The sequence below is a fragment of the Steroidobacter gossypii genome, assembly GCF_016801985.1.
GTDB classification, from domain to species: Bacteria; Pseudomonadota; Gammaproteobacteria; order Steroidobacterales; family Steroidobacteraceae; genus Steroidobacter; species Steroidobacter gossypii.
On the sequence record NZ_JAEVLS010000006.1, the window covers coordinates 171,694 to 229,364 of the forward strand.

Genomic DNA, 57,671 nt, shown 5'->3' on the forward strand with positions numbered 1-57,671 from the left:
CTCGGGTTGGGGACGGTCGGGTTGGGTGTGTATGCGCACTTGATCCGTCGGCCGGATCTGTTCGAAGTGGTGCGCATGGTGGTGAGAGATCTCGACAAGCCACGCCGCATCGAAGTGGCGAATCTGGACGTGCCCAAGTCTCTCTTGTCCACGGATGTTTGGGACGCGGTGACCCAGCCCGCCGATCTGGTGATCGAAACATTGGGCGGCCTGGATCCCGCGGGTGACGTCGTGCATGCGGCCTTGCTGCGAGGTCGCGCCGTGGTGACTGCGAACAAGGCGCTGATCGCGTCGAGATGGTGGGACAAGCTGTCTCGTTTCGCCGCGAGCGAGCGTCGCTTGAAGTTCAGCGCTGCGGTAGGTGGCGGCGTGCCCGTGCTGGAGACCGTAGCCGCACTGGCTCGTCATGGTGGCGTGGCGCAGGTCCGTGCGATTCTCAACGGCACGTGCAATTTCATCCTCGATGCCCTGGAGCAACGGATAGACTTCGGGACGGCCCTCGCGCAGGCGCAGGCCAATGGCTTCGCCGAAGCGGATCCGCATGACGATCTTGTCGGTCTGGACGCGGCCCGCAAGCTCGAACTCATTGCCCGGGCGGCTTTCGGCGACAGCTCGCATTTCGAGCTCAGCGTGCGCGGTATCGACGGCGTGACCGCCAGCCAGGCGGCGCTGGTGCGGGAGGAGGGCCTGACTCTCAAGCTGGTGGGTGTGTGCGAACGCAGTGGCGCGCACGTTCGCGGGGTGGTGAAGTTGCACGAGCTGCCGGCAGGCGATTTCCTGGCGGGCGCGCGGGCCGAGGAGAATCGGATCGAGATCCTGGCAGGAAACGGCGAGACAGTACGTCTGTCAGGCAAAGGCGCCGGTCGCTGGCCCACCGCACTTTCCATTCTCGGCGATGTCCATGAATACTTGCGGGAACGGCGCCTGGCCGGGCGGGACGAGCAGGCGCCGGCCGCGGTGGTCAATGCGTGATGAACCACAGTGACCGGAACGAAAAACTCAGTGGGACTTGCATACGGCATGAAAAAATCATTGCTGCTGATCGCGGCGCTGGCGCTGCAATCCGGATGTGCCAAAAACGACTCGACGCCGGCCGCCGAGGCCAAGGCCGATGCGCCCGTGCCCAAGGCTGAACTGGGAGAGTTCGGTCTGGACCTCACGGCGCGCAACCTGGAGGTGAAGCCCGGCGACGACTTCTTCGCGTACGCCAGCGGCAAGTGGTACGACACCTTCGAGATTCCGCCGGATCGCACTTCGTATGGCCCGTTCCACAAGCTCAACGATCTGTCCGAGGAGCGGGTCAAGAAACTCATCGAGGCCGCCGCTCAGGGCAGCCCCGCCGCGGGAACGCCGGAACAAAAGATCGGCGACTACTTCGCGAGCTTCATGGACGAGGCCGGCATCGAGGCCAAGGGTCTCGCGCCGCTGCAAGAGGAGCTTGCGCGCATCCAGGCGGCGAAGACCAAGAAGGACATCGCAACCTTGTTCGGTCTGCCCGGCTACATGTCGACCTTCGGTGTGGGCATTTCGCCGGACCTGAAGAATCCCAGCCGCTACTCGGTCGACATCGGCCAGAGCGGTCTCGGTCTGCCGGACCGTGACTATTATTTGCAGGACGATCCCAAGCTCGAGGAGCATCGGGAAAAATACGTCGCTTACATCGAGCAGATGCTGACCTTGGGCGGCGTGCAGAAAGCAGCCGACAAAGCACGCGACATCATGCGTTTCGAAACCGAGCTGGCCAAGGTGCAGTGGCCGCTGGAGAAGCGTCGTGACGCCGAGGCCAACTACAATCCGCGCACCAAGAAGCAGCTGCTCGCGTATGCGCCGGGCTTCGACTGGCAGGCGTTCTTCACGGCTGCTGATCTGGGAGCTCGAGAGGAGTTCGTGCTCGGTCCCATCACCGCGATTCGCGACAGCGCCAGGCTGGTGGACAAAACATCGGTGGACACGTTGAAGGATTACCTCACGTTCCATTTGTTGCGTACCAATGCGTCGTTCCTTCCCAAGCGCTTCGATCAAGCGAACTTCGCCTTCTACGGTCAGCAGCTGCGGGGCCAGCCGCAACAGCGTGAGCGCTGGAAGCGCGGCGTGGCGCTCACCGGCGATGCGCTCGGCGAGTTGGTCGGGCAGGTCTACGTCAAGGAATATTTCCCGCCCGAATCCAAGGCCAAGATGGAAGTGCTGGTGGCCAACCTGCGCGCGGCGTTGCAAGAGCGCCTGGGCACCCTGGACTGGATGAGCGAAGAAACGCGCAAGCGCGCTGAAGAAAAGCTCGGCACGTTCGTGGCGAAGATCGGCTATCCGGACAAGTGGAAGGATTATTCGGCCTTGCAGGTGAGTCGTGACGACCTGATCGGCAACGTTCGCCGCGCATCGATCTGGGACTGGAATCGCCAGGTGGCGCGGCTCGATCAGCCGGTGGATCGCGACGAGTGGTTCATGAACGTCCACGAGATCAACGCGTATTACAACCCGCTGAACAACGAAATCGTGTTCCCGGCCGCGATCCTGCAGCCGCCGTTCTTCGATCCGAACGCGGACGACGCCGTGAACTACGGTGGCATTGGCGCGGTCATCGGCCACGAAATCGGCCATGGCTTCGACGACCAGGGCCGCAAGTTCGCGCCCGACGGCAGCCTCACCGACTGGTGGACCAAGGCCGATGCCGACGCGTTCGGCGCCAAGACCAAGGTGCTGGTGGAGCAGTATTCGTCGTTCGACGCCTTGCCGGGGCTGAAGGTCAATGGCGCCACGTCGCTGGGTGAGAACATCGGCGATCTCGGCGGCTTGAACATGGCCTACGAGGCATATCACAACTCGCTGGAGGGCAAGCCGGCGCCGGTGCTGGACGGACTCACGGGCGACCAACGTTTCTTCCTGTCCTGGGCGCAGGTATGGAGGACCAAGATTCGTGACGAAGCGCTGCGCGCGCAGGTGCTGTCGGATCCGCATGCTCCGCCGTATTTCAGGGTCAACGGCGCTGTGCGTAACATGGACGAATGGTACCAAGCCTTCGACGTGAAGCCGGGCGACAAGCTGTACTTGCCGCCGGAACAGCGAGTCAAAATCTGGTGAGGCTGAGAAGCGCCTGGCTCGTGGCGGTGTTGGGCATCGCCACGCTGTCAGGCTGCGGTAAACCCGAGCCCGAGCCGCCGCCCGCGCCACCGCCGCTCAGCAAGCAAGGGCTGTCGCTGTCGTCCTGGAAATCGCCGCGCCCCGACCTGCACGATCGTTTGTTACTGGCGCATGCGCTGGCCAAAGGCGACACGGAGGCGATGGTCCTGGTCGCTACCGAAGTCGGCAAGACGGCCACGGTGGCGCAAGCTATCGCCGCGCTCGGCGGCGACATTCAAACGCGCTTCGATGATGTGGGTTATCTGCGAGTGCGCCTGGCGCTCGAGCGCTTCGCCGAAGTGGACGCGCTGCCCGATGTGTTGATGGCGGATCTCGACGGCGGCGGCGCGCACGGTCTATACGCGAACGATCGCGATCGCGTGCGCTATCCGGTGATGGGCGCGGACACTCCCCAACAGGCGGATACCCGGACCGATCCATTCGCGACCGATACGCTGCTCGGTGCCGAAATCGGTTCTCCAGCAACGACGCTTGCTGCGGAAATCGAAACTCTGTTGCAAGCTGCGGCTGGCCAAGAAGCGAACGTTATCGCGCGCGATGCGGATGGCGGCAGATTTCCGGGCGGCGGCTCCGATTTCTTTGCGCTGATGGCGAATCGAGCCGTGGAAGTTCATGGCAAGCCGTGGCTGTTCGCCGCTGGCGCATTGGGCCGGGTCGAAGGTGTGACCGGCGCTTCGAGCGGTCGACGCGTAATCTCTGTAGGTGACAGCGCCATGCCCGCCACGGCGAGTCTCGGCCCCGCTTCGGACGGCGCCGCGAAACCCGATATGCTTGCGCAGGGCGGCTTCGAAGGCGCAGCGAGCGCGACTGAATCTCTGATCGCCGAGGCGCGCGCGGAGAACTTGCCTGCCGACGCCCGACACATCACTTGGGCGCTGCGCATGGGCGCGCGTCGTCTCGATGATCATCCGTCGCACGAGCAAGGCTTCGGTGTCCTCGACACGACAAGGGCGAAAGAACTGCTCGAACAAGTGCAGGCTCGCAGTTTCGATCTGCCCGACATTCAGACGCGCGCTCCAGTCAAAACCTATGTCTCTCGTTTCCTTCCCGAGGCCGGCGTGGGGCAGGGGCTCTATGAGCGCGAAGGCTGGTTGATACGGCAGAAGGATACACGGACCATCACGCTGCTACGTCAAAGCGGCGCGCCCACGCCGCTCGCCTATTCGTTGCAATGGCGAGGCAATGATGGAACGTTCAAAACGGCCCGGGACGAAGTGACTTTGCCGCTGCATGAACCGGTGCAGCTCGAATTGGAAATCTCCCCGCAACAGGTCGGCATCCACAGCGCGCACCTGTATCTGATCGACAAGGCCAGCGAGCTCCCAGTGCATGCCGTGATGACTACCATCGTGGCGGCGGAGCCGTTCACCGCGGCGAATCGCTATCGTATCGAGCATCGCGAACAGATGCGGGGCAAGCAGCCGAAGCGGTACTTCCTCGACGTTCCGCCGAATATTTCTTCGTTGCGCGTCGATGCCGCTGTTCGCGCGGGACGAGTGCAGCTGATGCTGACCGGCGGCGCGCTTGCTTTGCCTCCGTCGAAGGTCATCGCCGCAGGCCAACCGGCCGTGCTTCTAGTGGCATATCCGCCGCCGGGTGTCTACGAGCTGACAATCCTGCCGACCCACACGCCAGTGGACGATCTGCAAATATCGGCATCGACTTACTACGTCGACTCGCAGCTGGATGAGAAGCCGCCCGAGAACAACTCGACCTTGCTATGGATGAACAACATCTACGCGCCCGTACAGCGCAGCGACATCCTCACCGAAATTGGCGCGCGCCGCGTGTTGAAGGATGCGGGCGGCCCCAGCGGTATGCGCGCTTATAACATCGCCGTGGAGCCCGATAGCAGCTCGCTTCGGGTTGCCGTAACACCGGCGGACGGCCGCACGCGTATGGGGCTTTATCTGTATGACTGCGCAACCGGCTCGTGCAAGTTGTGGGGCAGCGATGTTTTTACACGGCCGGCGGCCAAGGCGCTGGTCGTGCCGAATCCTCGCGCGGGTCTGTGGCGAGTCGTAGTCGATGCCACCGCCCCGGGGACTGCATTCGAGTACACACAGATCGTGTCGCATCCACGTTTCGGTCGAGGCAGCGTCGCGGGCGAAAGTGTGGAGCGTCGTACCGGCGCGCGCTGGAACCAGCAAGTGAGCTACCAAGTGAGCGCAGCACCGCCGTTTGGATATGATCTGGTGGGCTTGATGGATGTGGTGGATCCGGGCAGCGAAGCAGAGGAGCGGGCGGCGCCGTTCAGCGATTGGCAAGCCGGCGAAGACGGTCGCGATCTGCCGTTGCGCCCGCTGCGCCTGAGCACTCAGGTCATGCGGCTGGAAGTGGAGGCCGCGCGTTCCTCGACGGCTCCTCCGCGGTGACGTGACGCATTCATGAAACAAGGTGCGCACGGTCGTTCCTGGCTTTGCGCGCCCGACTCTCGTATAAAAAGCCGGCCGGCCGGGCGGCCGGTTCCCAATCGGAACGAGGCTGAGTATGAGCACTGAAATTGCGGATGTCGGTCTGATCGGCCTGGCCGTGATGGGCGAGAACCTGGCGCTGAACATGGAGAGCCGCGGCTTCCGTGTCGCTGTGTTCAACCGAACCACTGCGCGAGTGGACGAGTTCATTCAGGGGCGCGCCAAAGGTAAGCGCTTCGTCGGCGCCCATGATGTGACGGAGTTCGTCGCAGCGATACAGCGGCCACGCAAAATCGTGATGCTGGTGAAAGCGGGCGCACCCGTGGATCAACTGATCGATCAGCTGCTGCCCCTGCTGGATCAGGGCGACATTCTCATCGACGGTGGCAACAGCCTGTTCACCGATACCATCCGGCGCACCCAGCGAGTGGAAGAGGCTGGCATGCTGTTCGTCGGCTCCGGCGTTTCGGGAGGCGAAGACGGCGCCTTGCATGGGCCTTCGCTGATGCCGGGCGGCAGTCCGGCTGCCTGGCCGCATATCAAACCGATCTTTCAAGCCGTCTGCGCGCGCACGCCCGAAGGCGAACCCTGCTGCGACTGGATGGGCGAAAACGGCGCCGGCCACTTTGTGAAGATGATTCACAACGGCATCGAGTATGGCGACATGCAGCTCATCGGCGAGACCTACGACGTGATGAAGCGCGTGCTCGGCATGAGCAACGCGGAGATGCACGGAGTGTTCGCCGAATGGAATCGCGCCGAGCTCGATAGCTACCTGATCGAGATCACCCGCGACATTCTCGGCTTCGTCGACAAGAACGGCGAGGCTACCATCGACCAGATACTGGATGCCGCGGGCCAGAAGGGCACCGGCAAATGGACCGTAATCGAAGCGCTGGATCACGGCATACCGCTCACCTTGATCGGCGAGGCGGTGTTTGCTCGCGCCTTGTCGGCTGCGAAACAAGAGCGCGTGCAGGCCTCGAAACAGCTCGAGCCGGTGGTGAGCGAGTTCAAGGGGGACCGCAAGCAGCTCATCGAGGATCTGCGACAGGCGTTGTACGCTTCGAAGATCATCAGCTACGCGCAGGGCTATCAGCTGCTGCGTTCGGCGGCCAAGCAGTACCAGTGGAGTTTGAACTATGGCGGCATCGCGCTGGTCTGGCGCGGCGGCTGCATCATTCGTTCGGCGTTCCTGGGCGATATCAAAAAAGCTTTCGATCGCGATCCGCAGCTCGTCAATCTGCTGCTCGATCCGTTCTTCCGAGATGCCGTGTCGAGCCGACAGGCCGGCTGGCGGCGCGCCATCGTGGCGGCGATTCAGAGCGGCATCCCCGTGCCTTGCATGAGCGCGGCGTTGTCGTACTTCGACGGTTATCGCGCGGAGCGGTTGCCCGCCAATCTATTGCAGGCTCAGCGAGATTTCTTCGGCGCCCATACATACGAGCGAGTCGATCAGCCTCGCGGCGAGTTTTTCCATACGGACTGGACCGGTCACGGCGGCGCCACGACGTCGCGTTCCTACAGCGCCTGAGCGCCCCGGGGCACTGGGTTTTCGCCGAGTGCCAGTCGCCGCGGCGGCAGAAAAAAATACTGCCCGTGATATGAGTTGAATATCGCAGGCCGATGCGAGAACGTTTCGGTGTTCGAGAACACCGCCGGCAACGGAACTGCTGGGTGTCGGCGCGCCGCGGACTTCAAAGCTCGTGACAGCGAGTTTTCAATCCGCGGCGTCCGTTTCAGCGCGGCCGGATGCGGTCCCGGCGCTGGCCGAATTGCATCTCGAATGCGATGCCGATTTCAGGAGTCGCTTCGCGTTCTTCTTCGAGCTTGCGGCGAGGCCAGGCGACACCGCCGCGCAATTCCAGGATCAACCAGTCCGGTGTGAGCTGCCGACGCATGATCAGGCGCAGCGCAGGCCGCGTGAGTGGCACTTCATTGTCGGTGGCGCCTTCCACGTGCGCCTGCCAGGCGAGGCCGGTGCGCTGACCGACGCTCTGAAACAAGGTGAACTGACTGAACCATTCCAGGCCGTCGGTTTCTTCGGTGTACTTGCCGAGATTGCTCCAGCGCAGCAGGAAACGATCGGAAATCACGCGGTCCAGGTTGATGCGTGTGGTGGTGCCGAACCCCTCGGTGTTTTGCCAGAACACGGTTTCGCGAGCGGTGAATACATAGCGCTCGGCGAACGAGCGCACCACTTCGTAACGCACGCGTGCATATGGATCGAGCGGCATATCGACGCGCACGCCCACGCCGGCGTCGAAGTCGTTGCCGGTGCGCTCGGGGCTGGAGTATCCCAAGCCCAGCAGCACGCTCTCATCTTCGAGTGTGCCGAACTGCTGCGTCGGCAGCGCGTCGAAGTCCCCTTCGGTATCGCTGATGTAATTGTCCTCGCCGACGCGGCCGGCGAAGGCGGAAATGCGTTCGTCCCACTGCGGCAGCTGCAGGCGGGCGCGGAAGCGCAGACGGGGATCGAAGCCGTCGTACTCGCTCCACAAACCGCCGACCGTCACCGTGCCGTAAGTGGCGTGATAGTCGTCGTAATGAATCTGATCGCCGAACAAACCATCGAGCCATGCCGACGACGCGCAAGCAGTGACCGTGAGGCTGCGACGCACGCGCTGTAGGACGCTGAGCTCGCCTTGATCGGGCTGCGCGCAGATTTCCATCGGACCGGCTTCGTCCTGCTCGGGCGGTGGCCCGGCCGCCAGCGGATCGTCCGCATGGGGTTCCCGTTCCAGGGTGCGCGGATCGCCTTCGTCCTGCTGCAGAACCGGGTCGCGCAGCGGACCTTGATTCACGTCCTCGGGATCGATGACTTCGGGTTTGTCGCCGGGCTGCTCCGGATCCGCCGGCGTGGGCACGGGCTGAACCGGTTCATCCTGCGCCGGCTCGTCGCCCGGTTCCGGGGTTTGCGCCAGCGCGTGCTCCGTGAACAGGCCACCGAGGGAACAAATCAGCAGCAGCGCGACGGCCGGCAACCCGGATGGGCGTCGCTCTGAGCCTGCTCTGACGAATGCCCCGTCCGCACGCATATGTCCTGTTTTTGCCGGTAGTCTTGAGGAAATCAACGCAATCGCTGCGCCGGAGTTCCTTGTGAGGCCGCCGCTGCGTTTATGATGTCCAGTCCCGAGCCCGCTGTTGCGGCTGTTGTTATGTCGAGGGTATCGCCCATGAGGTATCTGCACACTATGGTGCGCGTCACGGATCTGAGCGCTTCGCTGCGTTTTTACTGCGAAGCCCTGGGACTGCGCGAAGTCCGACGTATCGAAAACGAAACAGGGCGTTTCACCCTGGTGTTCCTGGCCGCGCCGGGCGACGAGCACGCCCAGGTGGAGCTGACCTACAACTGGGACCCGGAGCAGTACGGGATCGGGCGCGCCTTTGGCCATCTGGCGTACGAAGTCGACGACATCTATGCCGCCTGCCAGCGTTTGACGGATCATGGCGTCACCATCAACCGCCCGCCGCGCGACGGCCGCATGGCGTTCGTGCGCTCACCGGACAATATCTCGGTGGAGTTGCTGCAGCGGGGCGGCTCGCTCGAGCCGCGCGAGCCGTGGAAATCCATGCCCAACACGGGCGAGTGGTAGAATCTGCGGCCTGCCGACGTTTACGACCGCCAGACCCGTTCTGTTCGAAGGAGTTTTCATGTCCGCCTCCATCTTCAATGCCGATCGCGAAGACAAGCAGCCCGAGAAGCTCGAAAGACCCGAGACACTGGCGGAGCAACTGGCGTTTAAGTCGCGTTTCGTGCTGGTGTTCGGCGAGATCAATCACAACGTCGCGCGCAGCGTGTGCGAAAGGTTGATCGCGTTGTCGCAACAATCGGATGCACCGATCCGCATGCTGATCTCATCGCCCGGCGGCCACGTCGAATCCGGCGACGCCATTCACGACATGATTCGTTTCATCAACGCGCCGGTGACCACCATCGGCACCGGCTGGGTGGCCAGCGCCGGCACGCACATCTTCCTGGCGGCCGAGAAGCAGAACCGCGTCTGTCTGCCGAACACCCGGTTCATGATTCACCAGCCGGGCGGCGGCGCCGGCGGGCCGGCGGCGGACATCGCGATCCAAGCCAAGGAGATTCTGCGCACGCGCGAGCGCATCGCGCGCACCATTTCCAAGCAGACCGGCCGGCCGTACGAGAAGGTGGTCGTGGATATGGAACGTGACTTCTGGATGAGCGCCAACGAAGCCATCGACTACGGCATCGTGTCGCGCGTGGTCGAGTCGTACAAAGAACTAAGCTGACAGTTCGACGCGCTCAGCGAGGCACGCTCGCACCTGCGCCCGGAACCATTGCGAAGCGGGGTCTTCGTCGACGTTGGAGTGCCAGTACAGAAAGGACTCCAACGGCGGCGACTCGATGGGGAAGGGCAGCACCTGATTGTTCATCTGCCGATTCACTATCCCTGCCTGGCCACGCGTCATCGTGGCCAGCAGGTCGGAACGGCTCACCACCTGGCTCGCGGCTGCATGCTGCTGACAGCGCATCTTGATGTGGCGGGATAATCCCAGCCGCGCCAGCGCCGCATCCTCATAACCTCCGCCACGGCGCCGCCCGGTCACGAGAACGTGCGACTGGGCTGTGTACGTTTCGATGTCCAGCTTGCCTTGCACGACCGGATGATCGGCGCGCGCCAGCACTACCAGCGGCTCGGCGCCGATCCGTTCGCGGCGCACTTCACCCGATAACGGCAGCGCCACGTCGAGCGCCAGATCGATCTCGCCACTCTGCAGGTCTTCCTCCAGATCGCGCCGCTCGATGCGCACCGAAGCGACGTGGATGTGCGCCGCCTCGTTGCTGATGCGGCTCATCAGCGCCGGCAGAAACGTGAGCTCGTGCGAATCACGGGCTGCGATGGTGAAGCAGCGTTGCGCCGTGCCCGGCTCGAAGTGACCGACCCGCTGCAACATCTGTTCGAGATTGCCGAGCGAGCTCGCGACGCCGTCTGCCAGCGAGCGCGCCAGCGGCGTCGGAATCATCTCGTGGCCCCGGCGCTCGAACAGAGGATCGTTCAGCAGCTCTCGCAGACGCCCCAATGCGTGGCTGACGGCGGGCTGCGACAGATGCAGTCGCCGGCTGGCAGGGGTGATGCCGCCTTCGCGATAGATCGCGTCGAAGACGGTGAACAGGTTGAGATCGATCCTGGATAGCTGCATGCCAAGCCCTCCCGCGCCCCGGGTCTACGGGGTTATTGTCGCGGAATGGCGGCGACTATGCATATCGCTGATCCGGCCGGATTCAGACAATGCATTGGCGTCGCGCCCCGGGCAGACGGCAAGTTAGCGACGGTACCGATCACCTTAGAAGGACACGAGCATGGATTTCGAGTACAGCCCCCGCGTGCGCGAGTTGCAGGCGCGCCTGCTGCAGTTCTTCGACGAGCACATCTATCCCAACGAGAAGGCTTACGAAGCCGAGGTCGCCGCGAATCGTCGCAACGGCGATGCCTTCGTACCGACCCGGGTCATCGAGGACTTGAAGGTCAAGGCGCGCGCTGCCGGGCTGTGGAATCTGTTCCTGCCGCATTCGCCGCGTGTGCCGGAAGGATTGTCCAATCTCGAATACGCACCGCTTTGCGAGATCATGGGTCGCGTGCCGTGGGCGCCGGAAGTGTTCAACTGTTCGGCGCCCGACACGGGCAACATGGAAACCATCGAACGTTATGGCACGGAGGCGCACAAGCAGCGTTGGCTGGAGCCTTTGCTTCGAGGCGAGATCCGTTCGGCGTTCCTGATGACGGAGCCGGCGGTGGCTTCCTCGGATGCGACCAACATCGAATGCTCGATTCGACGCGAGGGCGATGAGTATGTGATCAATGGCCGCAAATGGTGGTCCAGCGGGGCCAACGATCCGAGGTGCAAGCTGTTCATCGTGATGGGTAAGACCAATCCGGAGGCGAGCAAGCATCAGCAGCAGTCGATGATCCTGGTGCCTGCCGATACCAAGGGTGTGACGGTGATGCGTTACCTCTCGGTGTTCGGTTACGACGATGCGCCTCACGGTCATGCGGAGGTGGACCTTTCTGATGTGCGGGTGCCGGCTTCGAATATTCTGCTTGGGGAGGGCCGTGGGTTTGAGATCGCGCAGGGGCGATTGGGCCCCGGGCGTATCCACCACTGCATGCGATCCATTGGTGTCGCGGAGCGCGCGCTCGAGTTGATGTGTCGGCGGTTGAGTTCGCGTGTGGCGTTTGGCAAACCGGTGTCGTCTCAGTCGGTGTGGCACGAGCGTATTGCCGATGCTCGTTGCATGATCGATCAGGCGCGGCTGCTGGTGCTGCGAGCGGCGTACATGATGGATACGGTCGGCAACAAGGTCGCCAAGCAGGAGATCGCGTTGATCAAGGTGGTCGTGCCGAACATGACTTTGCAGGTGCTCGATTGGGCCATCCAGGCCCACGGCGCCGGCGGCGTCTGCGGCGACTTCCCCCTCGCCAAACTTTGGGCCGGTCAACGTACGCTGCGTCTGGCTGATGGGCCGGATGAGGTTCACCGCAACGCCATCGCCAAGCTGGAACTCGCTCGGTATGCGTTGAAGCCCGGCACTGAGGTTGACATGCCGGTCACCCGCGGCGGCTGACGCTGGACGCGGCTGGCTACCAAGAGCTTCGCTTCGTTTCGCGTTGAGGTGTCGTTGAGGGCGGTGTCTGAGGCGTCGATGGCTTGGCGCCGTCCGAGGTGCCGTCTCTCCTCCCGGCACCGTCGACGCCTCCGGATCTTCGGTGAACTGCAACCTTACGCCGAGCTAGCGAGTCTCAACCGACGTGGACGCGAGAGCGCTGGAGGAAAAGAGACGATGTCGTTCGTGCTGGTCGTGATTGCCTGGTGTTTGTTGTTCGTGCTGGCCTGGCCGCTGGCCTTGCTGGCGATTTTTCTGCTGCCGCTGCTGTGGCTGCTGTCGTTGCCGTTTCGGGCGCTCGGGGTGGTGGTCGAGGCGCTGTTTGCCTTCATCAAGGCAATACTGTTCCTGCCGGCCCGGCTGTTAGGGCATCGCGGATAACACAAGCAACTCAGCGAGCGGACAGAATCGTGCGTTTTACGACGGCTTTGAGTACATCGACTTTATAGGCGTTCTTGGGGAGCGGAGTCGCGGCGGCTACAGCCGCGGCGGCCGCCTCGGTTGCGGACTGCTCCGTGATCTCCCGACCCACCAATGCTTCTTCGCTAGCAACTGCACGACGTGGAGTCGGCGCTACCCAGCCGAGAACAATCTTGGCACTCGCCACGAAAGCGTCTTTCATCTGCAGCACAACTGCCACGTCACAGATGGGCCAGTCGTAACTGTCCCGCTCCGTCTGCTTGTGATAAGCACAGCGAGTGTTTGGCTGAATCGCCGGCACGCTGACGTGCGTCAGGATCTCTCCATCCGTGATGATCGTATCTCGTTCGCGCTCCATCGACGGTGGCAGCAGGAATTCTTTCAGCGCGACCGTGCGAGCAGAGCCTGCCCCCGACGCCAGATGCACGCTCGCATCGTAGGCGAGCAGGGCAGTGGCCAGCGTCGATGCATGCACCATCACCGTTTGCTCGTTCTCGAAAATCGCATGATGCTGATGCTCGCTGTACTCCGCCTTCGCGACCTGATGAAAGTGGTCGTTGCGGAAGTACCAGCAACGCGGCCGTTGCAACAAGTTGCCGCCAATCGTCGCGGCGTTACGCACTTGGGGCGTGGCGGCATGCGCTGCCGCCTCGGCTAGCGCGCGATAGTGAGATCGGATCCCTCCGTGGCGCTCGATCTCTGCCAGAGTCACCAGCGCGCCGAGCCGCATTCCCGACATGTCGATCTGCACACCGCCGAGCGCAGCAATCGATTTGAGATTGATCACGCGCGCCGGCGAGACGATACCTTCCTTCATGAGATCCAGTAAATCCATGCCGCCCGCCTTGGCGACCACAGGCTTGCGTGGCGATGTGTCCGCCAGCAGCGCCGCAGCTTCATCGATTGACCTCGCATCCACCCACTCGAAGCTTTTCATGATCACTCCGAGCGCAACGCCGCGAGCACGTTGGCAGGCGTCATTGGCAACGTATAGATGCGCTTGCCCGTGGCGTTGAAAAACGCATTGGCAACCGCAGCGGCGGTCGCGACGTTCGCGGGCTCCGCGACTCCGCGAGCGTCTGTTGAGGATTGTCCGCCGAGCAGCTCGATCAGGTGCACTTCGATCGCCGGCGTCTCGCGCGCGCCGACCATTTTGTATTGATCGATGTTTGCATTGAGCTGCACGCCCGTCGCCGCATCGAGCCGCCGATCTTCATAGAGCGCGTAGCTCACACCCTGAATCACACCGCCCAGGATCTGGCTCTCCACCAGCTTGGGATTGATCGGACGCCCGCAGTCGTGCACGGCCAGGACCCGCTCGACTTTGACCACCCCGGTCTCGGTATCAACGCTGACTTCAGCAAACTGCACGCCGCCAATCGCATGCGGGCTGATGTTCAGTTCGCCGGACTTGCGGGCGTAACCTGCATAGTCGTCACGGCGGTCCGCGCGATGAACCAACGTTTCGATGCCTGCGCGCTGTAGGGCTTCGGCAAACGCCAGCGAAGTCGCAGGATCGTCACGCTTCTCGATGCGCCCACCGCGAAACACCAGTTCCTCGGCCTTTACGTCCAACAAGGGCGCGACACGGTTCGCGATGTCACGAGCCGCTGCATAAGCCGCGTTGCGAGCCGCAGGTGTAAGTGAGCTGGTGACGCGGCTGCCGCCAGAAGGTGGGCCGGGCGGAAAGCGTGTGTCACCCACGTGGACCGTGATTTCTTCGGGCTGTAGCCCCAGTTCTTCCGCAACCACCTGCGCGAAAACTGTTCGCGTGCCGGTGCCGATGTCCTGTGTGCCGCAGAATGCATCAACCGAGCCGCTGCCGGAGATTCGCAGCTCGCACGTGGTATAGCTGTTCACGATGTAGGGCCACATCGACTGTGCCATACCTAAGCCATGTTTGATCGGGCCGGGATCACTGCCCGGTGCGCGTCGCTTTGACCATCCAAACTTTTCCGCGCCAATGCGACGTTCCGCGGCACGAGCGCGGACGTCATCCGCGTCGCGTGTGTCGATCTTGTTTCTTAGCGCCACAGGATCCATCTGCAAGCGCGCGGCCAGCGCGTCGATGGCCTGCTCGAAAGCGAATATCCCTTGCGCCTGTCCTGGGCCACGAAACGCGGCGCACGGACCGGCGTTGGTGAACACATCGTAGTGCTCGATGCTGACGTTCGGGCAGGGATACATGCTGTGCTGACACGATCCAACACCAGCGCCAGCGGCGACGCCGCCCGTGCCGAAGCTTCGCAGCTGAATGGCGGTCAGCGTGCCATCGCTTCTCGCGCCGATTTTCAGACGCTGCAAGCTGCTGGGTCGATTGCCCACCGACACATGTTCCTCGCGCCGATCCAGCACCATTCTCACCGGTGCGCGCGCTTTGCGGGACAGATGAATGGCCAATGTGCCGTAGTTACCGATGCCATACTTGGCGCCGAATCCGCCGCCGGTATAGTCGCTGACGACGCGGATCTTCTCTTCAGGCAGCTTGAAAACTTCGGCCGCTTCTTCACGCACGCTGAATACGTGCTGCGTCGATGAGTAGAGCGTCAGTTCATCATCCCGCCAATCGGCAACGATGCCGTGCGTTTCCAGCGGCGTGTGGGTTTGAACCTGCGTGCGATACTCGCCTTCGACGATAACGTCGGCCTCGCGAAAGCCACGCTCGATCTCACCTCGCGAACCGCCCTTGCTCGGACCGCGCAGATTGCCTTTTTGGGGCAGACCGCGCGGCGCGCCGCCACCGCCGGCGCTTGCGCTTTGCTCAGTCGGCCCTGGAAACACCGCAGGCGCGTCGGGCTGCATCGCGTCTTCCAGCTCGGTGACGTGGGGCAGAGGTTCGTATTCGATTCGAACCAGCCTCGCCGCAGCCTCAGCTGCTCGCGCCGAAGTGGCGGCCACTGCGGCGATTGGTTGACCGTTGAAGCGCACGAGGGGATAGCGCTCGTCGGCTTCGGCGCTGGAGTCGCGCAGCTCGGCGGCCATCAGCAACCGTTCAAGCACGTGCACGGCGCGTACGCCTGGATACTGTTCGGCGCGCGAAGTATCGATCGACTTGATGCGAGCGTGCGGCACGGTGCTGTTGATGACGCGGGTGTACAGCATGCCCGGCAGTTGCACGTCGAACGTGTATCGCGCGCGGCCGGTGACTTTCTCCAGCGCATCCATGCGCGGCGCGTTCTTGCCGACCACTTGCAGCTCAGCGTTCGTCGGCCACTCGGGCGGCTCGGTCGCGGGGACTTTGCGACTGACCGGCTGCAACGTCTCGCCGACGATGCCGGCGTGCAGGCTGCGCTGCTCGAATGATTCCGCGCTGCTCATTTCGATTCTTCGCTGCCGGCGGCGCGCATCTCGGCCGCCGCTGCCAACGTTGCTTTGAAGATGTTGGGATACGTTCCGCAGCGACACAGATGACCGGAAATGGCTGCCTGGATGTCGTCGAGTGTGCATTCCGGGTTGTTGTTCACCAGATGCGCGCAACTCATCACCATGCCGGGGGTGCAGAACCCGCATTGAAGCGCGTCGTGTTCGATGAACGCTCGTTGCACCGGATGGAGCTGATCGCCTCGAGCCAGCCCTTCGATGGTGGTGATGCTGTGGTCTCGTGCGTCGAGTGCGAGCGTCATGCAACTTGCCGCGACTTCACCGTCGATCCACACGGTGCAGGCCGAGCATGCGCCACGGTCGCAGCCGATCTTGGTTCCTGTCATCCCAAGCGCATCGCGCAGGAATTCGACGAGCGTAGTGGCGGGATCGGCGAGCGCGGTACGGACTTCGCCGTTGATGAGCAATGACAACGGCCGAGGCTCGGGCCCGAACGAGTGCGAAGTGGCTGCATTCCCGCGATCGGGCGGGCGATGAGGGGCGACGCTCATGGAGGCTCCGTCGCCATTCCTTCGGCGCAAGTTCCCTGGCGCTGCTGGGCCGGTTGCTTGACCGTAAGCAACGCTTCGGCGCCGGTGGAGTTCCGGCGCTGCGCCAGGAGCTGGATATCAGCGGGTGATGGTTCGCTCGCGCAGGAAGGAGTTGATCTCTTCCAGATCGGCGCGATCGAGCGTGCCGGTCGCCAGCTGCAGCTGTAATACGTTCAGGATGTAGTCGTAGCGGCTGCGCGCGTAGTTGGTCTGCGCTTCGAACAACTGACGTCGGGCATCGAGGACGTCGACGGTGGTGCGTGTTCCGACTTCAAAGCCGGCTTCGGTGGCCTGCAAGGCCGTCTGACTGGATTCCACCGCTTGTCGGAGCGCGCGGACGCGTGAGATTTCGCTCAACACACCGAGATACGAATCGCGAGCGAGACGCTCGGTCTCGCGATTGGCTCGCTCCAGGCGCTCACGCGCCGCTCGGTGCAGATAGACCTGCTGGCGCACGCGAGAAGAAGTCGCGCCACCGGAGTAAATGGGCACGGTCACTTGCAAGGAGATGCTGTCCGACTTGCCATCGGCATCCGCGGGAAACACCTGCGGGGCCGTGTTTGGATTCGTGACCGTACGTGTGCCGCTGTCTTCGGAGTCGGCATGGGTGGCGACGATATCGAGCGAAGGCAGGTGTCCCGCGCGTGCTACACGCACGTCCTGCTTCGCGATGTCGGTTGCTAGGCGTGCGGAGATCACCTGTAGATTCTGATCGAGCGCGGTCGTAACCCATTGCTCCTCGTTGGCCGGATTCGGGGACTCCAGCGGCATGTCGTCCACCGGCGCGGCCAGCTGATCGAACGATTCGCCGGTCAGCTCACGCAGCAGTTCGCGCGCTGTCGCGAGCGTGCGCTTCGCCTGAATCAGAGCTGCCGCGGCCTGATCGTGCGCGGCGCGCGCTTCCTGAACGTCCGTGATCGCGATTAAGCCAACCTCGAAGCGCTTTTCCGCCTGCTCGAGCTGGCGAGCGAAGGCATCCAGCGACGCTTGCGCGGCGTCGACCGTGTCTTGCGCGGCGAGCACATCGAAATAGCGAATCGAGGTGCGCTGAATCAGGTCTTGCTGCGCGAATCGATAATCCGCTTCGGCCTGCGCGACTTCCGCGTCGGCGCGTTTCAGCGTCATCCATTGATCCCACCGGAACACCGGCTGGCGCAACTGCACTTGCCAGCCGATCGTGTCGGTATCGTTCTCGGTCTGGCGGTTGACGAAAGTAGTCAGGTCCCCGTCGGTACTTGGGAACAGACTCGAGCCGTCTGACTTGAATTTCTCGGCCGAGCCGCTCGCATCGAGCTGCGGCAGCAACGCCGCCAGTGCCTGCGGCTTGGACTCGCGGCTCGCCAGGCGAAGCGCATCCGCTTCACGGATCTGTGGATCGTTCTGCAAGGCGCGTTGATAGACGGTGACCAGGTCGGCGGCATCGGCCGCGGCCGATGCGAGGATCAGACTGCAAGCGGCGATGAGCGGAGCGCGTACTTTCATCTTGTTCGTTCCAGTCCTAGGGTCGTTCGCCGATGATGACACGCTGGCGAAGTTATTAATGAGGCGGCGGCAGGGCACGAACCGGCTTTCACCATTCATGCCACAGTTCCATCCTTCCACCGCCTCCGTGTCATCCCGGGGCAGCTCACATTCATCCGGTGAGCGCGGTGGCGCTCACTTGGACGCTTCAGTAGGTCGGAATGGTTGCATCCAGCTCGCGCGACCACGCGAGGATGCCGCCGGCGACGTTGACCGTCTGAAAGCCGTTTTGTTGCAGAAACTTTGCGACTTCCAGGCTACGACGACCGGAACGGCACAGCACCGCCACTTCCTTGTTGCGATCGAGCTCGCCGAGCCGGTCGGCAACTTCGCCCATCGGAATGTGCACCACCTGTTGATCGGCCGGCACGCTGGCCACGCCGAGCTCCCAGGCTTCGCGCACATCGAGCAGGGTCAATGCATCGCCGCGCTGGCGGCGAGCCACGAATTCAGTCGGGGTGATCTCGACGATCGGTTGCGGAGTGCTCATGGTTGACGCTCCGATCAGAACACGAACGCGGACGGGCGCGGCGCATTCACCAGCGGCGCGATCACCGTTTCGAACAGGCTCACGCGCTGCCATTCACGTTCGCCGACGCGCGTGACCTGCCAGGCTTCCATCACCGGCGCCTGACCGACCACCACGAACAAGCGGCCGCCGATGCGCAGCGCTTGTTGGAAACGTTCGTCATACAACGGCAACGAACCGGTCACGGCGATCACGTCGTAGCTCGACTGCTCGGCGAGCTGCATGCCGTCCGCCGCTTCGACCGATACATTGTTGACGGCGGCGGCGAACAGGTTGCGCTGGGCCAGCTCGGCCAGCTCGGGGAAGATCTCCAGCGAGCGCACGCGCGCCGCGAGCCGACCCAGGCAGGCGCTCAGATAGCCGCTGCCGGCGCCCACTTCCAGGGCAATATCGCTGGGAGAGGGCAGCAGTGCCTGCAGAATCCGGCCTTGGATATTGGCCGGCAGCATGGTCTGGCCGTGCGGCAGCGGAATGGCGGCGTCCGCGAACGCCACGCCTTGATAGGCGGGCGGGGCGAATTGCTGCCGGGGGATCTGGCGCATGGTGTTCAAGACCCGCTCGTCGAACACCTCCCAAGCATGTACCTGGTGTTCGATCATCTGGTCGCGAGCCAACTCGATATTCATAGGCAGTTTTCGTAGACAAATCAGGCCTGGTCCGGGCCCGCGCAGGGCTGTCCGAGAGGGCTGTTTACGGCCGCCAAACAGGCGTCGCGCGGGCGGCGGCAAGGGTACGGGCTTTAATTACGTCGCACAAGAAGCGGGACGGCGCGCGCCGGCTCGCCCGAGGGCCCACTGCGACACGCGCCTGCTGGGAACCCTGAAGCGGTCTTCAGGGCCACATTCAGGCCAATATTCCACGACTTGCCACGTACAATATGGTCAATCCCCCCGGCAGATGTTGAACCGTTCGCTATGCTCTGTTCCGGATATCTAGGCACTAGTGCGCAGTTTCGATGCGCGCCTGCATCTAGCCGACATGGCGGGCTCCAGCGTGCGCTGGCCTGCTCAATCAGGGGATCGAAGGACAAGAGCGTTTCAATGTGAGTGCCCTGTTGGGGACTTTGACCTTTTCTCTCGCCGTCGCGGTCGTGCTGCTGCTGGGTTTCATCCTCTGGCGGGAGCGCCGGAGCGCGGCCTTGAGCCGCGCCGCCGGACAACTGGAGGGCATCGTGCGCTCGGGCAGATTCGCCGAGCGCATTCGCGTCACCGGGCCGGCCTCGGACTTCGCCGACAGCGCCAATCGTCTGCTCGAGCAGATGGCCATGAAGGATCTGATGATCGGCGAGCGCGAGCGCTCGCTGGTCGGGCTGCTGAGCGGGCTGCATGAAGCGGTCGCCGTGCATCGCGAGCACATCGTGTTTGCCAATGAGCGCTTCGCCGCGCTGACGGGCAGCGTTGCCGCCGAGCATCTCACCGGCAAAAAGATCGCAGACCTGCTGCATCCCGATTACACCGAGCTGGTGAGCGAGCATCTGCGTCGCTCGCTGGCCGGCGAGCCGGGCCTGGACCGCCTCGAAGTCGAGTTGCATCCCGATGCACTGGGCGGCAGCGCGCGTGCCGAGTTGTCGGCGGTGCGCATCGACTATTCGGGCGGGCCCGCGCTGTTGTTGACGATGATCGAGATGGGCCCGCGCTCCATGCCGGTGCCTCCCGCGGCACGCGGTCGCCCGACTGCGTGGGAAACGCTGGACTCGCTGGGTGAGGGCATCATCACCACCGACGTGAGCGGCCGCATCGACTACGTCAATCAAGCGGGCGAGCAACTGATCGGCGCCACTGCCGTCGACGCGCTCGGCAAAAGCATCACCGATATCATCCAGCTGCTGGACGAAGGTGACCGGCGCTCGCTCGGCGATCCGGTGCGGCACTGCCTGGCGACGCAGTCGAAAGTGACCGCCGGCCGTCGCGGCTTGATGATCTCGCGTAACGGCAGCGAAGAGCGTTCGGTGGAGCTCACCGTGACGCCATTGAAAGCCCAGAAGGGCGATCTGGTCGGCACGGTGGTCGTGGTCCGCGATGTGAGCGAACTGCGCGGCATCACCAAGCAGATGTCGTATCAGGCGAGTCACGATGCGCTGACCGGCCTGGTGAACCGTCGCGAGTTCGAGCGTCGCCTGGAAGAAGCGCTGCAAACGGCGCACACCAACGAAGCCAAGCACGTGCTGTGCTATCTCGACCTGGATCGCTTCAAGGCGGTGAACGACACCTGCGGGCACATGGCCGGCGACGGCATGCTGCGCGAGGTCGCGGCACTGATCAAAGAGACGGTGCGCGATTCGGACACTGTCGGCCGCCTCGGCGGCGACGAGTTCGGTCTGTTGCTGGTGGGCTGTCCGCTCGACAAGGCGCGCCAGATCGCCGACGACGTGGTCCGCAAGATCAGCGATTACCGCTTCGTCTGGAAGGACAAGATTTTCAACATCGGCATCAGCGTCGGGCTGATCGAGATTTCGCGCGAGAGCGGCGCGCCCGACGAAGTGATGAGCGCCGCCGACTCGGCCTGCTACGTGGCGAAGAAGCAGGGCAATCACGTGCACGTTTATTCGGCGCGCGATGAGGCGGTTGCTCGTCATCGCGGCGAGATCCAGTGGCTGCAACGCCTGCAGTCGGCGCTCAAGGACAATCGTTTCGAGCTGATGGCCCAGCCCATCATCGCTTCGACGGCGACCGAAACCGGTCCGGCGCTGGAAGTGCTGCTCAGGTTACAGGACGACACCGTGCCCGGCGGCATCTCGCCCGCGGAGTTCCTGCGCGCCGCCGAGCGCTATCGTTTGATGTCCGATGTCGATCGCTGGGTGGTGCAGACGGCGTTGACGGCACTGGGGCGTGGCGGCATTCGTCTGCCCTCGCGCCGCAGCCTCTCCATCAATCTCTCCGGTCAGACTCTCGGCGATCCGCAGTTCCTGGAGTTCGTGGTCGACGTGCTCGATCGCACCGGCGTATCGCCCAACCAGCTGTGTTTCGAAGTCACCGAGAACTCGGTGATCACCAATATCGAACATGCGCAGCGTTTCATCGGGGTGTTGCACGGCATGGGGTGCCAGTTCGCGCTGGACGATTTCGGCCGCGGTTTGAGCTCGTTCGGCAACCTGAAGAATCTGTCGCTCGATTATCTGAAGATCGACGGCACGTTCATTCGCAACCTGGCGGTGGACTCGGTGAACCAGGCCATGGTGGCGGCGATGATCAAGCTGGCGCGCACGTTGAACTTCCAGGTGATCGCCGAGCAGGTGGAAGACGCCGGCGCGCTGGATGCGGCCAAGAAAATGGGCGTCGACTTCCTGCAAGGCTTCTATCTTGGCCGGCCGCAGCCGCTGGCGCGCGTGGTGCCGGCGCGGAGCATCGGCTAATTTCCCGGTGGCTCCGGTCGGAGCCACAGCCACATCAGCACCAGCGCCATCACCGCCGTGATGGTTTCAGCGAGCCACATGCGTGTGCTGGTAAGAAACAAAATGACCGCGCACGCCGCCATCATGACGGTCGCCGCGACTTTCGAGCGACGACTGACTGCGCCGTGCCTGCGCCAGTCCCGCAGCATCTGGCCGAACAGGCGGTGGTTCTCCAGCCATCGATGAAATCGCGGTGAGCTGCGCGCCGCGGCCCAGCCGGCCATCAGGATGAACACCGTGGTCGGCAGGCCAGGGATGAAGATTCCGATGACGCCTAGCGCCACGCAAACCACGGCGAAGACCAGCAGCAGGTAGCGCGCCACCGCGGGCAGGGGACGAGCGGATTTGCTGGAGTCATCCATGGCTACAGTTTGCCAGGGCCAAACAAAAAGGGCGCAGCCAGGCTGCGCCCTTGGTATCGAAGCTGTCGCTATCTTTACAGCAGTGGCACGAGGAGCAGCGCCACGATGTTGATGATCTTGATCAGCGGGTTGATGGCCGGGCCGGCCGTATCTTTGTACGGATCGCCCACCGTGTCGCCGGTGACCGCAGCCTTGTGAGTCTCCGAGCCCTTGCCGCCGAAGTGGCCTTCCTCGATGTACTTCTTGGCGTTATCCCAGGCGCCGCCGCCCGTGCACATGGAGATGGCGACGAACAGGCCAGTGACGATCGTGCCGATCAGCAGACCGCCCAGCGCGCGAATGCCCGCGCCCGGGCCCATCAGGAAATTCATGCCGAAGGCCACGATCACCGGCACCAGAATGGGCAGCAGCGACGGCACGATCATTTCTTTGATCGCGGCACGAGTCAGCATGTCCACCGCCTTGGAATAGTCCGGCTTGGCCGTGCCCTCCATGATGCCCTTGATCTCCTGGAACTGACGGCGCACTTCCACGACCACCGAGCCGGCGGCGCGACCCACCGCTTCCATCGCCATGGCGCCGAACAGATACGGCACCAGGCCGCCGATGAACAAGCCGATGATCACGGCCGGATCGGACAGCGAGAACGTCTCCAGCTTGCCGCTCGCGTCGAGGTTGTGGGTGTAGTCGGCGAACAGCACCAGCGCCGCTAGACCGGCCGAGCCGATGGCGTAACCCTTGGTAACCGCCTTGGTGGTGTTGCCGACCGCGTCGAGTGCGTCGGTGATCTTGCGGACTTCCGGCGGCAGGCCGGACATCTCGGCGATACCACCGCCGTTGTCGGTGATCGGGCCGTATGCGTCGAGCGCCACGATCATGCCGGTCATCGACAGCATCGCGGTAGCCGCGATGGCGATGCCGTACAGATCGGCGATGTGATATGCGCCCCAGATGGCGGCGCAGACCGCGAGCACCGGCAGGGCCGTCGACTTCATCGACACGGCGAGACCGGCGATCACGTTGGTGCCGTGACCCGTCTGCGAGGCGGCAGCAACGTAACGCACCGGCGCGAACTCGGTCGCGGTGTAGTACTCGGTGATCCAGATCAACGCGGCGGTGAGCACGAGGCCGATGACCGCGCAGGCGAACAGATCGACGGCCTGTTCGCCCATCACCATGTCCGACACGAACCAGAACGCGATCAGCGCCAGCACGCCGGACACAGCGGTACCCCGATACAGCGCGTTCATGATCTTGCCGCCTTCGCGCGCCTTCACGAAATACGAACCGATGATGGAGGCGATAATGGAGACCGCGCCCAACATCAATGGATAGATGATGTAGCGAATGTCGAGAGAGCCGTCGGCGGTGGTGAACATCAACCCGCCGAGCACCATCGTGGCGACCACGGTGACGGCATATGTTTCAAACAAGTCCGCCGCCATGCCGGCGCAGTCGCCGACGTTGTCACCGACGTTATCGGCGATCACCGCGGGGTTGCGTGGATCGTCTTCCGGGATCCCGGCTTCGACTTTGCCGACCAGGTCCGCGCCTACGTCGGCGCCCTTGGTGAAAATGCCGCCGCCGAGACGCGCGAAGATGGAGATGAGCGAGCCGCCGAAGGCGAGGCCGATCAGCGAATGCAGCGCATGTTCGTCGCCGATCATGCCGCGCATGAGGGTGAAGTAACCGGCGACGCCGATCATGCCGAGACCGACCACCAGCATGCCGGTGATGGCTCCGCCGCGGAAGGCGACTTGCAGCGCGGGATTCAAACCGACGCTGGCGGCCTGCGCGGTCCGCACGTTGGCGCGCACCGAGACGTTCATACCGATATAACCGGCCAGGCCGGAGAGAATGGCGCCGACCGCGAAGCCGCCGGCGGTGGCCCAGTCCAGCGCCAGACCGAGCACGATCAACAACAACACACCGACGATCGAAATGGTGGAGTACTGACGATTCAGATATGCCTTGGCGCCGGCCTGGATCGCCGCCGCGATCTCCTGCATGCGCTCGTTGCCTGCGGGCTGCTTGTTGATCCAACCGACCGAAATTACGCCATACAGCACGGCTATTACACCGGCGCCGATCGCGAGCCAAAGCGCGATATCTGTGGACATCAACTTCCTCCCCCTTGCGGGCAATCGTTGTGAACCGAATTTTTACAGCAGGCAGATCGTCAGTAAGGCAGTTCCAATCCAGGCTGAAGGCGCGCTCAGGCACCGGCGTGCGACCGTGCAAAAGCGCGCGAGTTGAACGAAGTTAACAGCGCAAAAAACGCGCCGGACTATAGCACAAAGGGGGTGTCCAGCTTTTTCTTCACCGCTGCGTTCTTGAGCGTCACATATTGGGGCAGGCCGTCGCGATAGGGCGGGTAATCCTCGCCGCGGATTAACGGGCTCAGGTAGCGGCGTCCCTTGGCGGTGATATGGAAGCCGTCCTCGGTGATGTAGTCACGCGGCAGCATCTTCTCCTGGTTCGCCACTTTGTCGAGCGGCGCCATGCCGATCTTCCAGCGATACGGGTTCTGCGAAGCGCGCACGATGGTCGGCATCACCGAGTTGTGGCCCTTGAGCGCCAGCTCCACCGCTGCTTTGCCAACGGCGTACGCCTGTTCGACGTCCACCTTGGACGCGATGTGACGCGCGGCGCGCTGCAAGTAGTCGGCGACCGCCCAGTGATATTTGTAATTCAGCTTGGACTTCACCAGCTGTGCAATCACCGGCGCGACGCCGCCGAGCTGCGCATGACCGAATGCATCGCGCAGGCCGGCATCGGACAGGAACTTGCCCTCGGCGTTCTTGACTCCCTCGGAGACCACGATGGCGCAGTAGCCGTACTTCTCCACGCATTCCTTGACGCGCGCGCAGAACTTTTCTTCGTCGAAGGTGATTTCCGGGAACAGGATGATGTGCGGGGCGTCGCCATCCTTCTCGGCGGCGAGTCCGCCCGCGGCCGCGATCCAACCTGCATGGCGGCCCATCACTTCCATGATGAACACCTTGGTGGACGTCTTGGCCATCGAGGCCACGTCGAAGCCCGCCTCGCGGATCGATACCGCGACATATTTCGCCACCGAGCCGAAGCCCGGGCAGCAGTCGGTGATGGGCAGGTCGTTATCCACGGTCTTGGGCACGTGGATGGCCTGGATGGGGTAGCCGAGCTTGTCGGCGAGTTGCGAAACTTTCAGGCAGGTGTCGGCCGAGTCGCCGCCGCCGTTATAGAAGAAATAGCCGATGTCGTGCGCCTGGAACACTTCGATCAGGCGCTGATACTGGGCCGGGTTGTCTTCGAACTTTTTCAGTTTGTAACGCGCCGAGCCGAATGCGCCGGAGGGCGTGTGACGCAAGGCGCGGATGGCCGCGGCGGATTCCTTGCTGGTGTCGATCAAATCTTCTGTCAAGGCGCCGACGATGCCGTGCCGGCCGGCGTACACCTTGCCGATGCGGTTCTTGTTGCGGCGGCAGGCTTCGATCACGCCGGCGGCGGAGGCGTTGATGACCGCCGTGACACCGCCGGACTGGGCGTAGAAAGCATTGCGTGGGCGGGCCGAGCGGCGAGCATTCTTCTTCGGTGCAGTCTGTTTCGGCATGGTTCGACCTGTGCAATATGACCGGGCGAAATACCCCGTCCTGATGGTGCGCGAAGGATAGCGCTCGATGCTCGCTTTCTGTACCCTCCCCGGCTCTCATGGGAGGTCGGATTCAAAAATGATGCGGATCGTATTGCTGGGGGCGCCCGGTTCGGGCAAAGGTACTCAGGCGCAGCGCCTGCAGACCAAATATGGCGTGCCTCAGGTGTCCTCCGGCGATCTGCTGCGCGACGCGGTGGCGCGCGGCACCGAGCTTGGCAAACAAGCCAAGTCGGTCATGGACGCCGGTCAGCTGGTGTCCGATGACATCGTGCTCGGTCTGATCCGCGAGCGCCTGAGCCGCCCCGACGCCGCCAACGGTTTCATCCTCGACGGCTTCCCCCGCAACAGCGAACAGGCCAATGCGCTGAACGCCCTGCTCGAAGAGCTCGGCCAGCCGTTGGATGCGGTGCTGCTGCTGGACGTGCGCAACGAAACGTTGATGCAGCGCCTCGCCGGACGTCGTGTGTGCCCGAAGTGCGGCACGGTTTACAACGTGCATACGCTGCCCGAAGGCGTGACCAGCTGCGAGAAGGACGGCACCGAGTTGTATCAACGTCCCGACGATAAGGAAGAAGTGATCGGCAAGCGCCTGGCTGTGTACGACCAGCAGACCAAGCCGCTGATCGAGCACTATTCCAAGCTCGGCCTGCTGCGCAAAGTCGCCGGCGAAGGCGAGCTCGAAGAAGTGTCCGAGCGCATGGAAGCCGCGGCGCTGGCCAAGCCCGTGCCGGCTTCCAAGGTCAAACTCACCAAGTCATCCCCCAAGTCATCCAAGCCTGCGACCAAGTCGTCTGCACGCGCCTCGGCTGCCAAGTCGGCCAAACCCGCGGCTGTGAAGAAAGGTGCGGCGAAGAAAGGCGCGGCGAAGAAGGGCGCGGCGAAGAAGGGCGCCAAGGTCGGCAAGAAAGCGCCGGCGAAGACTCCAGCCAAGAGCAAGTCGTCCGCCAAGTCGTCCACCAAGAGCAAAGCCGCCGCCAAGCAGCGCTCAGCGGCCAAAGGCAAAGCTCCGCGGAAGACGCCGGCCACCAAAGGCACGCTCTCGCGCAAATCTTCGAAGCGCCCCGCCGCTCGTGGCGCCTCCAAGAAGCCCGCCTCCAAAGCCGCCGGCCGCAAAGCCCGCGCCAAGAAATAACCCGCGTCCACCGGCACGAAGATCGTCCGCAGTTCTACTTCCGCACCGACGTGACGGGTGCGGTGGCGTCCCGGCGTGATGTCACTCGGTGCCGCGCCAAGCGCGGCCCCCAACAGTGCGTGGTAACGCCAGCGCGTCCGCCCCGACACTGCGTGGTAACGCCAAGCGCGTGACGCTCAAGTCGCGGTGCCAGCAGGCGCGCGTAGAAACGCGCGTTGGGAGTGTCTTTCACTCCGGCTGCGCGAGGCGCGCGGAAACGCTCGAGTCCCTGCGTCAGCTTGGAAGACGTGGAAGCGTGGACGCGTGCAAGGCGTGGAAGGCGTGGAAGGCTTGGAAGGCTTCCAAGGCTTGGAAGCGCGTTGGAGGCGTCTTGACTCCGACCCGCGCGAAGCGCGGAAAAGAAAAAAAACAAATCTTCTTGCCGAGCGACGCGCGAGAGCGCGGAGACGAGGCGCTCAGGTCGCGCCTTGCAGCCCGGCGATCAAGCGATCGCCGATGACGTCTTTGCGCCAGCCGGTGCTCAGACGATCGGTGCGACGCGAGAAAACCAGCTGCTCCACGTCTCGGCGAGTGGCGAGGATCTCGGGGCTGACCTTCAACTCTTCCGCGGTAGTCCGCGCGATGTTCATGAGCTTGGTCACCATGGCCAGCTGCTGAGGCTCCGGACGGGGCGGCACGAATGAAGCCGGCTCGCCAGCGCCCAGTTCGATACCGCGCGCCACCAAAGCGACCAACTCGTCGCCGCGACGGCGAGCGATGCCACCGGGCAGGGTACGGATGTTTTCCAGATCCTGGATGCTGCCAGGCAGCCGTTCGGCGATTTCACGCAGGGCATCGTCCGCCAGGATCCAACCGCGAGGCTTGTCGTGTTTGATCGCCGTTTCCTCGCGCCAATGCGCGAGCAACTTCGCCGTGGCGCGCTGTTCGGGCCGCAGGCGGTCCAGACCTTTCAATCGTTTCCAGGCCGCCTCCGGCTCGGTGCGATGGAGGGACGGAAGCTCCAGCTCGCGTGTCTCCTCGAACAACCAGGGCGTGCGCCCAGCTTCTTCCAGCGCGTCGCGCAGATTGAGATACAACGGCACCAGATAGCGCACGTCGTCTTCGGCGTACTGCAGTTGTTCCGGGCTGAGCGGCCGCCGCGACCAATCGGTGCGCGTATGACCTTTCTCGAGCTGTTGCCCGAGGCGCGCCGCAACCAGTGCGCCGTAGCCGATCTGCGCCGGCTGACCAAGCAAGGCAGCTGCGATCTGGGTATCGAAGATCGGCCCGTTGAGCGCGCCGCGCATGGCGACCGACAACACTTCCAGATCCTGGCGCGCGGCGTGTAACACTTTGGTCCGGGCGCGGTCATTCAGGAAATTCCACAGCGGCTGCAAGTCCGGCACCGCCAGCGGATCGATCAGCACGCAGTGAGCGGGCGTCGCCACCTGCACCAGGCACAGCTTGGGAAAATAAGTGCTCTCGCGCATGAACTCGGTGTCCAGCGCGACGAAATCGGCATCGGTGAGCCGTTCGAGCGCTTGTAGAAGTTCAGCGGACGTGGTGACGGGTTGGGCGGCTGGCATGGGCGTGCGTGTACAATTCGTCGCATTATAGGGGAGTCGCCGCCGACACTTGCCGCTGCAACACGCGTTTCGCTCATGGTCATTTTGCGATTTCTGCAAAGCTTCCTCGACATCGCGCTCTGGCGAAAGGGACCGCAGGACCTGCCGGCGTCGACCTTGCTGGCGACACTGGCGCTGATCGCCTACATGGCGACCGGTTTCGTGCGCATGCGGCTGTTCACCCTGGATCAGTCCACCGCGCTGCTGTTCATCTGCGTCGACGTGATGATGATGGGCGCCTGGCTGTGGCTGGTGCTGGCGTTCTTCGGGCGCCGTCAGCGTTTCGTGCAGACCATCACGGCCACGCTCGGCGTCGGGCTGCTGGTGCTGCTGCTGGATGTGACTTTTCGCTCGGCGCAGCTCGCGCTCGGCTGGAGCGACGAGCTGTCGATGAACTGGCTGATGCTGCGTTTCCTGATCACTGCGCTGGTGCTGGGGCGCATCTTCATGCTGGCGCTGGATCGCGGCCTGATCACCGGCATGGCGCTCACCGTGGCCATCGTTTATTCAACTCAGGCGGTCGTGCAGCTGATGCTCGATCTGCGCGGATAGTCCACCACATGCACGTTCACATTCTTGGCGTTTGCGGCACCTTCATGGGCGGCATCGCGGCGCTGGCGCGCGCCTCGGGTCATCGGGTGACCGGCTCGGACCAGAGCGTCTATCCGCCCATGTCCGACCAGCTCCGGGAGCTGGGCATCGAGATCATCGAAGGCTACCAGCCCGAGCAGCTCAAACTGCAGCCCGACATCGTGGTGGTCGGCAACGTCATGAGCCGCGGCAATCCGCTGATCGAGGCGCTGCTGGAAAGCGATATCCCCTACACCTCCGGTCCGGAATGGCTGGCGCGGCACGTGCTCCACAAGCGCTGGACCCTGGCGGTCGCCGGTACGCACGGCAAAACCACGACTTCCAGCATCCTGACCTGGCTGCTCGAGTACGGCGGGCTCGATCCGGGCTTTTTGATCGGCGGTGTGCCCGGCAATTTCAATGTGACCGCGCGCATCGGCGGCGGCCAGCACTTCGTGGTCGAGGCGGACGAATACGACACCGCTTTCTTCGACAAGCGTGCCAAGTTCGTTCACTACCGGCCACGCACCGCCATCCTCAACAATCTCGAGCACGACCACGCCGATATCTATCCCGACGTGGCGTCGATTCAGTGGCAGTTCCATCAGCTGATGCGCATGGTGCCGCGGCACGGGCTGGTGGTCGCGAACGCCGGCGACGCGAATGTGATGCACGTGATCGACATGGGCTGCTGGACGCCCGTCGAGCGCTTCGCCAGCGGACTACATGGCGACACGGCGTGGTACACGCTCGCGCCCACGGGCGGCGACTACAGCACTTTCTCCATCATGCAGGGGAACGAACTGCGAGGAGAGGTGAGCTGGTCGATGATGGGGCGTCACAATGCCGAGAACGCATTGGCTGCCGTCCTTGCCGCGCGCGGCGCGGGCGTATCGATCGAGACGTCAGTCGCTGCTTTGAGGGAATTCCAGGGCGTGCGCCGGCGCATGGAAGTGCGCGGTGTGGTCAATGGCATCACGGTCTATGACGATTTTGCGCACCACCCCACCGCGGTGGCGACGACCATCGACGGTTTGCGAAGAAAGATCGGCTCATCGCGGCTGATCGCGGTGCTCGAGCCGCGTTCCAACACCATGAAACTGGGCACGCACTCGGCCGCTCTGGCAGGCGCGTTGTCCCAGGCCGACCATGTATGGATGTATCAAGGGCCGAATGTCACCTGGGATGTGGCCGGTTCGGTGGCCACGCTGGGTAAGCGAGCGCAGACTGTGCGCGATCTGGATGAACTGATCGGCTCGCTGGATCGTTCACTGGTGAGCGGCGATCACGTGCTTATCATGTCCAATGGCGGCTTCGGCGGTATTCACGGCAAATTGCTGGACCGGCTGCGGAAGCGTTGAGTCGCAAGGAGGACTCATGTCGGTGGTCCTGCCTTTGTTTCCGCTGAACACGGTGTTGTTCCCGGGCGGTCCGTTGCGTCTGCGTATTTTCGAGCCGCGCTATCTGGACATGGTGAGTCGCTGCATGCGGGAGAGCAGCAACTTCGGCGTTGCGCTGATCACCGAAGGCCGCGAAGCGGGCGGAACGGCGCGGACCACGTCGATAGGCACTACCGCACGCATCGTGGATTTCGAGCGCCTCGATGATGGATTGCTCGGCATCACCGCCCGCGGCGAGCAGCGATTCAGCATTCTCGAGGTGAAGACGCAGGGCGATGGCTTGAACATCGCCAATGTGAGTCTTTTGCCCGACGAGCCGGCGATGGAGATCCCCGAGGACCTCGGCATTCTGGCCGAGCTGCTGAAGCAGGCGTTCGTGCAGGTGGGCGCCGCTTACGGCGAGGATCCGCCCATGTTCGAGAACGCCAGCTGGGTGGGCATGCGGCTCGCGGAGATCCTGCCGTTACCCATGCCGGAAAAGCAGCAGTGTCTGGAAATGGACCACGCCGTGGACCGCTTACGGTTGTTACGCGAGCGTCTGGATATCCGCCAGGCCTGAGTAGTTACGCCTCGCGTCTGCGCCCCGAAAAAACACGGTTCCACACAATGAAGGCTGCTGCAATCATCGTGAACCAGACGAGCGCCGCCCATCCGATGACGCCGTCGTACGAGCCCACCAACATGGCCATCTCGGCCTCAGGATTCACGCGCGTCGCCTGACGGAGCACGGCGATAAACGCGACGCCGGCGGCGTGCAGACCGATGCAACCGGCAATGGCGCCGGTGCGCAGTCGGACCAGGGCGAACAGCACGCCCAGCATGGTCAATGCGACGAACGAATCCGCGAACGTCAGTGGCTCCACGTACCGTTCGAACAACTTGCTCAACACCTCGAAGCCGTGAACCCATGACACCTCTTCGGGAGGGACGCGCAGCTTGCCGCCAAGGAAGTGCAGAGATGCATACAACACGCTGGGAGCGATGATGGCCGCCGCCGCGCCGGAAGTGCGTGAGACGGCAGTAAACAATACCCCGCGGAAGAATGTTTCTTCGATGAATGCGACTGTGAGTCCCGTCAGCAAGCCGCTCACGATCAATCCCAGCCACGCGCCGTCGAAGTCGGGTTTCACTTCACGGATGTCGAGTCCGAGCAGCAGCGCGGTGAGAGGAAACATCAGTCCCACGCCGCACACGAAACCCACGCCCATTTGTTTCAAGAATCGAGGGCGCGGCAGGCCATAGCCGAGCGATTCTTTATCGGAGAGCCCGAGCCGACGCGTCAGCACCACCAGTCCGATCAGCGCCAGCAGCATGGCGATGCGATGCATGACCCGGTGGACGGGCTCGATGGAAATCAGACTCACCAGCCACCAGGCCGGATACGTGAGCACGGCCGCCACCACCAGCGAGCCCCCCAGCAGGGCGACGAACAAAGCAAAGGCGCGCACGGCTCAGCACTCCATGACCGGTCGGCGCGCGCGAAGCCGCGGCATTTCTCGATGAATCGCCAGATATGCGGCGCTTTTGCGCACGGCCCACGCGCTTACACTGCAGTCAACCTCGCAGCTACGTGCTACGAGGCGAGAGAAATTCACATTCATCGAGAGCAGATTCATCAAGAGCTCAGTGATCGAGCCGAAGCTTTCTGGAGAACGACATCATGGATGACAACAAGGCCCTGGCCATCGTGTCCGCGCTGGCGAACGGCGTCAACCCGCAGACTGGCGAGATGTTCGAGGTCGACTCGCCGTATCAGTCGGTTGACGTGATTCGCGCATTGTATGCGGCCGTGCGCGCGTTGGAGGCCACCGCGCGCACCAAGTCTCGCGCCAATCGCGGCCGCATGCCCGCCAACGCCGGCAAGCCGTGGACCGAACAGGAGGATCGCGAGCTGCTGGAGAAATTCGATTCGGGCCATTCGGTGCCCGAGCTCGCGCAGGCGCACGACCGCACGCTGGCCGGCATTCAGGCGCGGCTGGAACGCCACGGTCGCGTGCAGGTCCAAGGTCTGCAGTGGCGTGGGCGTAGTTCACAGGCCGAAAATCAAGCTGCACGCTGACATCGATGCTCGGGGCCTCGGCCGCTAGAATGGCGCCCGAGGCCCAACGGCCGCGAGCAGTCAGGTCGGCGGATACACGTGCAGAAACCAGCGGCAACTCCTTACAAGATCCGGATTATCGGTAAAATGAACGGCGTCGGACTGACGCGCGACATCAAGCTGCTGAGCGATTGCCTGCGCCAGGACGGCCATGAGGTGAGCGTGCAGGCCATCGACGCCGCTGCCGCCGGCCGCCGGCGCTCACGTCTGCATCAATTGGGCTTGCAGCTGAAACTGGCCGGGTCGCGCGCCGCGGCGGACGTCGATCTGAACATCATGCTGGAGCATGTCTGGGCCGAGTTCCTGCCACGGGCCAGGCGCAACGCCGTGGTGCCCAATCCTGAATGGTTCGATCGTAACGACGTCCGCTTTCTGCGACACGTCGATCACGTCTGGGCCAAGACCCGGCATGCCGTCGACATTTTTCAACGCCTCGGCCGGCACACGCTGTTTCTGAGCTTCGACAGCGAAGATCGCTATCGTCCGGAGGTGCCGCGCGAGCGACGTTTCTTTCATCTCGCCGGCAAGAGCACCATGAAGGGCACCGATCGGCTGCTGCGCCTGTGGGCGCAACGACCGGATTGGCCGACGTTGACCGTGATCGAGCACTGTCGCGACGTGCATGCGCCGGAGATCGAGGCGGCCAACATCGAGCGCCGTGAAGGCTATCTCAGCGAAGACGAGCTGCTCGAGCAGCAGAACGCATGCATGTTCCATGTCTGTCCGTCGCTGTCGGAGGGCTGGGGGCACTACATCGTCGAAGCGCTCAGCGTTGGCGCCGTGGTGTTGACGGTCGCGGCGCCGCCGATGGACGAGCTGGTCGCCGAAGATCGAGGGCTGCTGGCGCCGTACGAGCAGGTCGGCGAGCAACGTCTTGCGAGCACTTATTACTTTTCCACCGCGGGCCTGCAGGCCGCGATCGATCGAGCGCTGGCCATGAGCGACCAGGAATGGTCGCGCCTGTCGAGCAACGCGCGCCGCTGGTTCGAGAACAATCGATGCGACTTTCCGCTGCGGGTGAGATCGGCCCTGCGCGAGTCGGTACAATAAACAAGAATCGTCACATCGAGCACGCCGACACGAGTTGGCCCGGGGTTGGCCGAGGTTGGAATGAACGCGCAGGTGCAGGTTTGAGCAGCAGTCGAATTGTCCGGCTCACCGTGTTGGTGGCCGCCGGATTGCTATCTGGCGAGGCGTTGGCGCGAGGCCCCAGCCCATATCTGCCACTGAATCTTTCCCCGGAGATCGAGCGTGAGATCGATCGGGTGCTGCTGCTGGCGGGCCGTCCTGTCGTGCGCCGTCCGATCGCGGCCGCCGTGGTGCTGGATGCGTTGCCCGCGGCGTGCCGGCTGGACGCTGTGCTCTGCGAGCGGGTGCGCACTTATCTGCGGGCTTATACCGACCGTTACGGAGTGACGCACGCCAGTGTCGAAGGCGGTTCGACGCGCGATTCGAACAAGACGTTGCCGAATCGCCGCGGCATGGCGGCTGAAGATGAATGGGCGGCGTCGGTGGCCGGTCAGTTTCGCGTTCACGATTTCGTGCAGTTGCAGTTGGGCGGCGTCGCCTATCCTGGCGAAACCATGCCTTCAGGCTCCTGGCTCAGCGTGGGCAGCCAGTATCTGCAGGTCGACGTGGGCTTCCGCGAGCATTGGTGGTCGCCGATGAGCGACAGCGCCATGCTCATCGGCACGCAGGCGCCCACCATGCCTAGCGTGACGGTGTCGAACTACAAGCCATTGACCGGTCTGAATGTGACTTATGAAGCGTTCATGGCGCGCATGTCGCATGTCGACGGCTTGCCCTTCCAGGACCGCACCACCAGCGGCAAGCCGCGCCTGGCCGGTTTGAACGTGAGCATCGAACCGCTGCCGGGATGGTCGTTGGGCGCCAGTCGACTGCTGCAGTATGGAGGCGGCGAGCGCTCCGACTCGTTCAGCGATCTGCTCAACGCGTTCTTACGGCCGACCCGTTACGACAACATCAGCGAAGATCTGACCGTCGCGGATCAGTTCGGCAATCAGGTGGCGGCCGTGACCAGCAAGTTCCTGGTGCCGGCGCGGCGCCCGTTTTCGATTTACTTCGAGTATGCCGGTGAAGACGGCTCGCGCTCCGAAGGCTGGCGACTGGGCAACGTCTCGCTGTCGGCCGGGATCGATATTCCGCGCTTCTGGAATCGCTTCGATCTGACGTATGAGGTCTCCGATTGGCAGAACCTCTGGTACGTGAGTGGCGTGTATCCCGATGGCACTTCCAACGACGGGCACGTCATCGGTCATTGGGGCGCCGACGATCGCATCGCGCGCGACGCGGTCGGCGCGCAAAGTCACATGCTGCGGATCGGCTGGGCCGCTCCGTTCGGCGGGTTGTTCGATCTGCGTTATCGGACTCTGCAGAACGAGGATTACGGCCTTGGCGATTACCAGCGCGAGCACGATGTCTCGCTGCGATATTCGCGCAGCGTTAGCGATTTCGTCTATGGCGCCGAGGTCAACGTCGGTCGCGACGTGTTCGGCGAAGACTTCAATCGACTGGTGGCCTTCGTGCGCTATTCGCCGGGCGCTAGAAACGAATTCGCTGGCGCGATGGAGCCGCTTCCCGAACAAGCCACGCGCCACGTGGACATCTTCGTCGATGCCGGTGTCAACGCCACGCGCGTCGAATTCGATCCTTCCGACCGCGTGACGCCCATCGACAAGAACTCCGCCGTTGGTGCACACGTCGGTGTCGGCGTTCGCCGCGCAGTGACGTCGCGCAGCGATTTTGGCGTGCGCGTCGAGATGGACGATTTCGATGGCATGACGGCGCTCGGCGTACGAGCCATCGACTATCGTTACAATCTCACGCGTCGTTTCTCAGTCGGTGCTTTTGCCGGCGCCATGCGCTTGGATGCGGAGACTGCGGCGTACGGCTATTACGGCGGCGTCAACGCACAACTGCGCGACGTGCTGCCTCGCTTCGATCTCAACCTCGATCTGCGCGCTTCGGACAAGATCGCCCGCGACGTGCTGCTAACGAGCGATCCCGCCAGCACGTGGGGCGATGTCATCTATCAGATCGAGAGCGCCAGCCTGTATCTGAGCTACCGGTTCTGACCCGCAACGATCTCGCGCGCCTGGCCTAAAGCGTTGCGAATACTTTCTTGGCGGCGGCCACGGTGGCGTCGATGTCGGCGGGCGTATGGGCCGCTGAGATGAAGCCGGCTTCGAACGCCGAGGGGGCGAGATAGACGCCTTCGGCGAGCATGCCGTGGAAGAAACGTTTGAAGCGCTCCACGTCGCAAGCCATCACTTCGCGGAAGTAACGCACCGGGCTCTTGTCCGTGAAGAACAGACCGAACATGCCGCAGACGTGATTGGTGGACAGAGCGATGCCGGCCAGCTTGGCGGCGTGTCGCAGGCCTTCCATCAATTGCGTGGTGCGCTCGGCGATCTGCTCGTAGAACTGCGGCTGATCCAGCAGTTCGAGCGTTGCGAGGCCCGCGGCCATGGCGACGGGATTGCCGGACAGCGTGCCGGCTTGGTACACGGGACCGAGCGGCGCGATCTTTTCCATGATGTCGCGGCGTCCGCCGAAGGCGCCGACCGGCATGCCGCCGCCGACGATCTTGCCGAGCGTGGTCAGATCCGGACGAATGTTATAAAGCGCTTGAGCGCCGCCGCGCGCCACGCGAAAGCCCGTCATCACTTCGTCGAAAATCAGCACCGCGCCGTGCTGATCGCACACCGCGCGCAATGTTTCCAAAAAGCCCGGGACAGGCGGCACGCAATTCATGTTGCCGGCGACGGGCTCGACGATGATGCAGGCGATCTGATCGCCGCTGTCGTTGAACAGCTGCTGCACCTGGGCGATGTCGTTGTAAGCCAGCGTGATGGTCTGCGCCGCGAATTCCTTGGGCACGCCGGGGGAGGTGGGCACGCCGAACGTGAGCGCGCCAGAGCCGGCTTTCACCAGCAGCGAATCGGAGTGACCGTGATAGCAACCCTCGAATTTCACGATCTTGTCGCGACCGGTGAAGCCGCGCGCCAGGCGGATGGCGCTCATGGTGGCCTCGGTGCCTGAGTTCACCATGCGAACCAGCTCCACCGACGGCATGATCTCGCAGATCCGCTGAGCGAGCTTGGTCTCGATGCGCGTGGGCGCGCCGAACGACAGGCCCAGCGCGGCGCGCTCCTGCACGGCGCGAATCACATTGGGATGGGCGTGGCCCAGAATCATGGGTCCCCACGAGCCGACGTAGTCGATGTAACCCCGATCGTCCTGATCGAACACGCGCGCGCCCGCGGCTCGCTCGATGAAAACGGGCTCGCCGCCCACGCCACGAAAAGCGCGGACGGGAGAGTTCACGCCGCCTGGAATGTAGCGGCTGGCATCGGAAAATAGCGACACGGGAGGCTCCGGAAGCGACTCGAGCGCGCAGTGTAAGGCATCAGAACAAATCGCAGGATGCCCGAATGTGACGGGCAGGACGCGAATGCAGCGGGCACATGGACGTGCAGGAGCTGCCCGCGAGCGCCGGGACGCGCAGCAGCGGCCTCCCATCGCCGGCGTCAGTTCCCTATAATCCGGCCCCTTGTTTCACTCTCGATCGAAGCCGGCGCTGCGAAATGAAAGCCTACATGTGCGTGATCTGCGGTTACGTCTACGAAGAAGAAAAAGGCGATCCCGCATCCGGAATTGCTGCCGGCACGCGCTGGGACGATGTGCCGCTGTCGTGGCGCTGCCCGGACTGTGGCGCGGGCAAGGAAGACTTCGAGATGGTCGAGGTCTGAGCCAGTAGTCGGCTGATGGGGAACGGGGGTTGGAACGGAAAAAGACCGTCTCTTTCTGGCCAACAGCCAACGACCCACAGCCAACGACTAATGCTGAGTGACCTTGTGGCCTTTGCCTTCGAGTAATTCCACCAGGCTGTCTTTACCCACCAGGTGCAGCGTGCCGACCACCACCAGATAGTCGTCTTTGTCATCGAGCAGTTGCTCCACCTGACTCACCCAGCGGCGATTGCGGTCGGTGGTCAGCGGCCGGTACAGATCCGGATATTGCTCGAATCCCTCCGCCAGCAGGTCCGCCAGCGCTTTGCTGTCGCCGCGGCGCCAGGCAGATAGCAGCTCGTCGATCTCCTCGGCGATCCGATCCGCATCGTCGATGCTGTAGAGCAGGAACTCGCGCTGCTGAGGAGCCGGCAGCCCGGCCAGCATGCCGAGTTGCTCGCGCAATGTTTCCAGTCCGTGGATCGGCTTCTTGTCCGCCACCGCGCGCGTAGTGAAGCGCTGCTCGATGCCGGAATCCGGCGCCAGCCCCATTTTCATCAGTTGCAGCTGGACCAGCGTCATGGCCGCGAACCAGGGCTGGAAGCGATTGAGCAGCGCCGGGTCGATGCCGACGTCCTGCGCGCGTGTCGCCAGCCGTGAGTAGGTCTCTTTGCCGAGTTGCTGTTCGAGCGACTGACCGGCTGGCAGCATGCCGAGCTCGAGCGTGACCTGCTGGGTTTCGGCCGGATCGAGATCGTCCATGTCGATCTCCATCAGCAGCACTTCGCTGTCCTCGTAGGCCTGCTCGAGCGCCGCGGGCAGGCGTTCGGACTTGCTCAAGAAATGCACCGAGCCCAGCAGATAGACGGTGTTGCTGCGGCCCTTGAGCGACCACAGGCTGTGTTGCTGCTGGTCGGCGGCGCCCGCGCCGGCGCTGAACCACAGCGCGCACAGCGCGACAAGTATTTTTTTCATTCGTGTTGGTTCCCGATGACCGTCGCGGCTCGCGGCCAGCGTACCTCAGGCAGCGCTGGTTTTCGCGTAAGTTTCCAGCCAGCACACTTCGGTGGCGATGGTGCCGTCGGGCATCAGCTCCAGCACCCGATAGCCGGGCGGACGGTTGTCGATGGCGAAGTCGACGCTGCCCGGAACGAATTGAGCGCACGTGGCGGGCGTGGCCATGAAGCGTACGCCGTGAATGAAGCAATCGAGCGACTGGTGTACGTGGCCCCACAGCACGCCGCGCACGTTCGAGTGCTCGCGCACCACGGTCATGAATTCGTCAGCGTCATACAGCCCTACCTGATCGAGCCAGTGGCTGCGGATCGGGATGGGGTGATGATGCAGGCACACCAGCACGTGATGGTTGCGATGACTGCGCAGCACTTCGCGCAGATAGCTCAACTGCTCCGTGCCGACACGGCCGCCGGCGTCGTTGGCCACCCAGGAATCCAGCATGACCACCAGCCAGCGCCCGAACTCGGTATGGCCGCCGATTTTGAACGGCCCACCGCGCAGCGCCGCGCGCATGTGATCTGGCAGATCATGATTGCCGGACAGGCACAGCACCGGCGCCCGCGAGGCGCCGAACACCTGGCGCACCCAGCGATACCCCTCCGGCTCGTCCTGCACCAGGTCGCCGGTCAGCAAGACGCCGTCAGCACGCTGGCTCCGGCGTTGGGCATCTGCCACAGCGGCCTGCAACGCCGGCAAGCTGGCGATCCCCCGCAGGCGACTGCTCGCCTCACCGAACAGGTGCAGATCGCTGAACTGAATGAGGCGGACCGATTGCATGTGCTGACTTCTTTGCCGCGCTACATAATGGGGCAAAATAACCACAATGATCGTAGCAACGGGAATCGAGGGAAAAGGTGACCGGCGTCAAAGGGCATGGGTTGCAGGCGCGCGCCGCGCGAGTTTTGCGTCTCGTCTCACACCTGCCGCGGCTGCCTGCGTCCTGTCGAATCCGACTGGCGAGGAACAGTTTCGTTCCCGGCGTGACCACCCGAGTGCGCCATTTGCATTGCCCCACCTCGCCCCATAGTCCAAAATGCGCGGCCTTCCAAGGCCGCTTGTTTGAAACAGCGACTCGGGCATCCTGCCACTCGCGCTGTGGCGCCGGGAAAAAGGCGTGACTTTTCCCCGGCGCTCGCCGCCTGCGGCGTCGGGCACATCCCTGTGCCTTGGGTGGGACGTGTTGAGTTTCACAGCTTGGGCCGAATCGTAGCCTTCCACGCACTTTTCGAGATATTTTCCGATGCAGACAGCGCACCGCCGGCAGCTCGCCAACGCCATCCGCGCCCTGGCGATGGACGCCGTGCAAAAGGCCAACTCCGGCCATCCGGGCATGCCCATGGGCATGGCGGACATTGCGGAAGTCTTGTGGAACGATCATCTCAAGCACAATCCTGGCAATCCACTGTGGCCAGATCGCGACCGTTTCGTGGTGTCCAATGGCCACGGCTCGATGCTGCTGTACTCGCTGCTGCACCTGACGGGCTATCCGCTGAAGCTGGAGGACCTGCAGAAGTTCCGGCAGCTCGGCTCGCACACCGCCGGTCACCCCGAGCACGACTCGCACCTGGGCATCGAGACCACCACCGGCCCGCTGGGCCAGGGGCTCGCGAACGCGGTCGGCATGGCGCTGGCGGAAAAGCACCTGGCGGCCGCTTTCAATCGCCCCGGACACGAGATCGTCGATCACCGCACCTGGGTGTTTCTCGGCGACGGCTGCCTCATGGAAGGCGTGTCGCATGAAGCGTGCTCGCTCGCCGGCACGCTCAAGCTCGGCAAGCTGATCGCGTTCTACGACGACAACGGCATTTCCATCGACGGCGAAGTGCACGGCTGGTTCACTGACGACACGCCGAAGCGCTTCGAAGCTTACGGCTGGCACGTGGTGGCTAACGTCGATGGCCACGATCCCGCGGCCATCGAGAAGGCCATCGCCGCCGCGGTGGCGCAGACCGACAAGCCGAGCCTGATCTGTTGCAAGACCATCATCGGCTGGGGCTCGCCGAACAAGCAGGGCACCGAGGCTACGCACGGCGCGGCGCTTGGCGCCGACGAGGTGGCCGCGACTCGCAAGCACCTTGGCTGGAACTACGAGCCGTTCGTCATTCCCGACGAGATCCGTTCGGGATGGGACGCTCGCGATAAAGGCGCGCAGCGCGAGTCCGAGTGGCAAAAGCGCTTCGACGCATACCAGGCCGAATTCCCGGAGCTGGCGGCCGAGTACCAGCGTCGCCAGGCGGGCGAACTGCCGAGCGGCTGGCGCGACGTGGTGTCGAAGTACGTCGCCGAAGTTGCCAAGGAGAGCAAGGCGCTCGCGACCCGGCAGTCTTCACAGGCTTCATTGAACGCCTACGGCCCCGGCTTGCCGGAGTTGCTGGGCGGCTCGGCCGACCTCACCGGTTCCAACAACACCAATCGCAAGGACTCGCGCTCCATGACCGGCGCGGATCCCTCCGGCAACTACATCCATTACGGCGTGCGCGAGTTCGGCATGAGCGCGCTCATGAACGGAATGGCGTTGCACGGTGGCCTGATTCCTTATGGCGGCACCTTCCTGGTGTTCTCCGATTACGCTCGCAACGCCATGCGCATGTCGGCGTTGATGAAGCAGCGCGTGATCTATGTGATGACCCACGACTCGATCGGCTTGGGCGAGGACGGCCCGACGCATCAGCCGGTGGAACATCTGCCCAGTCTGCGCATCATTCCCAACATGATCGTGTGGCGCCCCTGTGACAGCACGGAGACGGCGCTCGCATGGGCCGACGCGATCGAACGTCGAGACGGTCCGACGACCCTGGCGCTGACGCGCCAGGCGTTGCCGCAGCAGCCGCGCAGCGAACAGCAGATCGCCAACATCCGGCGAGGCGGCTATGTGCTCAAGGATTCGGACGGCGCGCCGGAGGCGATCCTGATTGCCACCGGCTCGGAAGTCGCGGTGGCCGTCGAAGCGGCCGCTCAGTTGCAACAGGCCGGCAAGCGGGTGCGTGTGGTGTCGATGCCGAGCACCAACGTGTTCGAAGCGCAGGACGAGAGCTATCGCGAACAGGTGCTGCCGCGTAATGTCGAAGTGCGTGTGGCGATTGAAGCGGCCGCCACCGAGACGTGGTATCGCTATGTCGGTCCGCGTGGCGCCATCATCGGCATGACTACGTTCGGCGCGTCCGGCGTGGCCAAGGATCTGTTCAAACATTTCGGCTTCACGGCGGACAATGTCGTCCGCACCGTGCAGAAGCTGCTGCAGTGATTTCAACGAGGTAACGCGAATGCCCATCAAAGTTGGTATCAATGGCTACGGCCGCATCGGCCGCAACATCCTGCGCGCGCTGTACGAGGCGAATCGCCAGCAAGAAATTCAGATCGTCGCGATCAACGATCTCGGCGACGCGCAGACCAACGCGCACCTCACGCGCTACGACACCGTGCACGGCAAGTTCAACGGCGATGTGACGGTCGACGGCGACTCGATGGTGGTCAAGGGCGACCGCATCAAGGTGCTGGCCGAGCGCGATCCTGCCAAGCTGCCGTGGGGCCAGCTGGGCGTGGATTTCGTGTTCGAGTGCACCGGCCTGTTCACCAGCAAGGCCAAGGCGGGTCTGCACCTGCAGGGCGGCGCGAAGAAGGTGGTGATCTCGGCGCCGGGCGAGAAGGACGTCGACGCCACCATCGTTTACGGCGTCAACGACAACACACTCAAAGCCAGCCACACCGTCATTTCCAACGCTTCGTGCACCACCAACTGCCTCGCGCCGCTGGCCAAGGTGCTCCATGACAAGATCGGCATCGTGTCCGGCGTCATGACCACCATCCACTCGTACACCAACGACCAGGTGCTGACCGACGTGTTCCACAAGGATCTGCGTCGCGCGCGCTCGGCCACTCAGTCGATGATCCCGACCAAGACCGGCGCCGCCGCCGCGGTCGGCCTGGTGTTGCCGGAATTGAACGGCAAGCTGGACGGCTTCGCGGTGCGCGTGCCGACCATCAACGTGTCGCTGGTGGATCTGAGCTTCGTCGCCAAGCGCGCCACGTCCGCTGAAGAAATCAACAAGCTGATGAAGGACGCCGCCAACGGTCCGTTGAAGGGCATCCTCGCTTACAGCGACGGTCCGCTGGTGTCCGTCGACTTCAATCACGACCCGGCGTCTTCCACTTACGATGCGACCATGACCAAGGTCATCGAAGGCACCCTGGTGAAGGTGTGCTCGTGGTACGACAACGAGTGGGGCTTCTCCAACCGCATGCTCGACACCACCATCGCCTGGTCCAAGGCGGGCTGATCATGGCCGTCTTGCGGATGGTCGATCTAGACCTGCGCGACAAGCGCGTGCTGATCCGTGAGGATCTGAACGTGCCGGTGCAGGGTGGAGTAGTCACCAGCGACGCGCGCATCCGCGCGTCGCTGCCCACGATCCAGGCAGCGAAGGAGAAGGGCGCGCGCGTGCTCGTCATGTCGCACCTGGGTCGTCCCGAAGAAGGCGTGTACGACGAAGAGTTTTCGCTGGCGCCGGTGGCGCAGCGGCTGTCCGAGCTGCTGGGCTACAAGGTGCGCTTCGAGAAGCACTGGCTGGACGGCGTCGATGCCGAGCCGGGCGAGGTGGTGCTGCTGGAGAACGTGCGCTTCAACAAGGGCGAGAAAAAGGACAACGAAGCGCTGGCCCAGAAAATGGCCGCGCTGTGCGACGTGTTCGTGATGGACGCGTTCGGCACCGCGCATCGCGCCGAAGCCAGCACGCACGGGGTCGCGAAGTTCGCCAAGGTCGCATGCGCCGGTCCGTTGCTGATGAACGAGCTGGTGGCGCTCGAGACCGCGCTGGAAAAACCCAAGCGGCCGTTGATCGCCATCGTGGCCGGCTCCAAGGTGTCCACCAAGCTCACGGTGCTCGAGAGCCTGTTGTCCAAGGTGGATACGCTGATCGTGGGCGGCGGCATCGCCAATACCTTCCTGGCCGCGCAGGGTCATCCGATCGGCAAGTCGCTGCACGAGGCGGACATGATCGACATCGCCAAGGCCCTGCTGAAGCGCTCGGCGGAGTTGAATGTGCAGATTCCATTGCCCACCGACGTGGTGGTCGCCAAGGAATTCTCGGCAAATGCCGAAGCCGACGTGAAGCCGGTAGCCAAGGTCCAGGCCGACGAGATGATTCTCGACATCGGCCCGGACACGGCTGAAAAGTTTGCACGCTCGTTCGCCAGCGCCGGCACCATCGTCTGGAACGGCCCGGTGGGCGTATTCGAGTTCGATCAGTTCGGCGAGGGCACGCGCACTCTGGCGCAGGCCATCGCGAAAGCATCCGCATTTTCCATTGCCGGTGGTGGCGATACGCTAGCCGCTATCGAGAAATATCGTGTAGAAGACGACATCTCATATATCTCCACCGGTGGCGGCGCCTTCCTGGAATTTCTGGAGGGCAAGAAGCTGCCGGCGGTTGCGGTATTGGAAGAGCGCAGTCGTTAACGTACACGAGGTTTCAATGCTCCGTCGCACCAAGATCCTGACTACCCTCGGGCCGGCCACCGATAACCCAAAGGTGTTGGGGGAAATGCTGCGCGCTGGCGCCGACGTCGTGCGAGTGAATTTCTCGCACGGCGAGGCCGCGGCGCACGCCAAGCGCGTCCAGATGGTGCGTGAAGTGGCGGAACAGGTCGGCAAGTGGGTCGCCGTGCTCGGCGACCTGCAGGGCCCGAAGATCCGCATCGATCGCTTCGTCGAAGGCAAGGTGTTCCTGAACGAGGGAGAAACCTTCGTGCTGGACGTGGCCCTGGACTCCAAGGCCGGCACCGCCAAATCGGTAGGCGTCGCTTACAAGAATCTGCCGAAGGACGTTCGTGCGGGCGATACGCTGTTGTTGAACGACGGCTTGATCGTGCTCGAGGTCACGGACGTCGACGGTCCGCGCATCATGACCAAAGTTGTGGTGGGCGGTGAGCTTTCCGACAACAAAGGCATCAACAAGCAGGGCGGCGGCCTGTCCGCTGGCGCGTTGACCGACAAGGATCGCGAGCACATCAAGCTCGCTGCCGAGCTCGGCGTGGATTACCTCGCGGTGTCTTTCGCTCGCGATGGCCATGACATGGAAGAAGCTCGCCAGCTGTTGCGTGGCGCCGGCGGTCACGGCCACCTCGTGGCCAAGATCGAGCGCAGCGAAGCGCTGGTGAACCTGGATCGCATCATTCAAGCCAGCGACGCCGTGATGGTGGCGCGCGGCGATCTCGGCGTCGAAGTCGGTTATGCCGAGCTGACGGGTCTGCAGAAACACATCATCTCCGCCTGTCGCAAGCGCAATCGCGTGGTGATCACGGCGACCCAGATGATGGAATCGATGATTCACAACCCGGTACCGACCCGGGCCGAAGTCTCCGACATCGCGAACGCCGTTATGGACGGCACCGATGCGGTGATGCTCTCGGGCGAGAGCGCCGTGGGCAAGTATCCGGTGAAGGCCGTGGCCACCATGGCTCAGGTCATCCTCGGCGCCGAGAAGTACGAGTCTTCGCACACGCCGGTTCGTCATCGCACCGAGCACAGCATTTTCGAGAAGACCGACGAAGCCATCGCCATGGCGGTGATGTACACGGCCAATCACCTGAAGGTGAAGGCCATCGTGGCGTTGACCGAGTCCGGCTCCACGCCGCTGTGGATGTCGCGTATCCGGGCCGACATTCCGATCTACGCATTCACGCGTCACGAAGAGACGCGGCGCCGGGTCATGCTCTATCGCGGCGTCTACCCGGTGACGTTCGATATCACTCACTCGAATGCGCAGTTGCTGTACGCGGACATTTTCAAACTCATGCTCAAACAGGGCATGGTGGAGATCGGCGACCGTATCATCCTCACCAAGGGTGAGCTGTCGGGGGTCTCGGGCAAGACCAACGCGATGAAGATTCTCGAGGTACGCGTTTAGCGCCTGCTTCCATGCGTCTGCTTCGGCCGCTGCGTAATGTCGCGCTCGCTGTTCTGATCGTTCTTGTCATCGGCGTGCTGGCCGGGTATTTCGCACTTCGCGCCAGCCTGCCTCGCCTCGACGGCAACATCACGGCCGCACAAGTCTCCGCCCCCGCCTCCATCGAGCGCGACGGCGAGGGCACGCCAGTGCTTCGCGCCAGCACGCGATCCGATCTCGCCTATGCGACTGGCTTCGCGCACGCGCAGGACCGTTATTTCCAGATGGATCTGATGCGGCGTGCGGCCGCCGGCGAGATGGCCGAGTTGCTCGGTCCTGCAGTGCTGGAAGCGGATCGCAAGCTGCGCGTGCATGGCTTTCGTCAGGTCGCTCGCGAAGTGCTAGCGGCGGCGACGGAGAACGATCGTGCGTTGATCGAGGCCTATGCCGCCGGCGCCAACTTCGCGCTGTCGGAGGCCCGCGCGAAGCCTTGGGAATATTTGCTGTTGGGCGAGCAGCCGGCGCCGTGGCAGCCCGAGGATTCGGTGCTGGTCGCGTTCTCGATGTATCTGAATCTGAACGACTCCAGCGGCGCCGACGAGCTGGCGCGCCTGCAGCTCTATGAGGCGTTGCCACCCACCATGTTCGCTTTCCTGGCGCCGCTGGGCACTGAATGGGATGCGCCCATCGCCGGTGGCACCATTCGTTCGGCAACGATTCCGTCGGCGGATATTTTCGATTTGCGCACCGGGGCCGCGCGGGCGGCGGCTCTATCCGCGCCGCGCACCGACGGCACGATGGAAGAGAAAACATTCGTCGGTAGCAACAGCTGGGCCGTCGCCGGATCGCACACCGTCGACAAAGCCGCCTTGCTTGCCAACGACATGCATCTGGGCTTGCGTCTGCCCCATGTCTGGTACCGCGCTCGCATGATCGTTGAAGCGGAGGGCGACGCGCGCCGCGATCTGGTGGGGGTGACATTGCCGGGTCTGCCGGTGCTGATCGTAGGCAGCAACGGCAACGTGGCCTGGGGCTTCACCAACAGCTTCGGCGATTGGACCGACCTGATCATCGTGGAGCGCGATCCGCAGGACGCCACGCGCTATCTCACCCCCGAGGGCTCGGAGCCTTTCGAAGTTCGAGACGAGATCCTGAGGGTCAAGGACGGAGATCCGGAACGCCTCAGAGTGCTGAACACGCGTTGGGGGCCGATCGTTCGCGAGGAGGCGTCGAATCGCCTGCTGGCGCTTGCATGGACCGCGCATCACGCGCAGGCCACCAACTTCCGCATGCTCGATCTGGAGACCGCCGACAACGTCGAAGCGGCGTTGCTGGCTGCCAACCGCTCCGGCGTGCCGGTGCAGAACTTCCTGGCGGTCGACGCCGGCGGACGCATCGGCTGGACGTTGATGGGCCAGGTGCCGGTGCGAGGCAAGTACGACTCGACCATGCCGTATCTTTGGAACACGCCGGACGCCGGTTGGATGGGTTGGCGTAAACCGGAGGAGTATCCGCGCATCGTCGATCCGGCCGCGGGCCGTTTGTGGACCGCGAATGCGCGCACCATCGATGTGGAATCGTGGCTGTCGTTCATGGGCGATGGCATGTACGACAACGGCGCGCGCGCTACGCAGATCCGCGACGACTTGCTGGCGCTCGAAAGCGCGAACGCCAGAGACATGGTGAACATTCAGCTGGATGATCGCGCTTTGTTTCTAGTTCGGTGGCGCGATTTCCTGCTCGAGTTGCTGAACACGGACGCGGTGAAAGGGCAGCCGTTGCGTGCCGAGGCTCGCAAGTATCTGGAAGACTGGTCGGCGCGCGCCGCGGCCGAGGATGTCGGCTATCGGCTGGTGCGAGCGATGCGTTTGCAGATCCGCAAGGATATCTTCGAGTCGCTGACCGCCGTTGCGCGTATTAAATATCCCGAGACGAAGTTCGCTCCGTCCGCGCAGTTCGAAGGTCCGCTGTGGCAGTTGATCACTCGCCAACCGGCGCACATGCTCGATCCGCGTTTCGGCAGCTGGGAAGAGGCGTTGCTGGCGTCCGTCGACGCGGCTCTGCAAGCGTTGATCGCTGAATGCAACACGTTGAGCCAGTGCACCTGGGGCGCGCAGAACACGCTGGTCATGCGCCATCCTTTGTCGCAAGCCGTGCCGTTTATCGGTCGCTGGCTGGATATGCCGGCGCAGCGGCTGTCCGGGGACGCTTTCATGCCGCGCGTCCAGGGGCCGTCGTTCGGCGCGTCTCAGCGCATGGTGGTGTCGCCGGGGCGCGAGGCGGAAGGATATTTCCAGATGCCCGGCGGCCCGGTGGATCACCCGCTGTCGCCGTTCTACGGAGCAGGCCATAACGCCTGGGCGCACGGCGAGCCGCGCCCGCTGCTGCCCGGCGACCCCCGACACACGCTCAAATTATTGCCTGGCGCGGCAACCAAACAATGAGTCATGCGTCTGCCGATGGTATGGTGTGACTCTGTTTGCTTGGGTCACGCGCGTCCTATCGGAGAGTTCATGTCACGCTTCGCCGGCACCGACAACTACGTCGCTACTGAAGATTTGATGATGGCCGTCAACGCGGCCGTGGTGCTGGGCCGTCCGTTGCTGGTCAAGGGCGAGCCGGGCACCGGCAAAACCCAGCTGGCCGAAGAAGTCGCGCGCTCGCTGCAGCGGCCCTTGTACCGCTGGCACATCAAGTCCACCACGAAAGCCCAGCAGGGCTTGTATGAATACGACGCGGTGTCACGCCTGCGCGATTCGCAGCTCGGCGACGCCAAGGTGCACGACATCGGCAACTACATCGTCAAAGGCCGCCTCTGGGAGGCCTTCGAAAGCGATGTGCAGCCGGTGCTGCTGGTGGACGAGATCGACAAGGCCGACATCGAATTCCCCAACGATCTGTTGCACGAGCTGGATCGCATGGAGTTCTACGTGTACGAGACACGCCAGTGGATCAAGGCGCGGCATCGACCCATCATCATCATCACCAGCAACAACGAAAAGGAACTGCCGGATGCATTCCTGCGGCGTTGTTTCTTTCATTACATCCGGTTCCCCGATGCGACCACCATGGAGCGCATCGTCGGCGTGCACTATCCGACCTTGAAGAAGGAGCTGCTGTCGGAGGCGCTCACCGCATTCTTCAAAGTGCGCGAGATGCCGGGGCTGAAAAAGAAGCCTTCGACGTCGGAGTTGCTCGACTGGATCAAGCTGCTGGTGGCCGAGGACATTCCGCCCGAGGCGCTGCGTAGCGACGATCCGAAGAAATCGATTCCGCCGTTGTACGGCGCGCTGCTGAAGAACGAGCAGGATGTGCACCTGTTCGAGCAACTGGTGTTCCTGAATCGTCGGAGCCGCTAAGGGCCATCTTTCTCCGACGAACCCTCAACCACGTCGCCGCCAACTACCATGCTCGTGCCGTTCTTCTTCAAGTTGCGCGAAGCCGCGGTGCCGGTGTCCATCACCGAGTTCCTGTCCCTGTTGCAGGCCTTGCAGGCGCGCGTTGCCAGCGCCAGCGCGGAGGATTTCTATTATCTGTCGCGCGCCTGTCTGGTGAAGGACGAACGACATTTCGATCGCTTCGATCGCGCGTTCGCGGCGCACTTCAAGGGGGCCGAGGATTTGTTCGAGGCCATGATGAAGAGCATCCCCGAGGAATGGCTCAAGCGCATGGGCGAGCGCACGCTGTCCGAAGAGGAGAAGGCGCAGATCAAGGCGCTCGGCGGTTGGGACAAGCTGATCGAGACGTTGAAACAACGCCTGGCCGAACAAAAGGAACGACACCAGGGCGGCAACAAATGGATCGGCACCGGCGGCACCTCGCCGTTCGGCGCTTACGGTTACAACCCCGAAGGCATTCGTATCGGCCAGGACGAGTCGCGCAACAAGAGCGCGGTGAAGGTGTGGGACCAGCGCGAGTTCAAGAATCTCGACGACACGGTCGAGATCGGCACACGCAACATCAAGATCGCGCTACGTAAGCTTCGCAAGTTCGCCCGCGAGGGCGCGGCCGAGCACCTGGACCTCGACAGCACCATCGATTCAACGGCGCGCAACGCCGGGTTGCTGGATCTGAAGTTCGTGCCGGAGCGGCACAATGCGATCAAGGTGCTGTTGTTCCTGGATGTCGGCGGCTCGATGGATTATCACGTTCGCGTGTGCGAGGAGCTGTTCTCGGCGGCGCGCTCGGAGTTCAAACATCTCGAATATTTCTATTTCCACAACTTCGTGTACGAGCACGTGTGGAAGGACAATCGCCGCCGGCACGCGGAGAAGATCCCGACCATGGAAGTGATGCGCACTTACGGCCACGACTACAAGTTGATCGTGGTCGGCGACGCGACCATGAGCCCGTACGAAATCGTGCAGCCCGGCGGCAGCATCGAGCACTGGAACGAAGAAGCCGGCGCCATCTGGATGCAACGCCTCACCCGCACCTGGCCCCACCACGTCTGGCTGAACCCCGAACCCGAACAACGCTGGGACTACACGCCCTCCGTCCAACTCACCCGCGAACTGCTGGAAAACCGCATGTTCCCCCTGACCCTCGGCGGCCTGGAACAAGCCATCAAAGCCCTCCACTGACCCTCTCTCTCGCTGCGCCTCCCTCGCGCATCGGTTACCACTCGCGCTGGCGTTGCCGCCCCTCGCGCATCGTTACCACTCGCGCTGGCGCTGCCGCCCCTCGCGCATCGGTTACCACTCGCGCCGGCGCGCTGCCGTCCCCTCGCGCATCGTTACCACTCGCGCTGGCGCGCTGCCGTCCCCTCGCGCATCGTTACCACTCGCGCTGAACGCTGCCGCTGAGGCTCTTAACGGGGAGTATGCAACGGTCGCCGGAGGCGACGTTCGAGGTGACCTTTCTCCTTCCGGCAGCGTCGAAAAAGAGGGACCTTTTCGTCGCAGTGCGCCCAGGGACGGGACCCCTCGGGCGCGCTTGCGCGGCCGAGGGGAGCACGGTGCCGGAAGGAGAAAGGTCACCTCGGACGGCGCGAGCCACCGACGCCTCTTCCTCCGAAGAACGCGCCGCTTGCCTCAGCTCAGAGCTCCGCCGGAGAATCGGCTCTCGGTCGAACCCAGAGCTCCGCTCAAGGAATCAGCTCTCGGTCGAACCCAGAGCTCCGCTCAAGGAATCGGCTCTCGGTCGAACCCAGAGCTCCGCTCAAGGAATCAGCTCCTCTTCGCCTGCAATTCATTGATGTCCTTCAGCACCACCTGAGAGTGCCCCTTCGGGTCGACATCTTCGTAGTGACGCACGACCTTGCCTTCCGGGTCGATCAGGAAGGTATCCCGCTTGGCCAATTCCACCGTGCCGAGGAAACGTTTCAGCACGCCGTATTCCTTGGCCACGGCCTTCTTGTCGTCCGCCAGAATCGGAAACGGCAAACTGTGCTTTTCTGAAAATTCCTTGTGCGATTCGACGTCATCGACACTGACGCCGAGGATCACCGCGCCGGCGTCCCGGAAGGCGAAGACGTTGTCTCGAAACTCACAGGCCTGAGTGGTGCAGCCGGGCGTCTTGTCCTTAGGATAGAAGTACAACGCCACCCACTTGCCGCGATAGGACTTCAGATCGTGCCACTTGCCGTTCTGGTCCTGTAGCTTGAAGTCCGGAGCAGGGCTGCCCACCGAAGGGCTGTCGGCGGCTTCGGCCACGCTGGCGGCGAGCCAGGTGAACGTGACCGCCAGGACCCAGGTGCGAACCCAGGAATGGATGTTCAGTCGAGACAAACGAACACGGTGCATGGCATTCCCCCGAGGCTTCGATCCCGCAGCACGCGGCGATTGGATGATGACGACGCACGATGAGCCAAGCTGACTGTATCGGGCGACATGAAACCTGCGTCACCGAGCAAGCGTAAGTCACTGTGCCATACTAAACGCTCAGCGGCGAGCACCCGGATCCATCGACAGCGCCCGGAATTTCGCCAACGATTAGGGCACGGATTCAACATATGAGCGAGCGCACTCCGACATCCGCGCCTCCGGTCGGACCGCCCAAGGTAGGGTTGGTGTTACCGGGAGGCGGTGCACGGGCCGCCTATCAAGTGGGCGTCCTGCGTGCGCTCGCGGACTTGTTGCCGGCGCGCGCGATCAATCCTTTCCCCGTCGTCACCGGCACATCGGCCGGCGCCGTGAACGCCACTGCAATTGCCGTCCACGCCGATCGCTTCCGCGTCGCGGTCGGCAACCTCGAGCGGGTCTGGCGCAATTTTCAGGTTGGCCAGGTGTTCCGCGCCGACACTTCCAGCATGCTGCGCGCCAGTCTGCATTGGTTCCTCGCCATGATGTCCGGCGGATGGTTGCTGCCGCCGCCCAAATCGTTGTTCGACAACTCGCCGTTGCGCGAGCTGATCAAGGAACAGTTCGATTTCAGCCGCATCGGCCGCTCCATCGAGGATGGCCATCTCGAGGCCCTCGCCATGTCCACCGCCGGGTACGCGAGCACGCGTTCCGTATCGTTTTTCGAAGCCAAATCCGGCTGCGCGCCGTGGCGGCGCACCCGCCGGGCGGGTCAGCCCGTGTCCTTGTCCGTCGAGCATCTGATGGCCAGTGTGGCGGTGCCGTTCCTGTTTCCGCCGGTGCTGCTCGGCGATGAGTATTACGGCGACGGGGCGATGCGCGAAGCCAATCCGTTCAGCGCCGCCATCCATCTCGGCGCGCAACGTTTGCTGGTGATCGGTACTCGCAACGAAACATCGCCGAACATGGCGGTGCCGCCGTTGTGTCCCACTTTCGGGCAGATCTTCGGATACATGCTCGACTCCTTGTTCACGGACGGCATGTATTCGGATCTCGAGCGGCTCACGCAGCTGAATCAGATCGTGGACCGCGTGGGCCCGGTCACGGTGAACAGTCCTGACGGCCCCGTGAACCTGCGGAGGGTCGACATGCTGGTCATCCTGCCGAGCCGCGATCTATCCGAGATAGCGCGCCATCACGTCGCGTCGCTGCCGCGGTCCTTACGTGTGCTGCTGAGAACGTTGGGCGCCATGAATACGGGCGGCGGTCAGCTGATGAGTTATCTGCTGTTCCAGGACACGTACACGCGGGAGTTGATCGCGCTCGGCTATCAGGACGCGATGAAGCGCGCGGACGATCTCATGTCGTTCCTTGCCGGCTACTCGGTAGCGTCGACAGGCGCGACGGCCATCCTGCGCCGGATGGACTCACGTAAGGAACAGCGTGCCGAGGCCCAGAAGTGAGGCGAAGCCGACGGTATCAGTGACCGTGGTGAGAATCACGCCGCCGGCCAGCGCGGGATCGATGCCCAGGCGCTTGAGCACCAGCGGCACCCCGACGCCCGCCAATGCGGCGGCCAACATATTGATCACCAACGCAGCGAAGATAATCCCGCCGACGGTCCACGCCTCGAACCAGATCCCCGCGGCCAGGGCCACGATGGTGGCGAGCGCGACGCCGTTCAATAAACCCACGGAGATTTCTCGAATCAGCAGCCAGCGCGCGTTGGTCTGCTCGACCTGGCCGACCGCGATACCGCGGATGATCAACACCAGGGTCTGACTGCCGGCGATGCCGCCCATGCTGGCGACAATCGGCATGAGCACCGCCAGCGCCACCACTTTCTCGATGGTGGCCTCGAACAGTCCCACGACGTTGGCGGCCAGAAACGCCGTCGCCAGATTCACGCTCAGCCAGACGGCGCGACGCCGCGCGCTGGTCACAACGCCGGCAAACATATCTTCGTCTTCGCCGAGACCGGCCATGCTCATGACCGAGTGGTCGGCCTCTTCGCGGATCACGTCGACGACGTCGTCGATGGTGATACGTCCGAGCAGCTTCCCGTCGCTGGTCACGACGGCGGCGGATACGAGGTCGCGGTCCTCGAACAGCTTGGCCACCTCACGCGCCGGAGTTTCCGGCGGAATGCCCTCGACGCTCGAGTCCATCACTTCGCCGACAGTCTTCTCGGGGTCCTCGGTGAGCAGGCGGGTGATGTCTACGGCCCCACGGTATCTGTCGTTCCGGTTGACCACGAACAGCTGGTCGGTGCGGGCGGGCAATTCACCGCGCATGCGCAGATAGCGCAGCACCACTTCCAATGTCACGTCGGCGCGCACGGTGACAGCGTCGAGGTTCATGAGGCCGCCGGCGCTGTCCTCCTCGAACTGCATGACCGCGCTCAGCCGCTCGCGATCCTGCGCGTCCATGGAGTGGAGCACGCGCTCGTTCAGGGTCTCGGGCAGGTCGCCGATCAAGTCCGCGAGGTCGTCGACTTCCATGCCTTCGGTGGCGGCGATCAACTCCTCGGCGTCCATGCCGCCGATCAGCTCGCCGCGCACTTCCTCGTTGAGCTCGATCAGCACATCGCCTTCGATCTCGGGATCCACGAACTCCCAGACGATCTCGCGTCGCGCCGGCGGCAGCGATTCGATCAGGCTGGCGATTTCCGCCGGATGCAGGCTGTTGATGAGCCGATGCCCGTGGCGCAGCGAGCCTTGCTCGAGCGCGCTACGTAGCGCGGCGAGTCGGGTCTGCTTTTGTTGCTGAGCTTCGGTCATGGCGCGCGCAGTGTAGCGGCGAGCGGCGCGCGCGCAAATCAATGCTCGGGATCGGGCATCCAGCCACGACCCGAGCGCGAGTCGGTGAACGGCGTGACTTTCGCCTTTCGCCGCCGTCTGCGACGGCGGGGTACGTCCGTGTATCCGAGGGTGGCCCCTGTCACCGAGATTTAATCTTTTAGCTGGCGCGGTGGACGCCCACGACTTGGTGGCGCGCGTGGACCTGCGGGAACTTGGCGGAAAAATGACGGGCCAGTCGCTCCACCAGATACACCGAGCGATGCTGACCGCCGGTGCAACCGATCGCGATGGTCAGGTAGCTGCGGTTGGTACGCACCAGCTCCGGAATCCAGTGCTCCAGGAAGCCCACGATATCGTCGAACATCTTGGTCACTTGCGGATGGCGCTCGAGATACTCGACCACGGCGGGATCGCGACCGGTGAAGCGCGCCAGACCCGGCTCCCAATAGGGATTGGGCAGGCTGCGCACGTCGAACACGAAATCGGCGTCGCCAGGAACGCCATGTCGAAATGCGAACGACTCGAACAGAATGGACATGCGACCTTCGACGCGTGCGCCGACCCGCTCGCGGATCAACTCACGTAGTTCGTGCACGCTGGTGCGCGTGGTGTCGATGATCAGATCGGCCGCGTCGGCGATCGGTTCGAGCAACGCCTGTTCCTGGAGGATCGCGTCGGCCAGGCCCAAGCCTTCGCGACTCAACGGGTGGCGCCGGCGCGTCTCGCTGTAACGTTTCAGCAATGCTTCCTGATCCGCGCGCAGGAACAGCACTTCACACGCGACGCCGCTGCGCTTCAGATCGGCAACCAGCTTCGGCACGGAAGCGATTTCCGCAGGCCGGTTGCGCGCATCGACGCCGACCGCCGTGTAACCGTAAGTCGATTCGCGCGAGCGCACGGTGTGGGAGATGAACATGGGCAGCAGGCCTGCGGGAATGTTGTCCACGCAGTAATAGTCCAGATCTTCAAGCATGTGCAGCGCCACGCTCTTGCCGGATCCAGACAGGCCGCTGACGATGACGAGACGCATAACCGATCGCGTGTGTTGCGCAAAGCGCTAAGTGTGGGCCGCAACTGCGAAGACTACAGCGAGCGCCGAGGGCCCGGCAATGACAAGCGGCGTCACGACGGTTCAGCCGCGTCGGCGCGCACCGAATGTGCGCGCCGACGGCTGTTTTGCTACTGAACTGTGATCTGTCCGGTGGTTTTTCCGACCGGTCCGCGCCGTGACTGTTTATGACGGACGGACTTTCAGCGCCTCGAGCGGGTGATGATCGGAGAGTTTTTCCTTGTGCTTCTTGACGCGCCGGTCGAGCTTGTCGGCCAGCGCGTCGATGGCCGCGTACATGTCCATGTCGACCGCGTCGGCGTACACCATGGCGCCGTTCAACAGGACCTTGGCCTCGGCTTTGTGGCGTTGTTTCTCGACGGTGAGGATGCAGTGAACGTCAATGATGTGGTCGGAGTGCCTGACGATGCGGTCCAGCTTTTTCTCGACATAACCCTTCATGGAAGTGGTGACATCGACATGGTGACCAGTGACGTTCAGTTGCATGGAAAGCCTCCACGGCAGTGACTAGGGAACAGGGACCGGTGACTGATCGGAGGCGCAATGGCCAGGCGTTCCGGCCAATCTCCAACTACCAGTCACCAACCACATCTGCATTGCTATCTCACCGAAACTCTCTTGCGTTCGCTGGACGGAGGTATACCTAGCGCCTCGCGGTATTTCGCAACCGTGCGCCGCGCTACCAGCACGCCTTCTTGCGACAGAATGTCGGCGATGCGGCTGTCGGAGAGCGGCTTGTCGGGCTCCTCCGCCGCGACCAGCTTGCGGATCTTGGCGCGGATCGCGGTGGACGACATTTCCGTGCCATCGCTAGCCGCGACGTGGCTGGAAAAGAAATAACGAAACTCGAACACGCCCCGATGCGTGTGCATGTACTTGTTGGTCGTGACGCGCGAGATGGTCGACTCGTGCATCTGCACGGCCTCGGCCACGTCTTTCAGGATCATCGGCTGCATGTACTCGTCGCCGTTCTCGAGGAACGCCGACTGACGCTGCACGATGCATCGTGCAACTTTGAGCAGTGTCTCGTTGCGGATCTCCAGGCTGCGGATCAGCCAACGGGCTTCCTGCAGCTGGGTGCGTAACATCGCGTGGTCCGCGGAACGCCCGATGAGTCCCGCGTAACTCTGATTCACTCGAATGCGCGGCAGGCTCGCGGGATTGATCTCGACCGCCCAGCCTCGCTCGGTGCGGCGGACAAATACGTCCGGCACGATGTACTCGGCCGGTACGGAATGCACACTCGAGCCGGGGCGCGGCTGACAAGCGCGCACCAGCACCAGGGCGTTCTCCAATTCTTCTTCAGTAACGCGCAGCTGACGTCTCAGCAGCGCGTACTGCTGTTCGGCGACTTGATCGAGGTAACCGGCGGCGATGGCGAGCGCCGTTTCGCGGCCCGGCGTATCCGGATCCAGCTGACGAAGCTGTAGTTCGATGCATTCACTGACCGAGCGTGCGCCCACGCCCGCCGGGTCCATCGCCTGCACGTGCTTGAGCACGCGCTCGACCTCGGCCGTGGTGGCGACGATCTCGGGTTGTAAATTGCGCGCGATTTCATCGAGCGGCTCGATGACGTAGCCGTCGTCGTTGATGGCATCGATGATCGCGGCGCCGATGCGCATCTCACGCTCGTTGAGGCGCGACATCTCCAGCTGCCAGGTCAGATGCTCCTGCAGCGTTTCGCCGCGCGCGTCCGAGAAATCCTGGGAGTGATCGTCGTCGCCCGACCAGGGCGATTCGGCCGGGCCGGTGACCTGCGAATCGCTCCAGTCCTGATCCTCGACGATGTCCAGCGGCTGTTCGGCCTCGCGCGCCTCGCCACCATCGTGGTGCTCGTCGGCCTGTTCGCTGCTGGCGCTCGCCTCGGTGCTGGGTGCAGCAGAGGATTCGTAAGGGGTTTCGAACTGGGGTTCGAGGGCCGACTCGCCCGTTTCCAGGCTGCCGGACTCGTCTTCGGCCTCCAGCATGACGTTGCTTTCCAGCGCCTCGCGGATCTGCGCCTGAAGTTCCAGCACAGGCAGCTGCAAAAGGCGGATGGCCTGTTGCAGCTGGGGCGTCATGGTCAGCTGCTGGCCGAGTCGGAGCTGCAGGGCGGGCTTGAGCATTCGTCTCGCTTGTGGGTCGTCAACACGCCGGCGCAACGGCCGGCCTAGGTCCGGCGGGCGGGACGCCTAGAGCCGGAAATCCTGACCCAAGTACACCTCACGGACCTGCTGGTTTGCAAGGATCTCGTCGGCACTCCCTGCGGCGATCACGACGCCCCCGCTCACGATATAGGCGCGGCCACAAATCCCTAGGGTTTCCCGTACGTTATGATCGGTAATCAAGACCCCGATATTGCGGGCGACCAGGTGCTGGATGATGCGCTGGATGTCCAGGACCGAGATTGGATCCACGCCCGCGAAGGGCTCGTCCAGCAGCATGAACTCGGGCTCCGCCGCCAGGGCACGCGCAATCTCGACACGGCGGCGCTCGCCGCCCGACAGGCTCTGGCCCAGGCTGTTGCGGATGTGACCGATATGTAGCTCGTCGAGCAGCGATTCGAGCAGCTCGGCGCGCTTGTCTCTGCTGAGCTCGGGGCGCACCTCCAGGATTGCCTCGATGTTCTGTTCGACGGTGAGTTTGCGAAACACCGAGGCTTCCTGCGGCA

Annotated in this window: 47 protein-coding genes (2 of these 47 only partly in view); 25 read left to right on the forward strand and 22 right to left on the reverse strand. The window is 63.4% G+C overall.

Features of this window, described 5'->3' with window-relative positions; translation table 11 throughout:
- The 4 genes from JM946_RS31375 to gnd all read left to right on the forward strand — a co-directional run.
- A protein-coding gene (locus tag JM946_RS31375) for a homoserine dehydrogenase (protein ID WP_203170015.1) crosses the window boundary here: on the forward strand, positions 1-972 show its 3' portion. It extends 774 nt beyond the left edge of the window; only the last 972 of its 1,746 coding nucleotides appear in the window; its start codon lies off the left edge, out of view; the stop codon is at positions 970-972.
- Between the two features lie 48 nt (positions 973-1,020).
- A complete protein-coding gene (locus JM946_RS24510) occupies positions 1,021-3,078 on the forward strand; it encodes a M13 family metallopeptidase (protein WP_203170016.1) in 2,058 nt (685 codons plus the stop codon).
- Complete coding sequence (locus tag JM946_RS24515) at positions 3,075-5,513, forward strand: S8/S53 family peptidase (RefSeq protein ID WP_203170017.1); 2,439 nt, start codon at positions 3,075-3,077, stop codon at positions 5,511-5,513. Before JM946_RS24510 ends, JM946_RS24515 begins: the two co-directional genes overlap by 4 nt.
- A 115-nt stretch (positions 5,514-5,628) precedes the next feature.
- Positions 5,629-7,086, forward strand: coding sequence for a decarboxylating NADP(+)-dependent phosphogluconate dehydrogenase (gene gnd, locus JM946_RS24520; protein ID WP_203170018.1), 1,458 nt, complete (start codon positions 5,629-5,631; stop codon positions 7,084-7,086).
- Between the two features lie 205 nt (positions 7,087-7,291).
- Here gnd and JM946_RS24525 read toward each other — a convergent pair whose 3' ends face one another.
- A complete protein-coding gene (locus tag JM946_RS24525; protein ID WP_203170019.1) occupies positions 7,292-8,536 on the reverse strand; it encodes an ICP22 family protein in 1,245 nt (414 codons plus the stop codon).
- Positions 8,537-8,728: 192 nt separating this feature from the next.
- Between JM946_RS24525 and JM946_RS24530 the strand changes: the two genes are divergently transcribed.
- A complete protein-coding gene (locus JM946_RS24530) occupies positions 8,729-9,148 on the forward strand; it encodes a VOC family protein (protein WP_203170020.1) in 420 nt (139 codons plus the stop codon).
- A gap of 58 nt (positions 9,149-9,206) precedes the next feature.
- On the forward strand, positions 9,207-9,812 hold the full coding sequence (locus tag JM946_RS24535) for an ATP-dependent Clp protease proteolytic subunit (protein ID WP_203170021.1): 606 nt from the start codon (positions 9,207-9,209) through the stop codon (positions 9,810-9,812).
- Here the strand turns inward: JM946_RS24535 and JM946_RS24540 are convergent.
- Positions 9,804-10,724, reverse strand: a complete 921-nt coding sequence (locus JM946_RS24540) for a LysR family transcriptional regulator (protein ID WP_203170022.1) — start codon at positions 10,722-10,724, stop codon at positions 9,804-9,806. The two genes, JM946_RS24535 and JM946_RS24540, sit on opposite strands and share 9 nt — an antisense overlap.
- A gap of 160 nt (positions 10,725-10,884) precedes the next feature.
- Between JM946_RS24540 and JM946_RS24545 the strand changes: the two genes are divergently transcribed.
- Positions 10,885-12,147 (forward strand): acyl-CoA dehydrogenase family protein, encoded by a 1,263-nt coding sequence (locus JM946_RS24545; protein ID WP_203170023.1) that lies wholly within the window; start codon positions 10,885-10,887, stop codon positions 12,145-12,147.
- Positions 12,148-12,363: 216 nt separating this feature from the next.
- Positions 12,364-12,567: a hypothetical protein gene (locus JM946_RS24550; protein ID WP_203170024.1), complete on the forward strand. Its 204-nt coding sequence runs from the start codon at positions 12,364-12,366 to the stop codon at positions 12,565-12,567.
- A gap of 10 nt (positions 12,568-12,577) precedes the next feature.
- Here JM946_RS24550 and JM946_RS24555 read toward each other — a convergent pair whose 3' ends face one another.
- From JM946_RS24555 to JM946_RS24580, 6 genes are all read right to left on the reverse strand, one after another.
- Entirely contained in the window at positions 12,578-13,543 is a 966-nt protein-coding gene (locus tag JM946_RS24555) for an FAD binding domain-containing protein (protein ID WP_203170025.1), read from the reverse strand.
- A 2-nt stretch (positions 13,544-13,545) separates the two neighbouring features.
- On the reverse strand, positions 13,546-15,924 hold the full coding sequence (locus tag JM946_RS24560; RefSeq protein ID WP_203170026.1) for a xanthine dehydrogenase family protein molybdopterin-binding subunit: 2,379 nt from the start codon (positions 15,922-15,924) through the stop codon (positions 13,546-13,548).
- The gene (locus tag JM946_RS24565; RefSeq protein WP_203170027.1) at positions 15,921-16,478 is read right to left on the reverse strand and encodes a (2Fe-2S)-binding protein; all 558 of its coding nucleotides are present in this window, start codon (positions 16,476-16,478) and stop codon (positions 15,921-15,923) included. The genes JM946_RS24560 and JM946_RS24565 overlap by 4 nt, the downstream gene beginning before the upstream one ends.
- Positions 16,479-16,595: 117 nt before the next feature.
- Positions 16,596-17,999 (reverse strand): TolC family outer membrane protein, encoded by a 1,404-nt coding sequence (locus tag JM946_RS24570; protein WP_203170028.1) that lies wholly within the window; start codon positions 17,997-17,999, stop codon positions 16,596-16,598.
- A gap of 187 nt (positions 18,000-18,186) precedes the next feature.
- Positions 18,187-18,528 carry a rhodanese-like domain-containing protein gene (locus JM946_RS24575; RefSeq protein WP_203170029.1) on the reverse strand — a complete coding sequence of 114 codons (342 nt, stop codon included), beginning with the start codon at positions 18,526-18,528 and terminating at the stop codon, positions 18,187-18,189.
- A 14-nt stretch (positions 18,529-18,542) separates the two neighbouring features.
- Complete coding sequence (locus JM946_RS24580) at positions 18,543-19,193, reverse strand: protein-L-isoaspartate O-methyltransferase family protein (RefSeq protein WP_203170030.1); 651 nt, start codon at positions 19,191-19,193, stop codon at positions 18,543-18,545.
- A gap of 416 nt (positions 19,194-19,609) precedes the next feature.
- Between JM946_RS24580 and JM946_RS24585 the strand changes: the two genes are divergently transcribed.
- Positions 19,610-21,919 carry an EAL domain-containing protein gene (locus JM946_RS24585; RefSeq protein WP_203170031.1) on the forward strand — a complete coding sequence of 770 codons (2,310 nt, stop codon included), beginning with the start codon at positions 19,610-19,612 and terminating at the stop codon, positions 21,917-21,919.
- Here JM946_RS24585 and JM946_RS24590 read toward each other — a convergent pair.
- From JM946_RS24590 to JM946_RS24600, 3 genes are all read right to left on the reverse strand, one after another.
- On the reverse strand, positions 21,916-22,320 hold the full coding sequence (locus JM946_RS24590; protein ID WP_203170032.1) for a YbaN family protein: 405 nt from the start codon (positions 22,318-22,320) through the stop codon (positions 21,916-21,918). The two genes, JM946_RS24585 and JM946_RS24590, sit on opposite strands and share 4 nt — an antisense overlap.
- A 74-nt stretch (positions 22,321-22,394) precedes the next feature.
- The gene (locus tag JM946_RS24595; RefSeq protein ID WP_203170033.1) at positions 22,395-24,440 is read right to left on the reverse strand and encodes a sodium-translocating pyrophosphatase; all 2,046 of its coding nucleotides are present in this window, start codon (positions 24,438-24,440) and stop codon (positions 22,395-22,397) included.
- A 167-nt stretch (positions 24,441-24,607) separates the two neighbouring features.
- Positions 24,608-25,912 (reverse strand): 6-phosphofructokinase, encoded by a 1,305-nt coding sequence (locus JM946_RS24600; protein WP_203170034.1) that lies wholly within the window; start codon positions 25,910-25,912, stop codon positions 24,608-24,610.
- Positions 25,913-26,030: 118 nt separating this feature from the next.
- Between JM946_RS24600 and JM946_RS24605 the strand changes: the two genes are divergently transcribed.
- The gene (locus JM946_RS24605) at positions 26,031-27,086 is read left to right on the forward strand and encodes an adenylate kinase (protein WP_230979963.1); all 1,056 of its coding nucleotides are present in this window, start codon (positions 26,031-26,033) and stop codon (positions 27,084-27,086) included.
- Positions 27,087-27,541: 455 nt separating this feature from the next.
- Here JM946_RS24605 and rnd read toward each other — a convergent pair whose 3' ends face one another.
- Positions 27,542-28,651 carry a ribonuclease D gene (gene rnd, locus JM946_RS24610; protein WP_203170035.1) on the reverse strand — a complete coding sequence of 370 codons (1,110 nt, stop codon included), beginning with the start codon at positions 28,649-28,651 and terminating at the stop codon, positions 27,542-27,544.
- A gap of 75 nt (positions 28,652-28,726) precedes the next feature.
- Here rnd and JM946_RS24615 point away from each other — a divergent pair, with 75 nt between their 5' ends.
- From JM946_RS24615 to JM946_RS24625, 3 genes are read left to right on the forward strand one after another with little or no spacing between them, the layout of a single operon-like run.
- Positions 28,727-29,242 (forward strand): hypothetical protein, encoded by a 516-nt coding sequence (locus tag JM946_RS24615; protein WP_203170036.1) that lies wholly within the window; start codon positions 28,727-28,729, stop codon positions 29,240-29,242.
- Positions 29,243-29,250: 8 nt separating this feature from the next.
- Positions 29,251-30,621 carry a UDP-N-acetylmuramate:L-alanyl-gamma-D-glutamyl-meso-diaminopimelate ligase gene (gene mpl / locus JM946_RS24620; protein WP_203170037.1) on the forward strand — a complete coding sequence of 457 codons (1,371 nt, stop codon included), beginning with the start codon at positions 29,251-29,253 and terminating at the stop codon, positions 30,619-30,621.
- A 16-nt stretch (positions 30,622-30,637) separates the two neighbouring features.
- The gene (locus JM946_RS24625) at positions 30,638-31,219 is read left to right on the forward strand and encodes an LON peptidase substrate-binding domain-containing protein (protein WP_203170038.1); all 582 of its coding nucleotides are present in this window, start codon (positions 30,638-30,640) and stop codon (positions 31,217-31,219) included.
- A gap of 4 nt (positions 31,220-31,223) precedes the next feature.
- On the opposite strand, the gene JM946_RS24630 is transcribed toward JM946_RS24625, so the two are convergent.
- Entirely contained in the window at positions 31,224-32,108 is an 885-nt protein-coding gene (locus JM946_RS24630; RefSeq protein ID WP_203170039.1) for a CPBP family intramembrane glutamic endopeptidase, read from the reverse strand.
- 212 nt (positions 32,109-32,320) lie between these two features.
- On the opposite strand from JM946_RS24630, the gene JM946_RS24635 reads away from it, so the two are divergent.
- From JM946_RS24635 to JM946_RS24645, 3 genes are all read left to right on the forward strand, one after another.
- The gene (locus JM946_RS24635) at positions 32,321-32,719 is read left to right on the forward strand and encodes a hypothetical protein (protein WP_203170040.1); all 399 of its coding nucleotides are present in this window, start codon (positions 32,321-32,323) and stop codon (positions 32,717-32,719) included.
- Between the two features lie 126 nt (positions 32,720-32,845).
- Positions 32,846-33,808: a glycosyltransferase gene (locus tag JM946_RS24640; protein WP_203170041.1), complete on the forward strand. Its 963-nt coding sequence runs from the start codon at positions 32,846-32,848 to the stop codon at positions 33,806-33,808.
- Positions 33,809-33,888: 80 nt separating this feature from the next.
- Positions 33,889-35,853, forward strand: a complete 1,965-nt coding sequence (locus tag JM946_RS24645) for a capsule assembly Wzi family protein (RefSeq protein ID WP_203170042.1) — start codon at positions 33,889-33,891, stop codon at positions 35,851-35,853.
- Between the two features lie 25 nt (positions 35,854-35,878).
- On the opposite strand, the gene hemL is transcribed toward JM946_RS24645, so the two are convergent.
- Positions 35,879-37,147 carry a glutamate-1-semialdehyde 2,1-aminomutase gene (gene hemL / locus JM946_RS24650; protein WP_322110974.1) on the reverse strand — a complete coding sequence of 423 codons (1,269 nt, stop codon included), beginning with the start codon at positions 37,145-37,147 and terminating at the stop codon, positions 35,879-35,881.
- A 218-nt stretch (positions 37,148-37,365) separates the two neighbouring features.
- Here hemL and JM946_RS24655 point away from each other — a divergent pair, with 218 nt between their 5' ends.
- Positions 37,366-37,530 (forward strand): rubredoxin, encoded by a 165-nt coding sequence (locus JM946_RS24655; protein WP_116810406.1) that lies wholly within the window; start codon positions 37,366-37,368, stop codon positions 37,528-37,530.
- A gap of 87 nt (positions 37,531-37,617) precedes the next feature.
- Here the strand turns inward: JM946_RS24655 and JM946_RS24660 are convergent, their stop codons facing one another.
- Both JM946_RS24660 and JM946_RS24665 read right to left on the reverse strand, forming a co-directional pair.
- Entirely contained in the window at positions 37,618-38,484 is an 867-nt protein-coding gene (locus tag JM946_RS24660) for a TraB/GumN family protein (RefSeq protein WP_203170044.1), read from the reverse strand.
- 45 nt (positions 38,485-38,529) lie between these two features.
- Positions 38,530-39,303 carry a metallophosphoesterase gene (locus tag JM946_RS24665; protein ID WP_203170045.1) on the reverse strand — a complete coding sequence of 258 codons (774 nt, stop codon included), beginning with the start codon at positions 39,301-39,303 and terminating at the stop codon, positions 38,530-38,532.
- 463 nt (positions 39,304-39,766) lie between these two features.
- Between JM946_RS24665 and tkt the strand changes: the two genes are divergently transcribed.
- The 7 genes from tkt (at position 39,767) to JM946_RS24700 (ending at position 49,993) form a co-directional block, all read left to right on the forward strand.
- Entirely contained in the window at positions 39,767-41,770 is a 2,004-nt protein-coding gene (gene tkt, locus JM946_RS24670) for a transketolase (RefSeq protein WP_203170046.1), read from the forward strand.
- 19 nt (positions 41,771-41,789) lie between these two features.
- The gene (gene gap, locus JM946_RS24675) at positions 41,790-42,803 is read left to right on the forward strand and encodes a type I glyceraldehyde-3-phosphate dehydrogenase (protein WP_203170047.1); all 1,014 of its coding nucleotides are present in this window, start codon (positions 41,790-41,792) and stop codon (positions 42,801-42,803) included.
- Positions 42,804-42,805: 2 nt separating this feature from the next.
- Entirely contained in the window at positions 42,806-43,981 is a 1,176-nt protein-coding gene (locus tag JM946_RS24680; protein WP_203170048.1) for a phosphoglycerate kinase, read from the forward strand.
- Between the two features lie 16 nt (positions 43,982-43,997).
- A complete protein-coding gene (gene pyk, locus JM946_RS24685; RefSeq protein ID WP_203170049.1) occupies positions 43,998-45,431 on the forward strand; it encodes a pyruvate kinase in 1,434 nt (477 codons plus the stop codon).
- 11 nt (positions 45,432-45,442) lie between these two features.
- Positions 45,443-47,854 carry a penicillin acylase family protein gene (locus tag JM946_RS24690; protein ID WP_203170050.1) on the forward strand — a complete coding sequence of 804 codons (2,412 nt, stop codon included), beginning with the start codon at positions 45,443-45,445 and terminating at the stop codon, positions 47,852-47,854.
- A 69-nt stretch (positions 47,855-47,923) separates the two neighbouring features.
- Positions 47,924-48,769, forward strand: coding sequence for an AAA family ATPase (locus JM946_RS24695; protein WP_203170051.1), 846 nt, complete (start codon positions 47,924-47,926; stop codon positions 48,767-48,769).
- 48 nt (positions 48,770-48,817) lie between these two features.
- Positions 48,818-49,993: a vWA domain-containing protein gene (locus tag JM946_RS24700; RefSeq protein ID WP_203170052.1), complete on the forward strand. Its 1,176-nt coding sequence runs from the start codon at positions 48,818-48,820 to the stop codon at positions 49,991-49,993.
- A 585-nt stretch (positions 49,994-50,578) separates the two neighbouring features.
- On the opposite strand, the gene JM946_RS24705 is transcribed toward JM946_RS24700, so the two are convergent.
- A complete protein-coding gene (locus tag JM946_RS24705; protein ID WP_203170053.1) occupies positions 50,579-51,154 on the reverse strand; it encodes a peroxiredoxin in 576 nt (191 codons plus the stop codon).
- Between the two features lie 209 nt (positions 51,155-51,363).
- Between JM946_RS24705 and JM946_RS24710 the strand changes: the two genes are divergently transcribed.
- Positions 51,364-52,614: a patatin-like phospholipase family protein gene (locus JM946_RS24710; RefSeq protein WP_203170054.1), complete on the forward strand. Its 1,251-nt coding sequence runs from the start codon at positions 51,364-51,366 to the stop codon at positions 52,612-52,614.
- Here JM946_RS24710 and mgtE read toward each other — a convergent pair.
- From mgtE to lptB, 5 genes are all read right to left on the reverse strand, one after another.
- On the reverse strand, positions 52,579-53,931 hold the full coding sequence (mgtE, locus tag JM946_RS24715; protein WP_203170055.1) for a magnesium transporter: 1,353 nt from the start codon (positions 53,929-53,931) through the stop codon (positions 52,579-52,581). The genes JM946_RS24710 and mgtE overlap by 36 nt on opposite strands.
- Before the next feature lie 178 nt (positions 53,932-54,109).
- Positions 54,110-54,982 (reverse strand): RNase adapter RapZ, encoded by an 873-nt coding sequence (rapZ, locus tag JM946_RS24720; protein WP_203170056.1) that lies wholly within the window; start codon positions 54,980-54,982, stop codon positions 54,110-54,112.
- 204 nt (positions 54,983-55,186) lie between these two features.
- On the reverse strand, positions 55,187-55,507 hold the full coding sequence (hpf, locus tag JM946_RS24725) for a ribosome hibernation-promoting factor, HPF/YfiA family (RefSeq protein WP_203170057.1): 321 nt from the start codon (positions 55,505-55,507) through the stop codon (positions 55,187-55,189).
- 113 nt (positions 55,508-55,620) lie between these two features.
- Positions 55,621-57,126, reverse strand: a complete 1,506-nt coding sequence (locus JM946_RS24730; protein ID WP_203170058.1) for an RNA polymerase factor sigma-54 — start codon at positions 57,124-57,126, stop codon at positions 55,621-55,623.
- Between the two features lie 66 nt (positions 57,127-57,192).
- A protein-coding gene (lptB, locus tag JM946_RS24735; protein ID WP_203170059.1) for an LPS export ABC transporter ATP-binding protein crosses the window boundary here: on the reverse strand, positions 57,193-57,671 show its 3' portion. The gene runs 247 nt beyond the window's last position; only the last 479 of its 726 coding nucleotides appear in the window; its start codon lies off the right edge, out of view; it ends in the stop codon at positions 57,193-57,195.

Excerpts from the sequence above, each read along its gene's own strand:
- JM946_RS24680 (WP_203170048.1), top strand. The coding sequence starts at position 42,806 with ATGGCCGTCTTGCGGATGGTCGATCTAGACCTGCGCGACAAGCGCGTG.
- JM946_RS24660 (WP_203170044.1), bottom strand. The coding sequence starts at position 38,484 with ATGAAAAAAATACTTGTCGCGCTGTGCGCGCTGTGGTTCAGCGCCGGC.
- tkt (WP_203170046.1), top strand. The coding sequence starts at position 39,767 with ATGCAGACAGCGCACCGCCGGCAGCTCGCCAACGCCATCCGCGCCCTG.
- JM946_RS24635 (WP_203170040.1), top strand. The coding sequence starts at position 32,321 with ATGGATGACAACAAGGCCCTGGCCATCGTGTCCGCGCTGGCGAACGGC.
- JM946_RS24705 (WP_203170053.1), bottom strand. The coding sequence starts at position 51,154 with ATGCACCGTGTTCGTTTGTCTCGACTGAACATCCATTCCTGGGTTCGC.
- JM946_RS24535 (WP_203170021.1), top strand. The coding sequence starts at position 9,207 with ATGTCCGCCTCCATCTTCAATGCCGATCGCGAAGACAAGCAGCCCGAG.
- JM946_RS24615 (WP_203170036.1), top strand. The coding sequence starts at position 28,727 with ATGGTCATTTTGCGATTTCTGCAAAGCTTCCTCGACATCGCGCTCTGG.
- mgtE (WP_203170055.1), bottom strand. The coding sequence starts at position 53,931 with ATGACCGAAGCTCAGCAACAAAAGCAGACCCGACTCGCCGCGCTACGT.
- JM946_RS24665 (WP_203170045.1), bottom strand. The coding sequence starts at position 39,303 with ATGCAATCGGTCCGCCTCATTCAGTTCAGCGATCTGCACCTGTTCGGT.
- JM946_RS24570 (WP_203170028.1), bottom strand. The coding sequence starts at position 17,999 with ATGAAAGTACGCGCTCCGCTCATCGCCGCTTGCAGTCTGATCCTCGCA.
- JM946_RS24640 (WP_203170041.1), top strand. The coding sequence starts at position 32,846 with ATGAACGGCGTCGGACTGACGCGCGACATCAAGCTGCTGAGCGATTGC.
- JM946_RS24700 (WP_203170052.1), top strand. The coding sequence starts at position 48,818 with ATGCTCGTGCCGTTCTTCTTCAAGTTGCGCGAAGCCGCGGTGCCGGTG.
- gap (WP_203170047.1), top strand. The coding sequence starts at position 41,790 with ATGCCCATCAAAGTTGGTATCAATGGCTACGGCCGCATCGGCCGCAAC.
- JM946_RS24555 (WP_203170025.1), bottom strand. The coding sequence starts at position 13,543 with ATGAAAAGCTTCGAGTGGGTGGATGCGAGGTCAATCGATGAAGCTGCG.
- JM946_RS24530 (WP_203170020.1), top strand. The coding sequence starts at position 8,729 with ATGAGGTATCTGCACACTATGGTGCGCGTCACGGATCTGAGCGCTTCG.
- JM946_RS24540 (WP_203170022.1), bottom strand. The coding sequence starts at position 10,724 with ATGCAGCTATCCAGGATCGATCTCAACCTGTTCACCGTCTTCGACGCG.
- JM946_RS24580 (WP_203170030.1), bottom strand. The coding sequence starts at position 19,193 with ATGAATATCGAGTTGGCTCGCGACCAGATGATCGAACACCAGGTACAT.
- JM946_RS24730 (WP_203170058.1), bottom strand. The coding sequence starts at position 57,126 with ATGCTCAAGCCCGCCCTGCAGCTCCGACTCGGCCAGCAGCTGACCATG.
- pyk (WP_203170049.1), top strand. The coding sequence starts at position 43,998 with ATGCTCCGTCGCACCAAGATCCTGACTACCCTCGGGCCGGCCACCGAT.
- rnd (WP_203170035.1), bottom strand. The coding sequence starts at position 28,651 with ATGCCAGCCGCCCAACCCGTCACCACGTCCGCTGAACTTCTACAAGCG.
- gnd (WP_203170018.1), top strand. The coding sequence starts at position 5,629 with ATGAGCACTGAAATTGCGGATGTCGGTCTGATCGGCCTGGCCGTGATG.
- JM946_RS24695 (WP_203170051.1), top strand. The coding sequence starts at position 47,924 with ATGTCACGCTTCGCCGGCACCGACAACTACGTCGCTACTGAAGATTTG.
- JM946_RS24690 (WP_203170050.1), top strand. The coding sequence starts at position 45,443 with ATGCGTCTGCTTCGGCCGCTGCGTAATGTCGCGCTCGCTGTTCTGATC.
- JM946_RS24575 (WP_203170029.1), bottom strand. The coding sequence starts at position 18,528 with ATGAGCACTCCGCAACCGATCGTCGAGATCACCCCGACTGAATTCGTG.
- rapZ (WP_203170056.1), bottom strand. The coding sequence starts at position 54,982 with ATGCGTCTCGTCATCGTCAGCGGCCTGTCTGGATCCGGCAAGAGCGTG.
- JM946_RS24600 (WP_203170034.1), bottom strand. The coding sequence starts at position 25,912 with ATGCCGAAACAGACTGCACCGAAGAAGAATGCTCGCCGCTCGGCCCGC.
- mpl (WP_203170037.1), top strand. The coding sequence starts at position 29,251 with ATGCACGTTCACATTCTTGGCGTTTGCGGCACCTTCATGGGCGGCATC.
- JM946_RS24550 (WP_203170024.1), top strand. The coding sequence starts at position 12,364 with ATGTCGTTCGTGCTGGTCGTGATTGCCTGGTGTTTGTTGTTCGTGCTG.
- JM946_RS24510 (WP_203170016.1), top strand. The coding sequence starts at position 1,021 with ATGAAAAAATCATTGCTGCTGATCGCGGCGCTGGCGCTGCAATCCGGA.
- JM946_RS24590 (WP_203170032.1), bottom strand. The coding sequence starts at position 22,320 with ATGGATGACTCCAGCAAATCCGCTCGTCCCCTGCCCGCGGTGGCGCGC.
- JM946_RS24625 (WP_203170038.1), top strand. The coding sequence starts at position 30,638 with ATGTCGGTGGTCCTGCCTTTGTTTCCGCTGAACACGGTGTTGTTCCCG.
- JM946_RS24545 (WP_203170023.1), top strand. The coding sequence starts at position 10,885 with ATGGATTTCGAGTACAGCCCCCGCGTGCGCGAGTTGCAGGCGCGCCTG.
- JM946_RS24560 (WP_203170026.1), bottom strand. The coding sequence starts at position 15,924 with ATGAGCAGCGCGGAATCATTCGAGCAGCGCAGCCTGCACGCCGGCATC.
- JM946_RS24655 (WP_116810406.1), top strand. The coding sequence starts at position 37,366 with ATGAAAGCCTACATGTGCGTGATCTGCGGTTACGTCTACGAAGAAGAA.
- JM946_RS24710 (WP_203170054.1), top strand. The coding sequence starts at position 51,364 with ATGAGCGAGCGCACTCCGACATCCGCGCCTCCGGTCGGACCGCCCAAG.
- JM946_RS24605 (WP_230979963.1), top strand. The coding sequence starts at position 26,031 with ATGATGCGGATCGTATTGCTGGGGGCGCCCGGTTCGGGCAAAGGTACT.
- JM946_RS24565 (WP_203170027.1), bottom strand. The coding sequence starts at position 16,478 with ATGAGCGTCGCCCCTCATCGCCCGCCCGATCGCGGGAATGCAGCCACT.
- hpf (WP_203170057.1), bottom strand. The coding sequence starts at position 55,507 with ATGCAACTGAACGTCACTGGTCACCATGTCGATGTCACCACTTCCATG.
- JM946_RS24595 (WP_203170033.1), bottom strand. The coding sequence starts at position 24,440 with ATGTCCACAGATATCGCGCTTTGGCTCGCGATCGGCGCCGGTGTAATA.